Source organism: Martinezella multihospitum (assembly GCF_900094585.1).
Taxonomy (GTDB): domain Bacteria; phylum Pseudomonadota; class Alphaproteobacteria; order Rhizobiales; family Rhizobiaceae; genus Rhizobium; species Rhizobium multihospitium.
In genome coordinates, this window is the sequence record NZ_FMAG01000002.1 from 309166 (window position 1) to 366385 (window position 57220).

At 60.2% G+C, this 57220-nt stretch carries 53 protein-coding genes (2 of these 53 running past the window's edge); 36 read left to right on the forward strand and 17 right to left on the reverse strand.

The window, feature by feature from the left end; all coding sequences use genetic code 11:
• Window positions 1-1728: the 5' portion of a DNA mismatch repair endonuclease MutL gene (gene mutL / locus GA0061103_RS08310; RefSeq protein WP_092709495.1), read on the reverse strand. 105 nt of this gene lie to the left of the window's left edge; only the first 1728 of its 1833 coding nucleotides appear in the window; it begins with the start codon at window positions 1726-1728; its stop codon lies beyond the left edge, outside the window.
• 345 nt (window positions 1729-2073) lie between these two features.
• Here mutL and GA0061103_RS08315 point away from each other — a divergent pair, with 345 nt between their 5' ends.
• The gene (locus tag GA0061103_RS08315) at window positions 2074-3807 is read left to right on the forward strand and encodes a response regulator (RefSeq protein WP_092709498.1); all 1734 of its coding nucleotides are present in this window, start codon (window positions 2074-2076) and stop codon (window positions 3805-3807) included.
• A 127-nt stretch (window positions 3808-3934) separates the two neighbouring features.
• Window positions 3935-5290, forward strand: coding sequence for a putative bifunctional diguanylate cyclase/phosphodiesterase (locus tag GA0061103_RS08320; RefSeq protein ID WP_092709501.1), 1356 nt, complete (start codon window positions 3935-3937; stop codon window positions 5288-5290).
• Between the two features lie 189 nt (window positions 5291-5479).
• Here GA0061103_RS08320 and GA0061103_RS08325 read toward each other — a convergent pair whose 3' ends face one another.
• The 5 genes from GA0061103_RS08325 to GA0061103_RS08345 all read right to left on the reverse strand — a co-directional run bounded on the left by GA0061103_RS08325 (window position 5480) and on the right by GA0061103_RS08345 (window position 9761).
• The gene (locus GA0061103_RS08325) at window positions 5480-6106 is read right to left on the reverse strand and encodes a PRC-barrel domain-containing protein (RefSeq protein ID WP_092709504.1); all 627 of its coding nucleotides are present in this window, start codon (window positions 6104-6106) and stop codon (window positions 5480-5482) included.
• Between the two features lie 355 nt (window positions 6107-6461).
• Entirely contained in the window at window positions 6462-7349 is an 888-nt protein-coding gene (locus GA0061103_RS08330) for an SMP-30/gluconolactonase/LRE family protein (RefSeq protein WP_092709507.1), read from the reverse strand.
• Window positions 7350-7352: 3 nt separating this feature from the next.
• On the reverse strand, window positions 7353-7988 hold the full coding sequence (locus tag GA0061103_RS08335; protein WP_092709510.1) for a 2-dehydro-3-deoxy-6-phosphogalactonate aldolase: 636 nt from the start codon (window positions 7986-7988) through the stop codon (window positions 7353-7355).
• Complete coding sequence (locus GA0061103_RS08340; protein ID WP_092709513.1) at window positions 7988-8920, reverse strand: 2-dehydro-3-deoxygalactonokinase; 933 nt, start codon at window positions 8918-8920, stop codon at window positions 7988-7990. Before GA0061103_RS08340 ends, GA0061103_RS08335 begins: the two co-directional genes overlap by 1 nt.
• Before the next feature lie 37 nt (window positions 8921-8957).
• A complete protein-coding gene (locus GA0061103_RS08345; protein WP_208603501.1) occupies window positions 8958-9761 on the reverse strand; it encodes an SDR family NAD(P)-dependent oxidoreductase in 804 nt (267 codons plus the stop codon).
• Window positions 9762-9848: 87 nt separating this feature from the next.
• On the opposite strand from GA0061103_RS08345, the gene GA0061103_RS08350 reads away from it, so the two are divergent.
• The 12 genes from GA0061103_RS08350 to GA0061103_RS08405 all read left to right on the forward strand — a co-directional run bounded on the left by GA0061103_RS08350 (window position 9849) and on the right by GA0061103_RS08405 (window position 22002).
• The gene (locus GA0061103_RS08350) at window positions 9849-10664 is read left to right on the forward strand and encodes an IclR family transcriptional regulator (RefSeq protein ID WP_092709516.1); all 816 of its coding nucleotides are present in this window, start codon (window positions 9849-9851) and stop codon (window positions 10662-10664) included.
• A gap of 321 nt (window positions 10665-10985) precedes the next feature.
• Window positions 10986-11726, forward strand: coding sequence for a helix-turn-helix transcriptional regulator (locus GA0061103_RS08355; protein ID WP_425349475.1), 741 nt, complete (start codon window positions 10986-10988; stop codon window positions 11724-11726).
• A gap of 621 nt (window positions 11727-12347) precedes the next feature.
• On the forward strand, window positions 12348-13508 hold the full coding sequence (apbC, locus tag GA0061103_RS08360; protein ID WP_092709519.1) for an iron-sulfur cluster carrier protein ApbC: 1161 nt from the start codon (window positions 12348-12350) through the stop codon (window positions 13506-13508).
• A gap of 414 nt (window positions 13509-13922) precedes the next feature.
• Window positions 13923-14900: a magnesium transporter CorA family protein gene (locus GA0061103_RS08365; RefSeq protein ID WP_092709522.1), complete on the forward strand. Its 978-nt coding sequence runs from the start codon at window positions 13923-13925 to the stop codon at window positions 14898-14900.
• Window positions 14901-14953: 53 nt separating this feature from the next.
• Complete coding sequence (locus tag GA0061103_RS08370) at window positions 14954-16819, forward strand: potassium transporter Kup (protein ID WP_425349476.1); 1866 nt, start codon at window positions 14954-14956, stop codon at window positions 16817-16819.
• A 172-nt stretch (window positions 16820-16991) separates the two neighbouring features.
• A complete protein-coding gene (locus GA0061103_RS08375; RefSeq protein WP_092709528.1) occupies window positions 16992-18170 on the forward strand; it encodes a cell wall hydrolase in 1179 nt (392 codons plus the stop codon).
• Between the two features lie 312 nt (window positions 18171-18482).
• Window positions 18483-18827: an AtpZ/AtpI family protein gene (locus GA0061103_RS08380; RefSeq protein WP_092709530.1), complete on the forward strand. Its 345-nt coding sequence runs from the start codon at window positions 18483-18485 to the stop codon at window positions 18825-18827.
• Window positions 18828-18905: 78 nt separating this feature from the next.
• On the forward strand, window positions 18906-19658 hold the full coding sequence (locus GA0061103_RS08385; protein ID WP_092709533.1) for a F0F1 ATP synthase subunit A: 753 nt from the start codon (window positions 18906-18908) through the stop codon (window positions 19656-19658).
• A 66-nt stretch (window positions 19659-19724) separates the two neighbouring features.
• Entirely contained in the window at window positions 19725-19952 is a 228-nt protein-coding gene (locus GA0061103_RS08390; protein WP_015338972.1) for a F0F1 ATP synthase subunit C, read from the forward strand.
• A 78-nt stretch (window positions 19953-20030) separates the two neighbouring features.
• A complete protein-coding gene (locus tag GA0061103_RS08395; protein WP_092709536.1) occupies window positions 20031-20624 on the forward strand; it encodes a F0F1 ATP synthase subunit B in 594 nt (197 codons plus the stop codon).
• 3 nt (window positions 20625-20627) lie between these two features.
• A complete protein-coding gene (locus GA0061103_RS08400; RefSeq protein WP_092709539.1) occupies window positions 20628-21119 on the forward strand; it encodes a F0F1 ATP synthase subunit B in 492 nt (163 codons plus the stop codon).
• Window positions 21120-21237: 118 nt separating this feature from the next.
• Window positions 21238-22002 (forward strand): phosphotransferase enzyme family protein, encoded by a 765-nt coding sequence (locus tag GA0061103_RS08405; RefSeq protein ID WP_092709542.1) that lies wholly within the window; start codon window positions 21238-21240, stop codon window positions 22000-22002.
• 4 nt (window positions 22003-22006) lie between these two features.
• Here the strand turns inward: GA0061103_RS08405 and GA0061103_RS08410 are convergent, their stop codons facing one another.
• The gene (locus tag GA0061103_RS08410; RefSeq protein ID WP_092709545.1) at window positions 22007-22666 is read right to left on the reverse strand and encodes a ribonuclease HII; all 660 of its coding nucleotides are present in this window, start codon (window positions 22664-22666) and stop codon (window positions 22007-22009) included.
• A gap of 105 nt (window positions 22667-22771) precedes the next feature.
• Window positions 22772-23929 carry a PA0069 family radical SAM protein gene (locus GA0061103_RS08415; RefSeq protein WP_092709547.1) on the reverse strand — a complete coding sequence of 386 codons (1158 nt, stop codon included), beginning with the start codon at window positions 23927-23929 and terminating at the stop codon, window positions 22772-22774.
• 240 nt (window positions 23930-24169) lie between these two features.
• On the opposite strand from GA0061103_RS08415, the gene GA0061103_RS08420 reads away from it, so the two are divergent.
• Window positions 24170-24688, forward strand: a complete 519-nt coding sequence (locus GA0061103_RS08420; RefSeq protein WP_069612432.1) for a glycosyl transferase — start codon at window positions 24170-24172, stop codon at window positions 24686-24688.
• 176 nt (window positions 24689-24864) lie between these two features.
• Entirely contained in the window at window positions 24865-25173 is a 309-nt protein-coding gene (locus GA0061103_RS08425; protein WP_092709550.1) for a hypothetical protein, read from the forward strand.
• A gap of 31 nt (window positions 25174-25204) precedes the next feature.
• Here the strand turns inward: GA0061103_RS08425 and moaB are convergent, their stop codons facing one another.
• The 4 genes from moaB to GA0061103_RS08445 all read right to left on the reverse strand — a co-directional run bounded on the left by moaB (window position 25205) and on the right by GA0061103_RS08445 (window position 29679).
• On the reverse strand, window positions 25205-25759 hold the full coding sequence (gene moaB / locus GA0061103_RS08430) for a molybdenum cofactor biosynthesis protein B (protein WP_092709553.1): 555 nt from the start codon (window positions 25757-25759) through the stop codon (window positions 25205-25207).
• A complete protein-coding gene (locus tag GA0061103_RS08435) occupies window positions 25759-26673 on the reverse strand; it encodes a 4-(cytidine 5'-diphospho)-2-C-methyl-D-erythritol kinase (RefSeq protein WP_092709556.1) in 915 nt (304 codons plus the stop codon). Before GA0061103_RS08435 ends, moaB begins: the two co-directional genes overlap by 1 nt.
• A gap of 8 nt (window positions 26674-26681) precedes the next feature.
• A complete protein-coding gene (locus GA0061103_RS08440; protein WP_092709559.1) occupies window positions 26682-28538 on the reverse strand; it encodes a tetratricopeptide repeat protein in 1857 nt (618 codons plus the stop codon).
• Window positions 28539-28662: 124 nt separating this feature from the next.
• Window positions 28663-29679 carry a polyprenyl synthetase family protein gene (locus GA0061103_RS08445; protein ID WP_092709561.1) on the reverse strand — a complete coding sequence of 339 codons (1017 nt, stop codon included), beginning with the start codon at window positions 29677-29679 and terminating at the stop codon, window positions 28663-28665.
• A gap of 108 nt (window positions 29680-29787) precedes the next feature.
• Between GA0061103_RS08445 and GA0061103_RS08450 the strand changes: the two genes are divergently transcribed.
• The 13 genes from GA0061103_RS08450 (at window position 29788) to GA0061103_RS08510 (ending at window position 41158) form a co-directional block, all read left to right on the forward strand.
• Window positions 29788-30018, forward strand: a complete 231-nt coding sequence (locus tag GA0061103_RS08450) for a putative signal transducing protein (protein WP_092709564.1) — start codon at window positions 29788-29790, stop codon at window positions 30016-30018.
• 8 nt (window positions 30019-30026) lie between these two features.
• Window positions 30027-30803 carry a tRNA1(Val) (adenine(37)-N6)-methyltransferase gene (locus tag GA0061103_RS08455; protein WP_092709566.1) on the forward strand — a complete coding sequence of 259 codons (777 nt, stop codon included), beginning with the start codon at window positions 30027-30029 and terminating at the stop codon, window positions 30801-30803.
• Between the two features lie 106 nt (window positions 30804-30909).
• Window positions 30910-31770: a S49 family peptidase gene (locus GA0061103_RS08460; protein WP_092709569.1), complete on the forward strand. Its 861-nt coding sequence runs from the start codon at window positions 30910-30912 to the stop codon at window positions 31768-31770.
• Window positions 31771-31786: 16 nt separating this feature from the next.
• Window positions 31787-31978, forward strand: coding sequence for a hypothetical protein (locus GA0061103_RS08465; RefSeq protein ID WP_092709572.1), 192 nt, complete (start codon window positions 31787-31789; stop codon window positions 31976-31978).
• A 93-nt stretch (window positions 31979-32071) separates the two neighbouring features.
• Window positions 32072-32275 (forward strand): AbrB/MazE/SpoVT family DNA-binding domain-containing protein, encoded by a 204-nt coding sequence (locus tag GA0061103_RS08470; protein ID WP_245304709.1) that lies wholly within the window; start codon window positions 32072-32074, stop codon window positions 32273-32275.
• An 11-nt stretch (window positions 32276-32286) separates the two neighbouring features.
• Window positions 32287-32679 carry a PIN domain-containing protein gene (locus tag GA0061103_RS08475; protein WP_167376547.1) on the forward strand — a complete coding sequence of 131 codons (393 nt, stop codon included), beginning with the start codon at window positions 32287-32289 and terminating at the stop codon, window positions 32677-32679.
• A 126-nt stretch (window positions 32680-32805) separates the two neighbouring features.
• Window positions 32806-33765, forward strand: coding sequence for a glycine--tRNA ligase subunit alpha (locus GA0061103_RS08480; RefSeq protein ID WP_092709582.1), 960 nt, complete (start codon window positions 32806-32808; stop codon window positions 33763-33765).
• 207 nt (window positions 33766-33972) lie between these two features.
• Window positions 33973-34524: a LemA family protein gene (locus tag GA0061103_RS08485; RefSeq protein ID WP_092709585.1), complete on the forward strand. Its 552-nt coding sequence runs from the start codon at window positions 33973-33975 to the stop codon at window positions 34522-34524.
• 87 nt (window positions 34525-34611) lie between these two features.
• Complete coding sequence (locus GA0061103_RS08490) at window positions 34612-35868, forward strand: 3-phosphoshikimate 1-carboxyvinyltransferase (RefSeq protein ID WP_208603510.1); 1257 nt, start codon at window positions 34612-34614, stop codon at window positions 35866-35868.
• Between the two features lie 89 nt (window positions 35869-35957).
• A complete protein-coding gene (locus GA0061103_RS08495) occupies window positions 35958-37898 on the forward strand; it encodes a DUF2207 domain-containing protein (protein ID WP_425349478.1) in 1941 nt (646 codons plus the stop codon).
• 167 nt (window positions 37899-38065) lie between these two features.
• Window positions 38066-38533: an endonuclease domain-containing protein gene (locus tag GA0061103_RS08500; RefSeq protein WP_245304710.1), complete on the forward strand. Its 468-nt coding sequence runs from the start codon at window positions 38066-38068 to the stop codon at window positions 38531-38533.
• A 1-nt stretch (window position 38534) separates the two neighbouring features.
• Window positions 38535-40649 (forward strand): glycine--tRNA ligase subunit beta, encoded by a 2115-nt coding sequence (gene glyS / locus GA0061103_RS08505; protein ID WP_092709591.1) that lies wholly within the window; start codon window positions 38535-38537, stop codon window positions 40647-40649.
• A 14-nt stretch (window positions 40650-40663) separates the two neighbouring features.
• Window positions 40664-41158: a 2-thiouracil desulfurase family protein gene (locus GA0061103_RS08510; RefSeq protein ID WP_092709594.1), complete on the forward strand. Its 495-nt coding sequence runs from the start codon at window positions 40664-40666 to the stop codon at window positions 41156-41158.
• 76 nt (window positions 41159-41234) lie between these two features.
• On the opposite strand, the gene GA0061103_RS08515 is transcribed toward GA0061103_RS08510, so the two are convergent.
• The 3 genes from GA0061103_RS08515 to purD all read right to left on the reverse strand — a co-directional run bounded on the left by GA0061103_RS08515 (window position 41235) and on the right by purD (window position 45227).
• A complete protein-coding gene (locus tag GA0061103_RS08515; protein WP_092709597.1) occupies window positions 41235-43052 on the reverse strand; it encodes a methyl-accepting chemotaxis protein in 1818 nt (605 codons plus the stop codon).
• Between the two features lie 365 nt (window positions 43053-43417).
• A complete protein-coding gene (locus GA0061103_RS08520) occupies window positions 43418-43846 on the reverse strand; it encodes a plant virulence effector HPE1-like domain-containing protein (RefSeq protein WP_092709600.1) in 429 nt (142 codons plus the stop codon).
• 112 nt (window positions 43847-43958) lie between these two features.
• A complete protein-coding gene (gene purD, locus GA0061103_RS08525) occupies window positions 43959-45227 on the reverse strand; it encodes a phosphoribosylamine--glycine ligase (RefSeq protein WP_092709603.1) in 1269 nt (422 codons plus the stop codon).
• Window positions 45228-45472: 245 nt separating this feature from the next.
• Between purD and GA0061103_RS08530 the strand changes: the two genes are divergently transcribed.
• Window positions 45473-47782 carry a Tex family protein gene (locus GA0061103_RS08530; RefSeq protein ID WP_092709606.1) on the forward strand — a complete coding sequence of 770 codons (2310 nt, stop codon included), beginning with the start codon at window positions 45473-45475 and terminating at the stop codon, window positions 47780-47782.
• Between the two features lie 145 nt (window positions 47783-47927).
• Complete coding sequence (locus GA0061103_RS08535) at window positions 47928-49187, forward strand: cyclopropane fatty acid synthase (protein WP_092709609.1); 1260 nt, start codon at window positions 47928-47930, stop codon at window positions 49185-49187.
• Between the two features lie 89 nt (window positions 49188-49276).
• On the opposite strand, the gene GA0061103_RS08540 is transcribed toward GA0061103_RS08535, so the two are convergent.
• A complete protein-coding gene (locus GA0061103_RS08540; RefSeq protein WP_092709612.1) occupies window positions 49277-49711 on the reverse strand; it encodes a hypothetical protein in 435 nt (144 codons plus the stop codon).
• Window positions 49712-50006: 295 nt separating this feature from the next.
• Between GA0061103_RS08540 and GA0061103_RS08545 the strand changes: the two genes are divergently transcribed.
• The 3 genes from GA0061103_RS08545 (at window position 50007) to GA0061103_RS08555 (ending at window position 52326) form a co-directional block, all read left to right on the forward strand.
• The gene (locus GA0061103_RS08545; RefSeq protein WP_092711182.1) at window positions 50007-50792 is read left to right on the forward strand and encodes a MipA/OmpV family protein; all 786 of its coding nucleotides are present in this window, start codon (window positions 50007-50009) and stop codon (window positions 50790-50792) included.
• Window positions 50793-50866: 74 nt separating this feature from the next.
• Window positions 50867-51829 carry a 4-hydroxybenzoate octaprenyltransferase gene (ubiA, locus tag GA0061103_RS08550; protein ID WP_092709615.1) on the forward strand — a complete coding sequence of 321 codons (963 nt, stop codon included), beginning with the start codon at window positions 50867-50869 and terminating at the stop codon, window positions 51827-51829.
• Between the two features lie 41 nt (window positions 51830-51870).
• Complete coding sequence (locus GA0061103_RS08555) at window positions 51871-52326, forward strand: GNAT family N-acetyltransferase (protein ID WP_092709618.1); 456 nt, start codon at window positions 51871-51873, stop codon at window positions 52324-52326.
• A gap of 69 nt (window positions 52327-52395) precedes the next feature.
• Here the strand turns inward: GA0061103_RS08555 and GA0061103_RS08560 are convergent, their stop codons facing one another.
• Complete coding sequence (locus GA0061103_RS08560; RefSeq protein WP_092709621.1) at window positions 52396-52962, reverse strand: DUF6101 family protein; 567 nt, start codon at window positions 52960-52962, stop codon at window positions 52396-52398.
• A 318-nt stretch (window positions 52963-53280) separates the two neighbouring features.
• Between GA0061103_RS08560 and GA0061103_RS08565 the strand changes: the two genes are divergently transcribed.
• Window positions 53281-55797, forward strand: a complete 2517-nt coding sequence (locus GA0061103_RS08565) for a DUF1217 domain-containing protein (RefSeq protein WP_092709624.1) — start codon at window positions 53281-53283, stop codon at window positions 55795-55797.
• A gap of 219 nt (window positions 55798-56016) precedes the next feature.
• On the forward strand, window positions 56017-57220 hold the start of the coding sequence (locus GA0061103_RS08570; protein WP_092709627.1) for a DNA translocase FtsK. It continues 1781 nt past the right edge of the window; the window shows 1204 of its 2985 coding nt (coding positions 1-1204); its start codon is at window positions 56017-56019; its stop codon lies beyond the right edge, outside the window.

The window sequence follows — 57220 nt, forward strand, 5'->3', positions numbered from 1 at the left end:
CAAAAGCGCATTCATCTCTTCCGGGCGCAGCCGTCGGCCTGAGCGCACGGAGCCGTGACAGGCCATGGTCGCCGCGACATATTCCAGCTTGGCGGCAAGCCCCGAAGCCGTATCCCATTCGGCGATCTCGTCGGCCAGCTGCCGGACGAGACCCTGCGCGTCGACCTCGCCGAGCATCGCCGGCGTTTCCCTAACGGCGACTGCGCCTGGTCCGAAGCGTTCGATCGCAAGCCCGAGCTCGCCCAGCTCTTCGGCAAACACCATCAGCCGGTCGCAATCCTCCTCAGGCAGGTCGACGATTTCCGGAATCAGCAGCACCTGCGAGGACAGCCGCTTCGAATGCAGGGCCTTGCGCATGGCTTCGAACACCAGCCGCTCATGCGCCGCATGCTGATCGACGATGACAAGCCCGTTCTCTGTCTGGGCGACGATGTAATTCTCGTGCAATTGCGCCCGCGCGGCGCCCAGCGGAAAGCGCGCCGGCTCCTCAACTCGCACAGGCTCCAGCGGAGGCGCCACGTCTGCGCGGGCGGTCGGCATCGAAAGTCCCTCGAAGGCCGCCTGTGGCCTTTCGGAGAAGCCATGGCCTGTCGGCGACGCCGGTCTTTCATAGGGGCGGAAGGGAGAGGCTTCAGCGGTCCACGGCGCCGCTGCGGGCGAGGGACGCCAGCCCGGCTGGAAGCCGGAGCGTCCGGCTGTGAAGGCGCGCAGCATGCCATCCGCGCCGGTCGTGGCCGCCCGGTCGCCTTCACGCGCAAGCGCTTCGCGCACGGCGCCGACGATCAGGCCGCGCACCAGCCCCGGATCGCGGAAGCGCACATCGGATTTCGCCGGATGTACGTTGACATCAACAAGGGCGGGATCGAGCGTCAGCGACAGCACGGCAATGGGATAGCGTCCGGCCGGAATAGTTTCGGCATAGGCGCCGCGGATCGCAGACAGGATCAGCTTGTCCTGTACCGGCCGGCCATTGACGAAGGCATATTGATGCGCGGAGTTGCCGCGATTGAAGGTCGGCACGCCGGCAAAACCGGTAAGGCTCACATCCTCGCGTACGGCATCGAGCGCGATGGCATTGTCCTTGAAATCGCCACCCAGAATCTGTGCCATGCGGGCGAGATGATCATCGCCCGTCGCGGGAAATTCCAGCGTCGAGCGGTCGCTGCCCGACAGAACGAAGCGTACGCGCGGAAAGGCGATCGCCATGCGCTTGACGACTTCGGTGATCGCGGCCGCCTCCGCCTTTTCCGTCTTCAGGAATTTCAGGCGTGCCGGCGTCGCAAAGAACAGGTCGCGCACCTCGACGATCGTGCCCGGATTGGCGGCCGCCGGACGCAGATGCAGAACCTTGCCGCCGGCAACGGCGATCTCGGCACCGCCCGCGGCACCCACTCTACGGCTCGCGATCGAAAGCTTCGCCACCGAGCCGATCGAAGGCAGCGCTTCGCCGCGAAAGCCGAGGGTACGGATATCCTCAAGCGTTTCGGAAATCTTCGAAGTGCAGTGACGCCGCACCGCGAGTTCGAGATCCGTCTCCTCCATGCCGGAGCCGTTGTCGGTTACCCTCAGCAGCGCCTTGCCACCGCCCGCCGTCGCGATCTCGATCCGGGTCGCACCGGCATCGAGCGCATTTTCGATCAGTTCCTTGGCGGCGCTCGCCGGGCGCTCGATGACTTCGCCGGCGGCGATCTGATTGATCAGGGTCTCGGAAAGTTGCTTGATGGCCATGGCTGTATTCTCGTGGATTCGCGGCGGCGTGGAAAGAGGAAAGGCGATTTTCCGGCCTTGATCCACCCGTTTACGTCGGGGGCTTTGTTAAGAAATTTAATCAATGTTTAAGGGAATGATGACAGGTTGCCGAGACAGAACTTGAAATGACCGCAGGTGGCGCGTTTCGTGCATGCTGACGGCTCTCGATGGCAGGTTGGTGGCCATCAGTCAAAATGGAGCCAGGTGCCATCTGCTTCAAGTGCCGAGGCCAGCATGCAACTTCCATGAATTTGCCTCGCAGAGCGAATGCCGCTTTGTCGATTTGCCGTGTTGTGAAACTGGTTGAGTGTAGGAATCCGACGAATGACTGCCGAGATTGAAAAGGCAGCTTTGGCAATGATGACGGCTGATGCGCCTTTCGGCGGCAGTCTGCAGACGATGTTCTTCGATGCCTTTTGCGATGGTCTTTCCAGCGCCTTTTTCGCCTACGACAAGAACGACCTTCTGCTGTTTGCCAGCCGTCAGGTTCTGAACTTCTTCCCGATTGAGCCGGAATTCTTGCAGCCCTCCACGCGGCTGCGCGATTTTCTGAGCGCCGTCTTCGATACGGGCGTACGCTATCAGCGCCACCAGACCAAAACGGCCGCCAATCGCGACGATTGGATATCGCAGCGCATAGCCACCCATTGGCGCGAACGCTACGAGACGACCGAGCATTTCACCGACGACCGCTGGGTGCGCATCCTCAAGCGGCGGCTGTCGTCGGGTATTGGCTTTTGCATCATCTCCGACGTTTCCGAAGTCAAGAAGCGCGAAGAGCAGTGGCGCGTCGACATGGAGCGCGTGCAGCTGACCGAGGACATTCTCGACAATCTGCCCTTTCCGGTTTTCGTCAAGGATCAGAACCTCGTCTACGTCGCGGTCAACCGGGCGTTCTGCGACAAGTACCAGACGGCGGCAGACGAAGTGCGCGGGCGCAAGAGCATCGATATCTTCTCCACAGACCTTGCCAACCGCTTCCATGAGAGTGACCGGCATGTGATCGAGACCGGCGAGATGTCGATCTCGCGGCAGCGCCAGATCGCCCGTGATGGCGTCGAACGTGACATCGTCACCCGCAAGCAGCGCATCGGCAAACCGGGCCGCTATTTCCTGGTCTGCACCATGCAGGACCTGCCCAAGGATGGCGCCGATTTCGACGAATTCGCGCTGGCATCGAGCATCCGGGAAAACAGCGATCGCTCCTATCGCCGTGCCTATGTTCCGATGGTCGCGCTGCAGACCATTTCGCGCCGTCCGGCCGCCATGGAGACCTTCGTTCCGGAGAATTTCAGCGGCCGCAAGGTGCTCGTGGTCACGCCGGATTTCGCTGCCGAAACCGCGGCCCTGAAGACCCTCGAGAAATATGGCTTCGAAGCCTGTGTCGTTCACAACGAAAACGAAGAGGCGGCATTTCTGGACGTGGCGAGCGAACATGGCGTCAAGATCGACCTGGTCATCGTCGACAACCAGCTCGGCAAGCGCGGGATCGAGCTGGCCGAGCGGCAGAACCTCGCCGCGCTGTCGCTGAACGGATCGCAGCTTGCAACCGAGCTTGCTTTCCTGATCGCGCGCCATTTCAATCGCAACATCCGTGGCGAACTCGGCGAGATCACAGAGCCGGGGCTTGCGCCCGAATGGCGGCGTGTGACCGGCGAGGAGCGTCGGGCGCAGATCCTGGTCGCTGAAGACAATGATATCAACCAGATCGTCTTCTCGCAGATCCTTGAGGGCTTGGGATACAGCTATGTGATCGCCGCAAGCGGTGACGAGGCGGTGCGCCTGTGGCAGGAGCATCGTCCGGAGCTGATCCTGATGGACATTTCGCTGCCGGGGCTGAACGGCTTTGAATCCACCCGGCTGATCCGTGGCGCAGAAAAGGGCAGCGGCTCCCATACGCCGATCATCGGTGTTCTGACACAGGCTTTCGAGCGCGACCGCAAGGAATGCGCTGAGGTGGGCATGGACGACGTTATTCTGAAACCGGTTAGTCCCGATATCATCGAGACGGTCTTCCAGAAGCATATGCGCGGTGTCCTGAAGGCGCAAAATAGATAAATGTTACAATGATATCACCGCCGACGGCAACTTATCGCCGACGCCGAATGACTGTCGTCTTGGCATCCTTTGTTAAGACTTCCTCGGCATGCTTTTCCCCCGGGTGGAGAAAAGGTCGGAACCAAATATGAAATCGACTGAGATGCTGCCGGGGCCGGTCAATCAGGAGCCGCAGACAATCGCTTATACCGATCCGCTCACCGGATTGGGCAATCGCCATCGCATGCGCGAGCGTGCGCGCGCGCTTTCGCTTGAGCGTGCCGGCGATCCCGCACCCTTTACGATCGGCATCGTCAATCTCGATGCCTTCAAGCCGATCAATGACCTGTTCGGCGTCGAGGCAGGCGACGAGATCCTCTGCCAGGTTGCCCATCGTCTCAAGGCCTGCATCCCCGATGGCGCGATGGTGACGCGTCATGACGGCGATGAATTCGCCTTCGTCCTGCCGCTTGTCTTCGAACGCGTCGGTGCCGAGAAATTCGGGCAGATGATCCGCGAGGTGTTGTCAGCGCCTTATGATCTCGGTGACCGCAATGTCCGCCTTTCCGCGTCCTTCGGCTTCGCCATCCACCCTTTCGCGGGAGAAGAGTTCGACGATCTCCTGAAAAATGCGGATACGGCGCTCTATCGCTCCAAGCGTCGCGGCCGCGGCCAGATCACCGTCTATTCCAGAGAGATTGCCCAGGAGATGAAGCGTGCGACGCAGCTCGAGCAAGCGCTGCGCAATGCCATCATTTCCGACTCCATCGACGTGCATTTCCAGCCGATCGTCTCGCTCGCCAACAACATCGTTCTCGGTTTCGAGGCCCTGGCGCGCTGGAACGATCCCGATCTCGGCTTCGTCTCACCCGCTGTCTTCGTGCCGCTTGCCGAGGAGCGAGGCTTTATCGATGCGCTATCCGAAACGCTGCTGCGAAAGGCGGCGGAGGCGGCACTCTCGTGGCCGCGCGAACTGTTTCTGTCCTTCAATCTCTCTTCGGCGCAGCTGATGGACCCCGGCACCAGCAGCAGCATTCTCGCGATCCTGACGCGCGCCGGTCTGGACCCGCACCGCCTCGAACTTGAAATCACGGAAACCGCGGTCATGAGCTCGGCGGATACGGCTCATCAAATCATCGCTGATCTTCGTGCGGTCGGCGTGCGCATCTCTCTCGATGATTTCGGCACCGGCCAGTCCAGCCTTGGGCGCTTGCGCGAATTCATCTTCGACAAGGTCAAGATCGATCGGGCTTTCGTCTCACGCATGAATTCGGACAGGGCCTCCGAACATATCATCAAGGCTGTTCTTGCCATGTGCGAAGGGCTTGAACTGCGTGTGGTCGCGGAGGGCATAGAAGAACATGCGGAAGCGGCAAAGCTGAAGGCGCTCGGTTGCGCCATGGGACAAGGCTATTATTTCGGAAAGCCGGCAGACGGCGCAGCGACGCTTCGTTACCTGCAAACCCATTACTTCGAGCTCAGCCACGAACGCGAAATCGCCTAGGCAATTCCAGCAAAAGTGCGTAGCGGTTTTCCGTCCGGAATTGCGTGAAAACAAAGAGCTGGAGCGATCCTAGCATTCCGTGAAAAGCTGAGCCGCGCTAGGTCCGGAAAGTTGACAAAGAAAAGCGGCGACCGGTAAGGGCCGCCGCTTCTGTATTTCGTCTGACCAATGTTTATTCGTTACAGATATTTACTTGTTGGTGGTCGACGAAGTGGTCGTGCTGTCCGTTCCCGGCATGGTCGACGTGCCGGCCGAGCTTGCGGCCTTCTCGGAGGCCTGCATCGAAAGCGTCTTGAATTCCGGCGCAGCCTTCAGAGCGTCGGCCGTTTCGGTCGTCGTCAGCTTGATGGTGCCATCCTGGGCATTCTGGGCAGCGTTGATCTCATCGAACGGAACGGCGACGTTTTTCTGGCCCATGCCAAGGAAACCGCCGACGCCGACGACTGCGGCGACGACACCGCCCTGCTTCTGCAGGATCAGGTCGTTGATGCTACCGATGCTTTCGTTCTGACCATTATAGACCGACTGGCCCATATAAGTCCTGGCACTGATCTGGTCCGCGGACTGCACGGTCAGATAGCCGCCGGCTTGATCTGTCCCCGTTGCCGGGGCAGGTGCCTGAGCGCTTTTCTGTGTCGTCGAGCTGTCCGGCTTCGTGGCATCCGGCGTTGCCGGCGCGGACTGCGTCACCGGTGCATTACTGCCCGTACCTCCGTTCGATGGCTGTTGCGCCTGGGCGAAAGCCATGGGTGAAAGCACGGACGCCGTGGCAAAGATTGCGCCTGCGGCGACAGAAGTGAAGAGTTTCCCAGTCATCGTGAACCTACCTTTCATTCTGATGGGCATGCTTGATCAACGCGCATGCTTACCAGCGCGAGTGGAACCTTTGTGGTGCCGACCGTTATCGTACCGGTCTTAGAGGCAATGGCTCAGGGAGGTTTTGGTTCCGTCAAAAGTTGCAGAAAATCGTGTCATGCAGCTCGAAAACAAAAGAAATATGCTGCAAAATCAGTTAATTGTAGCGTCAAGAGACAACCAGAAAGATTGTTGGAATAACAGGGTGGTTCAATACAGGTTTCGATTTTTGCGCGGTTGGCGCGTCTGCCGGTCCCGCATTGCCGGTCGAAAACAATGCCGCCTTCAGCGCCGATCAGCTGAAGGCGGATCTCAATCAAAGCTTGTATGGAGGGTCGAAAACGCCCCTGACGGTGGGGCCGAGCTCCAGAAGCGCGCCAGCCTGGGGCTGCATGGAGCGCGCTTCCTCATCCAGCCCTTCCCAGGCGGTCGTCACGGCCAGCCGGTCCGCATTCTTGCCGATGAAGGCGGGGCAGGACGGCTGCATGGCGGGTACGCGAAAGCGCTCGATGCGCAGACCATCCGGGCTGTATTTGTCGACGAAGCCGGAGCCCCAGCGCGCATTCCAGATATAGCCGTCCGCGTCGCAGACCGAACCGTCAAGGCCGCCCGGATCCTCCATGCTGTCGACCATGACGATCGGCTCGCCGGTCGGTAGCCCTGTCTCGGGGTCGACGAGCACGCGCATGAGCTGGCTGACGCGCGTATCGGTGAAATAGCCGATCGTGCCGTCGGGCGAGAAGCAGATGGAATTCGGAATGCTGATCTGGTCGAAGATCTTCGTAACCTTGCCGCCGGCGACATGATAGATGGCGCCCGCCTGCATCTCGGCGCGCTTGCCCATCGTGCCGATCCAGAGCGAACCGGAAACATGCGTGCGTCCGTCATTGGAACGGTTTTCAGGCTTGTCTGCTTCGATGGCCGTATAGAAGCTCAATTCGCCGGTCGCGATGTCGCGCAGGAACAGTCCCTGCTCGGTGGCGATCATCTGCCGTTCCGCATCGACGCGGGCCAGCACGCTTGCCATCATCGGCAGCTCGTGAACCTGTTTCTTCCCGGTCGGCAGGTGCAGTTCGTGCAGTTCCTTGCCGAGGATGTTGAACCACCAGACGGTGTCCGTATCGGGGTCGTAGGTCGGGCCTTCTCCCAGGACGGAGGAGGTGTTGCAGAGAATATTGCCCTGGAAATCATGAATATCGGTCATAGATCAGGCTCCTATGGCGGCATCATAGGCATAAATGGTGACCTTGGCGCGTTCGGCAACCTCTGCAGCCGTCATTCCCGGCTTGTAAAGGCTGGTGCCGAGGCCGAAGGCGAGCACGCCGGCCTTGGTGTAATCGGCGAAATTCTTGTCCGAAACGCCGCCGACCGCAGCAATCACGAGCTCAGGCGGCAAGACGGCGCGAATGGCTGTGATGCCGGAAGCGCCGAGCACGCCGGCGGGGAAGAATTTGAGACCGGTGGCACCGGCGCGCGCGGCCGAAAGCGCTTCCGTGGCGGTGAACACGCCAGGCATCGTCACCATGCCCTTGTCGCGAGCGCGGCTGATGACCGCAGGCTCGACATTCGGCGTCACCAGCAGCTTGCCGCCGGCGCCATCCAGCCTGTCGACGTCTTCCACCGTCAGTACCGTGCCGGCACCGATCAGGCAATCGGCCGGCGCCATCTTCGCGGCGATTTCGATGGAGCGGAACGGCTCCGGCGAATTCAGCGGGATTTCGATCGCCGTGAAGCCGGTTTCGATCAGCGCACCGACGATATCGGCCGTTTCCTCCGGCTTGATGCCGCGAAGAATGGCGATGAGCGGGCGCTTCATGGGCGGGAAGGGGATGCGGGTCGTCATCAGCTTTTGCTTTCTTTCTTGAACCAGATCGCTTCGGCCGCAGCGGACAGTCCGCGACGGACGGCGGCATCGGCATCGATGGTCTTGTAATTGAGGGAGAGGGTTCGGAAGGCATCCTCATAGAGAGCCTGGAGACGGCCGGAGGCGACAAGCGTGATCGCAGCATCCTGCCCGGCCGAAGCGAGCGCGCCGGCGATTTCCGCACCGATCAAGGTGCCCGAAATCAGCGCCTGCGCGCCGGCCGCCGTAAGCCCGTTCAGGAGCTGGCCGGAGCGGGCGGTGAACAGCAGGTTGGTCACGAGGGCCGGCTTGTCCAGGGCGGTCCTCAGAGCAGCCTCGAATGCTTTCGTATCGGCCGGCATCTCTGCAGCGCCGGCAACGGCATGCGACAGGATGCTGTGCTTGGTAATGACGTCGAAAAGCTCGCCGGTCATGAAGGTGGAAAAGCCCGTCACCTGGCCGTCCAGTGCGCGCACCCATTTCGAATGCGTTCCCGGCATGCAGACGAGCTGTTCGCCCTTGGCATCGGCGGCAATCGCGCCGAGCAGCTGCGTTTCCTCGCCGCGCATGACATCGGGCACCTGCTGGCTTCGCTGTGCGAGACCCGGCAGGATGCGCACATCGCGGGATTGTCCGGGCACTGAAACGGCGCCGGTCAGGATGGCGGCAAGCGAGGTCGGCGTGTCGATATATCCGGCTTCCACCCAGCCCTGGCGCGCTCCGGCCATGCCGCAAACGATAACGGGAATGGCGTCCGGCGCGGATATGGCGTCGAGATGCGTTTGCAAGACCTTGGCAAAGCCCGTCTGGGCGGCGGTGGTCATGCCTTCGCCGCTGCGGCGCTCTGCGAGAATGCTGCCGTCTTCGCCGATCAGCCACAGCCGGAAACTGCTGGTGCCCCAGTCCACCGCGACATATGCGGGTTTCGTCATGAGAAATGCTCCAAGTCTTACGTCAGAAATCCTGAGATTAGAAAATACCGCCGTCGACGGTGATGGCTTGTCCGGTCATGGCGCCGGAGCAGTCCGAGGCCAGGAAGAGCACCGGCCCGACCAGGTCGTCGGCGCTCAGCACGCGCTTCAGGCATTGCCGGTCTATCGTCTTGGCCATGCCCTCCTCGGTCAGCCAGAGGTCGAGCTGCCGCTGGGTGACGATCATGCCGGGCAGAACGGCGTTGACGCGGATATTCTCCGGGCCGAAGCGACCGGCAAAGCTCTTGGTCAGCCCGATGATGCCGGACTTCGCCGTTGCGTAGGAAGATAGCAGTGGCGGGTTCATCTTGAAGACGATCGAGGAGAAGTTGATGATCGCGCCGCCGCCGGCGGCACGCATCCCGGGTGCAGCCGCCTGCGAGACGAAGAAGACCTGTTTCAGGTTGATCGCCTGGCTGTTGTCCCAATAGTCCTCGGTCATGGTGTCGATGTCGTGCCGGTCGTCCCAGGCGGCATTGTTGACGAGGACGCGGACCGCGCCGAGATCGGACTCGACCGCTGCAACCGTGCTTTTGATCGCGCCGACATCGCGCAGGTCGGCGTGATAGAAGGAAACGGGATGCACCGATTGGCTCGAAAGCTTGGCCGCCAATGCCTTGCTGGGTTCCTCGGCGATATCGATGAAGGCGACCTTTGCGCCCTGTTTTACGAAGGCTTCCACGAGGCTTGCGCCGATGCCGGAGCCGCCGCCGGTGATGAGGACGGTGCGATCTTTCAGATCGGGAAATTGCGTCTGAGTATCCACCAAAATGTCTCCTCCCGGATCAATCGAAAGTTCCATTATTCGGAACATAATTTGACTATATGGAATTATCGATCTACCCTTGCACGGTGTCAAGGATAGTGCGGCTCTGCCAGAGATAAATGAATGAGCGTGGATCTGGGTTCAGAGAGTGGAAAAAATAAAGGGCATCGCGACCGGGAAACCGGAACGCTGGGAAAGCTCGTCTCCCTGCTCGATCTTGTCGCGCTCGCCGATAGCCCGATGCGCTTTACCGACATCCTTTCGCTCTCCGATCAGCCACGTGGCACATTGCACCGCCAATTGTCGCACCTTGTCGAGGAAGGGCTTCTGGAGGTCGACCGCGATGGTCGTTATCTGATCGGGTTGCGGCTCTTGACGCTTGCCTCGCGCAGCTGGGCGCGCAACGAGTTTCGCGCCGTTGCCGAGCCACATCTGTATCGCTTGCAGGAGGTAACTGGTGAAACCGTCCATCTTGGCGTCCTGCGCGGCACGGAGGTCATCTATCTCGACAAGGTCGAGGGTCGCCAATCCGTACGCATGTATTCGCAGGTCGGCAATGCATCTCCGGCCTACTGTACCGGTGTCGGCAAGGCAGCGCTCTCCGCGCTCGATGATGCCGAGCTTGAAGCGAGAATCTCAAGCCTCGAATATCGCCCTTATACCGAGCATACGCTTCGCAACGCCTCCGAACTGCTTTCGGATATCTACGAAATCAGGAAGCGAGGCTATGCCTTCGATCTTGAGGAGCATGAAAGCGGCATATGCTGTGTTGCCGCGCCGATCTGCTCCGACGATGGTCATATGCTGGCCGGCGTCTCCGTGACCGGCCCGGCCTATCGAGTCACATCGGAAAACTTGCGGTCATGGGCGCCGTTGGTGGTTGCCGCTGCTGATTCGATCATGACGGACATGCGCAACCGCATGGGGCCTAAGCGTTGACTCCATAAATTTCGCGCAACGGCTGTCCGAAACTTGCGGATTTAATGCTGTCAGCGCCTGATCTTAGCGAAATTGCTCGTTTATCTTGAATTTTACTGTTGAGATATGCCGAAGAACTGCCATTATCCCCAAGTGATTATTGGAACCATACAGGATTTGGCGAGGTGTTGAGCGGACATAATAGTAACGGGCGTTGATGCAGTCGCGATTTTGGAAAACTTATATTTTGCCGAGCGGCTGAGACCGGCTGCCGTACGATAATCGTGAGGGACAAGAGACGGAAGTTTCGTATTTTTTTCCTCTTTTACATAAAGAAGACTGATGATGACGGCATTGATACAGGCGGGCATGTCCCCTCGTGGCGAGGACTTTATCGAGGAAATCAGCAGGCTTAAGACGCAGTTCGATGTGTTCCGTTTCATGAAGGGCCTGACGGAGGCCTATCGTTGCCGGGCCTTCATGGTGCTCAATCTGCCGCCGATTACGTCCTCAGACCTGCAGAGCAATTCAGTCATCAACAATTGGCCGGCAGAGCTGCTGTCGATCTACGATCAGGAAAACCTGTTGTCGACCAGCCCTGCGCTGCAACGCCTGCGCGGCTCCACGCTGCCCTTTCTCTATGAGGTGACGACAAGCCCCAATCGCGAGGAGAGCAAGTCGCAGCTCGTGGTGGCTCTGTTCGAACGTTTCCGCATGACGCGCTTCGTCTATTTCCCGACCCACGATGCCTCCGGTCTTCGCGGCGCGGTCTGTTTGGCTGGCGATCGCGAGCTTTTTTCGACGGAAGAGATCAAGGATCTTTTCTATATTGCAGTTCACGTCTTCGACCGACTTGCGGAAATCCGCAATCTCGATGTTCGCGTCGTCGATGCCCTGACCGACCGGGAGATCGATTGTCTGAACTGGACGGCGGCCGGAAAGACCAGCGCCGAAATCGCCGAAATCCTGTCTCTGTCCGAACATACGGTCAATCACTACCTCAATCGCGCTACCAAGAAGCTCGACACCGTCAACCGCACTCAGGCCGTCGCCAAGGCCTTGCGTGTCGGATTGATCAAATAATGACATCGCCGTCTCGACGCGATGCTCGAGATTCGAGCAGCGTGTGAACGAATTTTGTGCGCTCAGAATAAAATATGATGAAGCCTGCGGCGGTGATCGATCATCCCGATCCAGGTAGGGCAGCCAATAAACAATTGAAATATCGTTGTTTCCCCGATTTTCTGAGAACTGGCACGCTTCCTGCTTCTGAAAAGACAGAGGTCCAGAGGGGACTTTGATAACAGCGCCGATGAAACGAGCGCGGATCAAACGACCGTCGCTGATCCCTTCGCCATAGCTTCTCCTGGCGAAGGGATCGGTGGCGGTTGTTGCTCATTTAACACGTTTGGCAAGTTCTGGCGCGCCTGTGAGACGATTTTCGCGCCTTTGCCCTATTCCTTTCAGACGAGTGTTCTATGTCGGCCCGCGATCATGTCTTCCCGAATTGGGAGAGCGTTGCGGCTGGTAAGGGTCTTTTATGGACCCGGCGGACCTGCCGGCCGCAACGAAGACGCATTTTATCGACGGCGTCCCGAATTTCGTTTGGCGAAGTCCCGCCTCTCTACTATCTAAGCCAGAATGATTTCGGTAAGCGCCCGCCCGATGCGGCGTTGCCGAAAAGGATTCTGCAGTGAGGATGAAATGGCAGACATCACCAAGGAACAGGTGCTGGAAACGTTGAAGACGGTTCGCGGCCCCGACCTGGAGCACAACATCGTCGAACTCGGCATGGTGTCGGATGTCTTCATCTCCGATGGCAAGGTCTATTTCTCCATCACAGTTCCCGCCGAGCGCGCCAAGGATCTGGAGCCGATGCGTCTTGCCGCCGAGCGGGTCGTCAAGGATATGCCGGGGGTCAAGGGCGCTCTGGTCGCGCTGACGGCCGACAAGAAGGCTGGCGTTCCGGCGTCCCGGCCCACGCCTGCGCAAGCTGCCCCGCATGGCCATTCGCATCCTCATCCTCATCAGCCCGCGCCGCAACAGCCGCCCCGCGCCGCCAAGATCGGCGTTCCGGGCGTCAAGGCGATCATCGCGGTCGCTTCGGGTAAGGGCGGCGTCGGCAAATCGACGACGGCGGTCAATCTTGCGCTGGGGCTGCTTGCCAACGGCCTGAAGGTCGGCATTCTAGACGCCGACATCTATGGCCCTTCGATGCCGCGTCTCCTGAAGATTTCCGGGCGTCCGACCCAGATCGATGGGCGCATCATCAATCCCATGGAGAATTACGGCCTCAAGGTCATGTCGATGGGTTTCCTCGTCGAAGAGGAAACCGCGATGATCTGGCGCGGGCCGATGGTGCAATCGGCGCTGTTGCAGATGCTGCGCGAGGTCGCCTGGGGCGAGCTCGACGTGCTGGTCGTGGACATGCCGCCCGGCACCGGCGATGTGCAGCTGACCATGGCGCAGCAGGTGCCGCTTGCTGGCGCCGTTATTGTTTCGACACCGCAGGATCTGGCGCTGATCGATGCGCGCAAGGGCTTGAACATGTTCCGCAAGGTCGAGGTTCCCGTCCTCGGCATCGTCGAGAACATGAGCTATTTCATCGCCCCGGATACCGGTGCACGCTACGATATTTTCGGCCATGGCGGCGCCCGCAAGGAGGCAGAGCGCATCGGCGTGCCTTTCCTCGGTGAAGTGCCGCTGACCATGGGCATTCGCGAAACCTCGGATGCCGGGACGCCGCTGGTCGCGGCCGAGCCGGAAGGCGTGGTTGCCGGCATATATCGCGAGATCGCAGCCAATGTCTGGAAGCAAGTGACGGGCGCACCGCAGCGCGCGGCGCCATCGATCGTATTTGAATAATTCACAAAGACATGCCTGCTTTCCGTATAGTGACGGATTGTCTTGTCGGCGTCCTGTGCTATGACTTCGCAAGTTTAGCCAAACTGCGGTGAAATCGCGCAATGAAGAGGTTGTGACTTGATTCTTTGCGAGCTTTGCTGCATATGCGCCGCCGGCGTGGAACTGGTCGAGCATTTCCGATGACCGCCCTCCGCCGCATGGTGGTTTTATTTCGTCCGAGCAGGCGGCTTCGCCAGGACGGGCGAAGGATTGGTACAGCAGCGCAATGGAACATGGACACGGATTCCCGGCCGGACCGGCGGGATACGACCGGGGTTTTATGAGCTTTTTTCATTGGCCATTGGTGGGATCGCGGCAAGCGCGCGCAAGGCGCCTTGATGGCGGCTTCGTCTCCGCCGCTGCGGGAGCGAGCAGTTGATAACTGCCTATTGCTCAGACCAGAAGCCGCTCGAGCTTCCCGATCTTTCGGCGGCCTCCCGGCTGCCGGACAATGCCGTCTGGATCGACATGGTCGACCCGTCCCGCGAAGAGGAAGCCAGCATCGAGCGCCTGCTTGGCCTCGAGGTGCCGACCCGCGAGGACATGAAGGACATCGAGCCGTCGAGCCGCCTCTATGTCGAAAACGGCTCCGTCTTTCTCACGGCCTCGCTGTTGTGGAAGGCCGATACCAATCTGCCGATGCTCACCGATGTCGCCTTCATCCTGACGGGACATCGGCTGGTCACCATCCGCTATGCACAGCCGAAGTCCTTCGCACTCTTCATCGCGGCGCTGCAGCGCATTCCACAGGAGCGGCGCACGGGTGTCGCGCTTCTTGCCAAGCTTCTCGAAACCATCGTCGACCGTACCGCCGAGGTCCTTGAACAGACCGTTGCGGGTATCGATATATTGTCGGTGCACGTGTTCGGCGATCGGGTAAAGAAGATCCGCCGCCCGGGCAACTATCTGGAAGAAAAGCTCAAGGACATCGCAGGCTATCACCGTACGCTCAGCAAGGTACGCGACAGTCTGAGTTCGCTGTCCCGGCTGCTGACCTTTCTTCATACCATCCCCGCCATGCAGCAGGACCACGAGGCCAGGGAACTGTGTCGCAACGTCTCGCGGGATGTCCAGTCACTGTCGGAGCACGCGTCCTTCGTCGCGGGAAACATCACCTTCCTGCTGGATGCATCGCTTGGGCTGATCAATATCGAGCAGAACGCCATCATCAAGATCTTTTCGATCGCTTCCGTGGTGTTCCTGCCGCCGACGCTCGTGGCGTCCGTCTATGGCATGAATTTCGAGCATATGCCCGAACTGCATTTTGCCTACGGCTACCCGACATCGCTGTTGTTGATGGTGGTTTCCGCCATCGTTCCGTTTTTCTTTTTTCGCTGGAAAGGCTGGCTCTGAGAGTCTAGTGATCCTGAATGTCTAACGAAACCCATCATTCTCCCGACGGGAAAATGAACGCTCGTAAGCTCGCATACCTCGCCCTCGGCTCGATCGGCGTTGTTTATGGCGATATCGGTACGAGCCCGCTCTATGCCTTTCGCGAAGCATTGAAGCCGGTGGCCGCTGACGGTCTGACGCGCGGCGAAGTCATCAGCGTCGTATCGCTGATGTTCTGGACGCTGACGATCATCGTCACGATCAAATATGTCCTTTTTCTGCTCCGCGCGGACAACGACGGCGAAGGCGGCACCTTGTCGCTGCTGGCGCTGTTGATGAAGACGGCGAATGGCCACACGGCCATCCTAATGCTGCTTGGCCTTTTAGGCGCCGCGCTCTTCCTCGGTGATGCGATGATCACCCCGGCGCTTTCGGTCCTTTCAGCTGTCGAAGGTCTGAAGCTGGTCACGCCACAACTGTCGGATTATATCGTGCCCATATCCGTCGCGATCCTGGCGCTGCTTTTTGCGATCCAGTCGCATGGCACCGGCGCGGTCGCTCGCTTCTTCGGTCCGATCACGGCGCTTTGGTTCATCGTCATGGGCGTTGCCGGCATCATGCACATTTCCGATGATTACAGCATTCTGGCAGCGCTCAATCCCTGGTATGCGGTGAGCTTCCTCCTGCGCGAAGGCTTTCTCGGCGTCGTGGTTCTCGGCGCGGTCTTCCTGACCGTGACGGGCGCAGAAGCGCTCTATGCCGACCTTGGCCATTTCGGCCGCCGTCCGATCCAGTGGGCCTGGTTCGTGCTGGTGTTTCCGTCCCTCACGCTGAACTATTTTGGCCAGGGAGCGCTGGTTCTGCGCGATCCTATGGCCATGTCGGACCCGTTCTTCCTGATGTATCCGCATTGGGCGATCCTGCCGGTGGTCATTCTTGCGACGATGGCGACGATCATCGCCAGCCAGGCCGTCATCACGGGTGCTTTCTCGCTCACGCGTCAGGCGATTCACCTCGGCTTCCTGCCGCGCATGGAAATCCTCTTCACCTCCGAGACCAATACCGGGCAGATCTTCCTGCCGTCGGTCAATACGGTCCTGTTCTTCGGCGTCATCTTCCTCGTATTGGCCTTCAAGACCTCGGACGCGCTGGCAACGGCCTATGGTATTTCGGTGACCGGCGCGATGGTCGTCACCTCGATCATGGCGTTTGAATTCGTCCGCGTCCGCTGGAACTGGACGCTGCCGATGGCGGTTGCCGTGCTCACGCCGCTCTTGCTGCTGGAATTCGTCTTCCTCGGCGCCAACCTCTTGAAGATCCACGACGGCGGCTATGTTCCGGTCATGATCGCGACGGCCTTCACCGTCATCATGTGGACCTGGCGCCGCGGCACCTCGATCCTGATGGAAAAGACGCGGCACACCGATATCCCGCTGTCTTCCTTCGTCAGCTCCATCGAGCGCAAGAGCGATCATTCGCCCGCGCATGTGCCCGGTACGGCGATCTTCCTGACCAGCGATCCGGAATCTGCGCCCGCCGCGCTGTTGCACAATCTGAAGCACAATCACGTCCTTCACGACAAGAACGTCATCCTGACGATCCGCACCATCAACAAGCCGCGCGTCGCCCAGGAGGATCGCTATTCGGTCGAGAAGGTCTCGGAGCGCTTCTCGCGCGTCGAGCTGCGCTTCGGCTTCATGGAATCGCAGAATGTCTCGCAGGCGCTCGCAACCCTGCGCAAGACGGGCCTGAAGTTCGATATCATGTCGACCTCCTTCTATCTCGGCCGCCGCAAGCTGGTGCCGGATGCGAAATCGGGCATGCCGCACTGGCAGGACCGGCTTTACATCGCGCTCGCCAACGCCGCGACCGACCCCTCCGACTACTTCCGCCTGCCTGCCAACCGCGTTGTGGAACTGGGCTCGCACGTCATCATCTGAGGCAGATATTCTTGCTGCTCGTTCAAAAAGGCCTGGTGGATATCCGCCGGGCCTTTTTCATATTTGCGAGCCATCGCATCCCTAATCATAGATTCGCCTGAATTAACCATCCATCAAGGTTAATGGGAGATTATTCCGGCTCCTAGTTTCGAGTGCCGTTTGGAGTCCGGTGTTGTCTCGCTCGCGTTATGCCAGCCGCAAATTGCGGTTCCTGCCACAAAACTGGACCTCTCCAGCCGTCTTCGGGCTTTGCGCCTGGCTTATTTTTCCATCGACAGCAGCCTATGGCGATCTTGCCGGCCTGCTTGCCGGGATCGACAGGGAAGGTGCCAATTGGCGCATGGTGATGACCGACTCGCCAGCCGGCTCCACCCATCAGGCGGAACTGGCCTTTGGTGACGTCAAGGCCTCTGCCGCCATTGGAGATGGTGGTCTGGTGCTGCCGGACGGGCGCCGCGTCGCGTTCCAGTCCGAACAGAAGGGCAGCGATCCCCGGCCCGATGAGGATCGTATCAACCGGCAGGACAAGAAGGGCAGGGTGGTGGCCATCACGCCGATGCAGCCGCCGAAGGATTTTTCCGCAGGCTCGGTGCTGCAGCGCCAGAGCCTGCTGCTTCGGCCGGAATCCGCGACCGGCGAGCGCACCGCTTTCCTGAAGCCGAAACTCGGCGGCAAGGAAATCCAGATCGCCACCGCCTTCTACAAGAAAGAGCCGCCGAAGCCGGACGATAGCGTGCCGGCCTATATCGCCAATCTGGTCACCAATCAGAATGCCGATGTTCTGGCGGCGGCCTACGCCTCGCCGGCACCGGACTATGCCCGTGTCTCGCCCTTCGATTCCATTCTCGCCAAGGATCAGGACGGCGAGGGCCGCTTCGTACCGCAGATCGGCCCAAAGGATCATGCCTGGGCCGCCAATGTCCTGCCGCCATCGGTTTTCTCATCCGACGAGCAGCAGTGCCTTGCCACCGGTATCTATTTCGAGGCGAGGGGCGAATCCGTGAAAGGACAGGCGGCGGTTGCCCAGGTCATCCTCAACCGTGTCCGCAACCCCGCCTATCCGAAGACGATTTGCGGCGTCGTCTATCAAAACGAGGATTGGACCAACGCTTGCCAGTTTTCCTTCGCTTGCGACAACGTCAAGGAGCGCGTCAATTCTCCCGAACACTGGCGTATCGCCCGTCAGGTAGCCATGGCTGTGACCGCCGGCAAGATCTGGCTGCCGGAAGTCGGCTCCGCCACCCATTATCATGCTGTCTATGTCCGGCCGAAATGGGCCGCTGAAATGGTGAAGGTCGGCCGCATAGGCATGCACATCTTCTACAGGACCTATGGCGGCGGCTGGAGCTGAGGCGACCGGTTCCGACAGATTGACAGCGCGGGCAGGGTCGCTTCCCTGGCAAAAAAGCCACAGGAAAGCATGGGCTGAAGAGGATTCTTCCGCTCAGTTTTCGGTCAATATGGCTCTTTCGCTCTAAGATCATGATTTAATTGGGCTAATTTATGGCTGGACAGATGACGTCTACGCCTTGACTATGCTTTTTCCTAAAACTATGTTGCGCGCGACTTCAAAACGGGCCGAAAGGTGGCGAAACCTGCTGTTCGTTTACGCGTTGACCGGGGTACAGGGATTGCGCGCAACGAAAATTGGGAGGATGCCACCATGACGGATGACCGCGACGAGGGTCTGGAGCAGCGGCGGGCGCAGCTGGGAGCCGAATTGGCGAACAAGCGTTCCGCGATGAGAGAGGGTGAGCACGAGGAGGTTCGCGCCGAGGAAAGCCGTAAAGGCTACGCTCAGGCGATGAAGCTTTCCAGTGAGTTCATAGCCGCAATCATCGTTGGCGCCGTTCTGGGCTATGTCTTCGACCGTTTTGTCGGTACGACGCCGTGGGGCATGATTATCTTGCTGCTTCTCGGATTTTGTGCCGGCGTTTTGAATGTGCTGCGCTCTGCGGGCAAGGTGGCGACACCGGTGCCAGGCGAGGGCGGGCCTGATAAGAAATGAGCGGAGGCAGCGCTGCGGCGCTGTTTCCAGATGAGAAGCATCCGCTCGGTGGAGCGGAAAAATGAAAGAGAACAAGCGGTGGCAAACGATCCTACCCATCAGTTCCTGATCTTCAAGATTATCCCGATCGATATCGGCGGAATTGATTTTTCGTTCACCAACGCCTCGCTGTTCATGGTTGCCTCCGCAGTGCTTTCCGCGGGCTTCCTTTATTTCGCCAGTGCGCCGCGCGGCGTCATCCCGACGCGCTCGCAGTCGGTGGCGGAAATGGCCTATGAGTTCATTGCCTCTATGTTGAAAGAAGGGGCGGGGACGAAGGGAATGAAGTTCTTCCCGCTGGTCTTCTCTCTCTTCATGTTCGTCCTGACGGCGAACCTGCTCGGCCTCGTTCCTTACTTCTACACCGTCACCAGCCAGATCATCGTGACGCTGGCGCTCGCATTGCTCGTCATCTTTACCGTTATTTTCTACGGCTTGATCAAGCATGGTTTCGGCTTCTTCAAGATCTTCGTCCCGCAGGGTGTTCCTGGTGTTCTTCTGCCGCTGGTGGTGGCGATCGAGATCATCTCCTTCCTGTCCCGTCCGGTTTCGCTCTCCGTTCGTCTTTTCGCCAACATGCTGGCCGGTCATATCACGCTTAAGGTGTTCGCAGGCTTCGTCGCCTCGCTTGGAGCACTCGGCGCGCTCGGTATCGGCGGGGCTGTCCTTCCTCTTATCATGACCGTCGCCCTTACCGGTCTCGAGTTCCTTGTCGCCTTCCTTCAGGCTTACGTCTTTGCGGTGCTGACTTGCATGTACCTCAATGACGCAATCCATCCGGGCGGCCACTAAGGATAAAGACATTGGCGTCTAACGGCGTCAGTCATTCACCGCACAACCATTTCAAAGGAGTTCAACATGGACGCGGAAGCAGCAAAGTTCATCGGCGCAGGTTTGGCTTGCTTTGGTATGGCCGGCACGGCTCTCGGCCTCGGCAATATCTTCGGCAGCTACCTGTCCGGCGCACTGCGCAACCCGTCGGCTGCTGACAGCCAGTTCGGCCGTCTGGTATTCGGCTTCGCCGTTACGGAAGCTCTGGGCATCTTCTCGCTGCTCGTCGCTCTCCTCCTGCTCTTCGCCGTCTGATATCAGCGGCGTCATAGATCACGGTTCGCGGTCAGCGAGCCGTGATTCTTTGTATTTGCAGACCACCTGGAGGTGAGCATGTTTGTGACCCCGGCATATGCTGAAGAAGCACCGCCGGCCGCCGGAGCGGTGCACACGGAAACGGGTGTGCCGAAAGAGGGCCATAAGGGCGGCGTGTTCCCGCCGTTTGACCATACGACGTATCCGTCACAGCTGCTTTGGCTGGTGATCACCTTCGTCATCTTCTACGTGGCCATGCAGAAGATCGTTATTCCGCGCGTCGGAACCATTCTGGAAAGCCGGCACGACCGGATCGCCCAGGATATCGAAGAAGCCTCGCGTCTGAAGGCTGAAGCCGACGCCGCCGTCGCGACCTATGAAAGCGAATTGGCCGCTGCGCGCGCCAAGGCGAATTCCATCGGCGCCACCGCCCGCGATGCCGCCAAGGCCAAGGCCGAAGAGGATCGCAAGGCGATCGAGGCAAGCCTTGCTGAGAAGCTCAAGGCCGCAGAAGGCCGCATTGCTGAAATCAAGGCGAAAGCCTTCGGTGATGTCGGTGCGATTGCCGAGGAGACGGCTGGTGCCGTCGTCGAGCAACTGGTTGGCAATGTCGCCGGCAAGGCCGATGTCGCCTCTGCGGTTGCAGCAGCTGCCGCCAAGCAGGAGGGGTGATCCATGGAATTCGCTTTCGACAACACCTTCTTCGCGTTTGTCAGCCTTCTCATCTTCCTCGGCCTGATCGTTTACCTGAAGGTTCCGGGCATGATGGCAAAGTCGCTGGACGACCGTGCCGATCAGATCCGCAACGAGCTGGCGGAAGCCAAGCGCCTGCGCGAAGAGGCCCAGCACCTGCTGGCCGAGTATCAGCGCAAGCGCAAGGAAGCCGAGGCTGAAGCAGCGCACATCGTTGCCGCAGCCGAGCGTGAAGCCGAAATGCTGACGAACGAAGCTCGCAAGAAGACCGAGGAATTCGTTGCCAACCGCACGGCTTTGTCCGAGCAGAAGATCAAGCAGGCCGAAGCCGATGCGATGAAGGCGGTCCGCTCCGCCGCTGTCGACCTCGCGATCGCCGCTGCTGAATCGGTGCTTGCGAAGAAGGCCGATGGCAGCGTCCAGTCCGGCCTCTTCAGCGATGCCGTCAAGGAAGTGAAGACGCGGCTGAACTAAGCCCTGGGAATATCGAAATTCAAAAGAGCCCCGCTTCGGCGGGGCTTTTTTATTTCCGCCCTGCCGGGTTGATCATTGCCGCAACCATCAGCAAAATCATGAGATTGAGGAGGGGCGGATGCAGACAGCGACAGGCGATGAACCGTTTCGTCAAGGCGATCTTATCGTGAGACCGGCTGCGGCATGGACACCGGGCGTGCACGCCTTGCTGGCTGCGCTGCATCGGCATGGTTTCGATGCCGCGTCGATTTCGGCTGGATATGATGGGGCCTGGGAGCGGGTGACCTATCTGCCTGGGGACACCGGCGATCTCGATGATCGCACTGATATGCGCGGCGAAATGGCACTGTGGTCGGCTGCATCGCTGCTGCGCCGCTATCATGATTGTTCTAGCTTGTTCGCAAAGGGCCTTGAGGCCGATTATACGTGGCAACTGCCGGCCCGCTCGCCCTGCGAGGTCATCTGCCATGGGGATTTTGCCCCCTACAATGTCGTCCTGAACGATGGCGAAGTGACCGGTATCATCGATTTTGAGGCTGCGCATCCCGGTCCGCGAATGTGGGATCTTGCCTATGCCATCTATCGCTGGGCGCCGCTGTCCTCCAGCGTCGCTATCGAGGGAATGGACACACTTGCCGCCCAAGTCGGTCGTGCCCGCATCTTTGTCGATGCCTATGGCTTGTCCATTGCCGAGCGTCCCTCATTGCCTGACCTCATCGTCGAGCGGCTTGAGGCTCTGTTGGCTTTCATGGAAGGGGAGGCGGCCCGCGGCATCGAGAGATATCGTCGGAATCTCCAGGACGGACATGATCGCGTCTACAGGGAAGATATCGCCTATATCAGAAAACGGTCGGCTGAAATCGTCGCGGGGCTGACGGGCTGAATGGTCAGACGGCCTCTTTGCGCAAGGGGCGAAAGCTCATGCGGTGCAGCGGGCAGGGACCATGCTCTTCGATGCCGGCGCGATGCTGCGCTGTGCCATAGCCGGCATGGGCTGCAAAACCATAGGCGGGAAAGACGACACCGGCGCGCGCCATCATCCGGTCGCGCGTTACCTTGGCGACGATCGATGCGGCGGCGATGGAGAATGAGCGCGCATCACCTTTGACCACGGCTTTTCCTGGGCAGGCAAGGCCCGTGGGCACATCCAGGCCATCGGTCAGCACATAGCTTGCCGGTACGGCCAGCGCACAAATGGCCCGCCGCATGGCATCCAGACTGGCCTTGCGTATATCCGTCGTGTCGATACGGCCGGCACTTGATGAGGCGATCGAGACGGTTGCCGTTGCCAGGATTTCGACGAACAATTCCTCGCGTCTGGCGGCGGTCAACTGTTTGGAATCGTTCAGCCCATCCGGGATACGCTCGGGATCGAGAATGACGGCGGCGGCCACGACCGGTCCTGCGAGCGGGCCTCGACCTGCCTCATCGGCTCCGGCAACCGGCCAATGGCCGGCACGGCGCGCAATCAATTCCAGCTCGAAAGTGGGGACGAGCGGAACGTCCTCGAACAGCATGGGAGAATCGGGTGGTGCACGGCGTGACATGCGGCGAAGCTCGCACACCACCCGATCTCCTGCAAGCCCCCGGTGGATCAGGGCGGCGAAGCCAGGGGCTTTTCCAGCGGGCACAGGGAAAGCCCGCGAGGATGGTCAGAGCAGCGAAAGCTGGACGCCACTGCCATCAGGCGGCACGAACAGGTCGTCGCGTAGCGCAATATTGCGGCGCGTCAGCGCGAGCCGGCGTGTTGCCATCTCGAAGCGGCGGCTGATCTGCCAGGCATAGGGTCCGGCACCCTTCATGCGCTTGCCGAATTCGGCATCGTAGTCCTTGCCGCCGCGCATCGAGCGGATCAGCGACATGACATGGCGATAACGGTCCGGATAGTTTTGCAGCAGCCAGTCGCGAAAGAGTGGGCTTACTTCCAGCGGCAGCCGCAGGATGACATAGCTTGCCTCCAGCGCACCGGCCGCTTTGCCGGCATCGAGGATACGCTCGATCTCATGGTCATTGAGCGCGGGAATGATCGGCGCCACCATGATCGAGGTGCGAATGCCCGCTTCGCTCAAGGCCTGGATCGCCTCCAGCCGCCGCGGCGGCGTAGCCGCCCGCGGTTCCATCGTGCGTGCCAGTTTGCGGTCGAGCGTCGTCACCGACAGGCCCACCCGCACCAGGTTCCTGGCGGCCATCTCCTTCAGAATGTCGATATCGCGCATGATCAGCGCCGACTTGGTGACGATGGCGACGGGATGGTTGGCTCGGTTCAGCACTTCGAGAATCTGGCGCATGATCCGCCATTCCTTCTCGATCGGCTGATAGGGGTCGGTATTGGTGCCGATGGCAATCACGCGCGGCTTGTAGCCGGGCTTTGCCAACTCGCGCTCCAGAAGCTTGGCGGCATCCGGCTTGGCAAACAGCTTCGATTCGAAATCCAGCCCCGCTGACAGGCCCATATAGGCATGGGTCGGTCGCGCGAAGCAGTAGATGCAGCCGTGCTCGCAACCGCGATAAGGGTTGATGGACCGGTCGAAGGGAATATCAGGGGATTCGTTGCGGGTAATCGCTGTGCGCGGCTTCTCCACCTGCACCTCGGTCTTGAAGGGCGGCAGCTCTTCGAAGCTCTGCCAGCCATCGTCGAAGGTTTCGCGCTGCTGCGGCTCGAACCGGCCGCTCGGGTTCAATCCGGCGCCACGCCCACGCCGGCGCTCGGCGTCGACCCTGAGACCGGCATCGGCGATCAAAGCATTGGCAACGTCTGCCGTATTGGCAGGCGCGAAAGCGGCCTGCCCTGCAAGGGACTGCTCGTTCATCGGTAGCTCCAGGGCGGCTCATGCCATCGCAGCCGCGTCTAAGATGATTAAATTCCTATCCGACAAATGAGAACATTGCAAGAACAAAAATCCAGGATCACCATTTTCCATCTCATTCACGGGAGGCATTTGGCGCTGCCGGCTTTGAGAATTTCCGGCAGCTTATGATGCTTTTCTTAAACGCTCGGGCCTGAGGGTTAGGTGCTGGCAATAAATTATGCGCCGCTCTATAAATGGGCAATGTTGACGGTCATCATCGAATGCCAGGATCACGAACCCGAGCTGGCGCAGACATTGGCGGCATTGGTGGCAGGCGCGGTCGAAGGACTGGTCAGCGACGTGGTCGTGCTCGATCACGGTTCCAGGGACGGCACATCGAAGGTGGCGGATGCGGCCGGCTGCCGGTTTTATTCGCAATGGGATATCAAGGACATATTGCGGTCTGCGAGGGGCGAATGGCTGCTGCTGGTCGAGCCAGGTGCGCGGCCGCAAGCGGGCTGGATCGATGAGATCGCCGAATATGTCTCGCTGAACAAGGTGCCGGCGCGCTTTACAGCATCGCGCGGTTATCGCCGTCCGTTTCTGAAGCGAATCGGCCGGCGTACGGCGCCGCTGGAACTGGGCTTGCTGCTTTCCAAGCACCAGGCCATCGCCGTCGCCAGATCGGGCATGGGGCTGGCGGAGTTCGCCAAGGGACAGAAGGGCCGACGGCTTTCAAGCGAGCTCATTCCGTCCTGGGTGGCACGCGCGGCGCGATAAGGCCCAGCGTTCCACAGATTTCGTTTGTAAACGCGAGAATAGCTGCGATAATTTGCATGTGGCGGCACCTTACGCGTGTCGCGTCAGGCGGCCGACCATGAAGATGCCGATATCAGGCGGAACTGGTCAGCGGAACTCTCCTTTTCCGCCGGGATTTCGGCGAAAGGAGGTGCGTTATGAAACGCACGATGCTCTACCGCCTCTTGGCAACGATCTTCGTTGCAAGTGCAATTCTTTTCCCCGGCATTGCCGCCGCTCAGGTGACCTTGGCCTGCGCCAAGCGCGTCGACATCGTCGCGTTCCTTGGCGACCATCTTTCGGAAAAGCTGTCGGCCGTCGGCAAGCTCGATCAGAGTACGATCGTTGAGATCTACGCTGCTGAGAGCGGCAACTGGACACTGCTGATGAGCGACGCTTCCGGCCGCAGCTGCATCATTCTCAGTGGCGACACTTGGGAATCAATTCCCACTCTGCCGAAGGCATGATGGGCGCGCAACGCCGCAGCGCGTAGAAGATCTACTTAGGCCGGGCGCCGCGCTTCAGATGCTCGTCGAGGCGCGGCATGATCTCCACGAAATTGCAGGGCATGTGCCGGTAGTCGAGCTGCGCCTTGAGGATGCCATCCCAGGCATCCTTGCAGGCGCCGGGAGAGCCCGGCAGCACGAAGATGAAAGTGGCGTTGGCGACACCGCCGGTTGCCCGCGACTGGATCGTCGCCGTGCCGATCTTGTCGTAGGAGATGCGATGGAAGACTTCCGAAAACCCATCCATCCGCTTCTCGAACAAAGGCTCCAGCGCCTCCGGCGTGACGTCCCGGCCGGTAAAGCCAGTCCCGCCGGTGGTAATCACCACATCGATCGCATCGTCCTTCGTCCAGGCTTCCACCTGCGCGCGGATGCGCTCCTTGTCGTCGGGCACGATGGCGCGAGCAACAAGCCTATGTCCGGCTTCCGCAATGCGGGCAATCAGCGTATCGCCGGATTTGTCGTCGGCGAGCGTGCGCGTATCGGAAACGGTCAATACGGCGATGCCGACGGGAATGAAGGATCTTTCGTTGCCTGACGCTGCCATCATGCCTCTCCCGCGATCGTTTCGGTTACCTGGAAATACCAGTCCGGCCGCTGCCTGTGAAGCGAAGCGGCGGCCGCCGTCGCCTGTTCGATATTCGTGAAGATCCCGAAGCACGTCGCACCGGAACCGGACATACGCGTCATGATCGGCGCCTGGCTGTCGATCAGGCTGGAGAGCGCCGAAATCTCACCGCAGATCGAGCGTGCTGGTGGCTCGAGATCATTGCGCAGGGTCTTGATCGTGTCGATCCATTCGCCATGTCCCTGCGGCATCTGCGATGGAAACAAGAGCGGCGGATTGTCCTTGCGGGTGAGCTGCCGGAACACATCCGATGTCGAGACGCCGACAAGCGGATTGCCGAGGACCATGGCAAAGGCGGGAAATCCCGGCAGCAGGTCGATCGCCTCGCCGATGCCGCGCGCGACCAGCGGTTGGCTGGCAAGGCACATCGGCACATCGGCGCCGAGTTTCAAGGCGATGGTCTTGACTGTCGCATCCGGCAGGGTAATGCGCCATAGCTGCATCAACCCGCGCAAGGTCGCCGCCGCATCCGCCGAGCCGCCGCCGATGCCGGATGCGATCGGCAGGTTCTTTTCCAGGTGGATATGGGCAGGAGGGGCATCGAAGCCGGCCGAGTTGGCTGCCTGTCGCAAGAGATCACGCGCTTTGAGCACGAGATTGTCGCCGGCCTCGGCATCGGCGGAAAGCAACGGGCCAAAACGTCCGGAAAGACTGAAGTCGTCATCTTCGCTTGCGCGAAAGAAAAGACGATCGCCATGGCGGGCAAAGCTGACGAGCATGTCGAGCAGATGATAGCCATCGGCGCGGCGGCCCGTGACATGCAGCGCAAGATTGATCTTTGCGGGCGCTTCTTCCGTGAGGTCGAAATCACCCGCTGCCAAGATCGTGTCCATCGGAGATCTTAGGACTTCTTGTCGACCGGCGCCGGAGCGTTCGTGTCGGGCGAGGGCGCGGGTGCCGGATCGGGCTGCTTGCTCTTGTCGACGGTCTTCGGATCGTTATCGAGCGGCGGCAAGCCCTTCTCGACCTTCTCCTTGATCTTCGGAATATCGGCCTCTTCCGGCTTCGAGGCGAGCGCTCGATTCCATTGATAGACGGCTTCGAGCTTACGGTTGACGCGCCAATAGGCGTCGCCGAGATGGTCGTTGATCGTCGGATCGCCGGCCTTCAGCTGTGCCGCCCGCTCCAGTTCGCTCACGGCGTCGTCGAAACGGTTTAGGCGGAAATAGGCCCAGCCAAGCGAATCGACGATGTAGCCGTCGTCCGGCCTCAGATCGACGGCCTTCTTGATCATGTCCAGACCCTGGTCGAGGTTCATGTTCATGTCGACCCAGGAATAACCGAGATAATTCAGGACCTGTGGCTGATCCGGATTGAGTTCCAGGGCCTTCTTGAAGTTCAGCTCGGCATCCGGCCACTTCTTGAGCCGCTCATAGGCGATGCCGCGCTGGAAGAATACGGCCCAGTCGCTGCGCTTCGGCACGGGGCCGATGATCTGCACGGCCTTGTCGTAATTGTCGGCCATGGCCTGGAAGTCCTTGGCATCCGAAAGGACGCTGCCATAGGCGAGATAGCTGCGGACATCGTTGGGATCGGAATCGATCAGTGCCTTCAGGTGCTTGCGCGCGTCGTCGACCTTGCCGGACTGGGCAAGCGCAAGGCCGAGCTGCAGCTCGGAGATGCGGGCCATCGGCGAATTATCGGGCACTTTCTTGTAGAAGGCGATCGCGCGATCGGTCTGGTCCTGCTTTTCAGCCAGCCCGCCAAGCAGAACCAGCGTATCGGCTGCCTTCGGATCGAGGGAGTTGGCGATCTGCAGGTAGAGCGAAACGACGTCTTCGGCGCCGTCGCGGTTCAGCGCTGCGCCGATGGTGAAGAGCACGGCGGCCGCACCTTCGCTGGCGTTCGTCACCTGCTGGTCCGGCGTATCGCCCTTGCTGATGCTGTCGCGCAGCGCATTCAGCGGCGCATAATTGCTGACGAGATTGTCGCCAACGGAGATCGCATCCAGGGCCTTCTGCTTGTCGCCAGCCTTGGCTTCAAGACGAGCGAGCGCCATGACGGCGCGCATGAAGGTGTCAGGTGCCGTCGCGCCGCCTGTCTTGTCGAGAATCGCGTCGTTCAAGTGCGAACGCGCCGATTTCAGGTCGCCGATCGTCAGGGCGATGGCGCCGGCATGATAGTTCTTGAAGATGTTGAACCAATCCGGTCCCTTCATCTTGTCGATCATCGAGATCGCTTCCTTGCCGCGGCCGGATCCGGCGCGCGCCCAGGCGGCGAGCAGGTTGGTCATCATCCGGTCCAGATCGTTCGGGCCGTTATATTTGAGGATTTCCTGTGCGGTGCGGTATTCGTGGCGGCGGATGGCATCCATGCCGCGCACGATCGTCGTGACGCGTTCGACGGAAGGATCGCTCTTCAGCTCGTTGGCGTATTTGACGCCTTCCTCCAGATTGCCGTTCAGCAGCAGCGAGATCATCAGCCGCTGGCGGATCTCCGGATTGCTTGGATCGATCATCAGCGCCTTTTTGTAGAGCGCGACGGCAGTATCGTAGTCGTGATCGACATCTGCAGTACGGGCGGCCAGGAAAGCGCCTGCGAACGTATCGACGCTATCCGGATCGAAAGAAGTGACCGGAGCACTGGCCTCCGGCGCTGCCGGCTTATCCTCTGCGCGTGCGCCAGTCAGGGCGGACACCGAAAGGATTGCCGCCAAGGCTACGCCCGAAAGGAAGCGGATGGCAAGTCTCTGCCGCATTAGAAAGCCTTTCATCAAGGGAATGGCCGGCGAAGTTGCCGGCGGCACAACGCATTCGTGTCAACTGATTCACAACAGGATGGCTTTTTTGAAGCGGCCCTGCAACAAATTCGGGTTGCCGCTATCAATTAACCCGTTCGATGCAGAAGTCGATCACTTCCAGAAGTGCCGATTTCCAGGGCGTTTCCGGCAATGGTGCCAAGGCATCCCGGGCGATGGTGCCGTAGTGTACGGCACGGGCAATTGTGTCGGCCAGTGCGCCGTATTTCGTGATCAGGCCAAGCGCCTTTTCCAGATTCTCATCGCTGTTGTTGCCGGTTTCGATGGCGTCACGCCAGAAGGCGCGTTCCTTCTCAGTACCGCGGCGATAGGCGAGGATCACCGGAAGCGTGATCTTGCCCTCGCGGAAATCGTCGCCGACATTCTTGCCGAGATCGGCAGCCTTGCCGCCATAATCCAGCGCATCGTCGACGAGCTGGAAGGCGAGGCCGAGATTGGTGCCGTAGGATTTCAGTGCATTACGCTCCGCCTTGCCGGCATTGGCGACGATCGGGCCGACTTCGGCCGCTGCGGCAAAGAGCGCTGCGGTCTTGGCGCGGATGACCGAGAGATAATCGTCTTCGGTCGTTTCCATGTTCTTGGAAACGGAGAGCTGCAGCACTTCGCCTTCTGCGATCACGCAGGCAGCCGACGAGAGCACGTCGAGCGCTTCGATCGAACCGACTTCGACCATCATGCGGAAGGCCTGGCCGAGCAGGAAGTCGCCGACCAGCACGCTCGCCTGGTTGCCCCAGATCATGCGGGCCGTGGATTTGCCCCGGCGCAGATCGCTTTCATCGACCACGTCATCATGCAGCAGCGTGGCCGTATGCAGGAACTCAACTGATGTCGCGAGCTTGATGTGGTTGTCGCCCTGGTAGTTGTAGAGGGCGGCGGAAGCGATCGTCAGCATCGGCCGCAGGCGCTTGCCGCCCGACGAGATCAAATGCTCCGCAACCTCGGGGATCATCTGCACATCCGAGCCGGCCTTGGACAGGATGAGCTGGTTGACGCGTTCCATGTCCGCCTTGGTCAGGTCCACCAAGGGCTTGATGGATGCCAGTTTATTCTTGCTTTCTTCCAGCGGTATCACGACGCCCAACGATCCGGACTCCTGTTCATTTTCTGCAAAGCACAATAAGAAGGGGCGAAACAGGCGGCAAGAGGCGAATTGTCTCGTCGCGTAAATTTGACAGGAATTCTAGGGCTTATGCACGAGCTGATCCGCACCAACGACCCCGTCCTACTCTCATTTGCCGAGAGCCTGATGAAGGATGCGGGGATTCATTGCCTGGTGGCGGATCAGGCAATGAGCATTCTGGAGGGTTCGCTCGGCATGCTGCCGCGCCGCTTTCTGGTGGAGGAAGAGCGGGCCGATCTGGCCCGCCGCATCCTGATCGATGCCGGTCTCGGCGACGAGCTGCGCCCGGTGCGGACCTGAGGTCGGCCATGACCGGCAAGCCCTCCGAAACCATCGATGCCTTCCATCGCGGCGCCTTTCATGTCGTCCAGCCGAAGGGCAGGGGGCACCGTTCCGGCATGGATGCCATGCTGTTGGCGGCGCTCGTCGCAGATGAGCGCTCCATACGGGTGGCGGATCTCGGTGCAGGTGCCGGAGCCGCCGGAATGGCCGTGGCGTCGAGACTGGACCGGGCGGAGGTCGTGCTGTTCGAGCGCTCGCCCGATATGGCCGAATTCGCCCGCAAAAGCCTGCTTCTGACGGAAAACAGCCGTTTTGCCGACCGTGTCTCGGTGATGGAGGCCGATGTGACACTGACAGGCAAGGACCGCAACGAGGCGGGCCTTGTCGACGACAGCTTCCACCATGTTATCATGAACCCACCCTTCAATGATGCCAGCGACAGGCTGACGCCCGATGCACTGAAAGCTGAAGCGCATGCCATGACCGAGGAGCTGTTCGAACGGTGGATCCGCACGGCAGGTGCGATCATGATCCCTGGCGGTCAGCTATCGCTGATTGCGCGGCCGGAATCGATCGGCGATATCATCACCGCCTGTGGTCGCCGCTTCGGCGGCATTGAAATCACCCCAATCCATCCCCGCGAAGGGGAGAGTGCGGTGCGCATCCTGGTGACGGCGATCAAGGGTTCGAGGGCGAGGCTCTCACTGCGCGCGCCTCTGATCATGCATGGCGAGGGGACGCATAAATTCTCCGATTTTGTCGACGACCTCAACAATGGCCGCGCCGCCTATCCGCGCCGATAGCGCCTGCATTGATGAATCTCTTCGTGAAATGCGGTCCGCAATGTTGCGTTTGCCGTTTCCATGCATACATCACGGGGCAGCAAACATCATGATTCAGGGATGACGAATGGTTGGGTTCTTGAGACGCATGCTTCCGAAGCGCTTCCGCAAGGAGGAGGTGATCGTACCCGTCGTCCGCCTGAGCGGCGTCATCTCTTCCGGTGGAGGGCCGCTGCGGCAATCGCTCAACCTTGCAGGCGTGTCGCAGGCGCTCGAAAAGGCCTTCAACATGAAGACGGCGCCAGCCGTTGCCATCGTCGTCAATTCGCCGGGCGGTTCTCCGGTGCAGTCGCGGATGATCTACAATCGCATCCGCGATCTCGCCGCCGAGAAAAACAAGAAAGTCCTGGTCTTCGTCGAGGATGTCGCGGCCTCCGGTGGCTACATGATTGCGCTGGCGGGTGATGAGATCATCGCCGATGCGACCTCCATCGTCGGTTCGATCGGCGTCGTCTCCGGCGGCTTCGGCTTTCCGGAGCTGCTGAAGAAGATCGGCGTCGAGCGCCGCGTCTATACAGCCGGCGCTAACAAGGCGATCCTCGATCCCTTCCAGCCGGAGAAGGAAAAGGACATCGAATATCTGAAGAGCCTGCAGCTGGAGATCCATAAGGTCTTCATCGATATGGTGCTCGAACGGCGCACAGGAAAGCTCTCGGCCGACGAGACGGTGTTCTCCGGCCTGTTCTGGACGGGAAGCCGCGGACTGGAGCTCGGCCTGATCGACGGTCTCGGCGACATGCGCCAGGAGTTGAGGAAGCGCTTCGGCGACAAGGTCAAGCTGACGCTGGTCACCACGCCGCGCAGCCTTTTCGGCCGCAAGGCTCCAGGCATCTCGCTTGGCGGCATGGATGGTATCGGTGCCGGCCTTGCATCCGGGCTTGCCGAAGCAGCAGAGGAAAAGGCATTGTGGGGCCGATACGGATTGTAATCGGGAGCGCTGGGTAATGCCCCAGATCATCTTTTTCATCGTCGCCATTGGCGGCATCTGGTTCTTGTATCGGCGTTTCGTCCGCGACGCTCAGCGGCTTGCCGAAAAATCCCGCCGCGCCGAAACGGAACGCCGCACCGGCGCGATGGGGACGTTGGTCAAGGACCCGAAGACCGGCGAGTATCACGTGAAGCGCGAGGATGAGTAGGGTCGAATTGCGCTGCATTCAAATTCATGATATACATTTTCTTATGTATATCATGAGAGGTGCTTCATGCAGGTAGCGAAATGGGGGAATAGTTTGGCCATTCGCATTCCTTCGTCCGTTGCCGACGCGTTGGATCTGAAGGAAGGCGACGACATCGTCGTTCGCATCGGCAAAGGTAACGCTTTCGAAATAGAGCGGGATGACAGCCGGCAGAGAGCTTTGGAAAAGATCAAATCGTTCAAGCTCAAGCTTCCCTCGGATTGGAAGTTTGATCGCGACGAGGCCAATTCGCGCTAATGCGTCCGGTCTTGGACTTCCTCGATACGAATGTTCTTCTATACGCTTTAATGGAAGATCATAGGGCGGAAAGGGCGCAGGCTCTCTTGGCGCAGCCGTTCGTGGTAGGCGCACAAGCGCTCAACGAATTTGCCAATGTCGGACGCAAGAAGCTCCACATGCCATGGGGGGATATTCGCGAGGCGGTTGAGGCTATAGTGAAATTGTCCGCGAACGTCATTCCGGTGAGTGAGAAAATCACGCTAGCTGCTCTGCAACTCGTCGAGCGGTATAATTTCTCCTTCTATGATGCGACCATGGTTGCTGCCGCGATAGAGGCTGGTTGTACGCGATATCATTCGGAGGACTTGCACGATGGCCTGCTGGTCGAAAAGCAACTAACGATCGTCAACCCTTTTCACTGACAGACCATTCTCTGCACCGCCGCAAATGCAATGTCCTTGTGCCCGGCAGCGCAAAAACCTTGACCCTTGTCTTCCATCGTGGCACCTGTCGCGGCAATCCACATCAAGCAGATAGTAGCGGATCCCATGACTGCCAACGTGCCCGACCACATGAACCCGAAGCGCTCCTTTCAGGCGCTGATCCTGACGCTGCACAATTACTGGGCTGACAAGGGTTGCGCGGTTCTGCAGCCCTACGACATGGAAGTCGGTGCAGGCACGTTCCATCCAGCGACCACGCTGCGTTCGCTGGGTCCGAAGCCATGGCGGGCCGCCTATGTCCAGCCGTCCCGCCGTCCGTCCGACGGTCGCTACGGTGAAAACCCGAACCGCCTGCAGCATTATTACCAGTATCAGGTCATCCTGAAGCCCAATCCGCCGAACCTGCAGGAGCTCTATCTCGGCTCGCTGAAAGCGATCGGCCTTGATCCGCTGCTGCATGATATCCGTTTCGTCGAGGACGATTGGGAAAGCCCGACGCTCGGCGCTTGGGGCCTCGGCTGGGAATGCTGGTGCGACGGCATGGAAGTCTCGCAGTTCACCTATTTCCAGCAGGTCTGCGGCATCGAATGTGCGCCGGTCGCCGGCGAACTGACCTACGGTCTGGAGCGTCTTGCGACCTATGTGCAGGGTGTCGACAGCGTCTATGACCTGAATTTCAATGGTCTCGAAGGCGAAGACAAGATCACCTATGGCGATGTCTTCCTGCAGGCCGAGCAGGAATATTCCCGGCATAATTTCGAATATGCCAATACCGAGATGCTGCATCGCCATTTCATCGATGCCGAGAAGGAGTGTCAGGCATTGCTGGCGGCCGGCGCGCCCGGCGACAGCGATAACCATCGCCTGCACAAGTGCGTTTTTCCGGCCTATGACCAGTGCATCAAGGCGAGCCATGTCTTCAACCTGCTCGATGCCCGCGGCGTCATCTCGGTGACGGAACGCCAAAGCTACATCCTGCGCGTGCGCACGCTTGCCAAGGCCTGCGGCGAAGCCTTCCTGCTGACCGATGCCGGCGGCGTCAACTGGAACCAGCAGGCCGCGTAAGCCTGAATTGCGGCCGGAGAGCGCAGGATGCTTGCGCTCCCAAAAGCTGCGATAACGGGATATGCTTTCCGAACAATCTCAAGGCGGATGTCCCCAGGATCGGGTTACGATGACCCGGTCTCGCTGCCGCATGATCGTTAAGCCGGGTGACATTGCCGGCAAATCTGCCTACTGTCCTTGTGGTTGCAGTCGCCCAGGGGATTCCAGATGTATATTCTTCTCGCGATCATAGTTCTGGCCGCGCTCTATGCCGTCTTCGTCTATAACGGGCTCGTTCGTGCGCGCCAGGTTGCCGAAGAGGCGTGGTCCGGCATCGACGTGCAGTTGAAGCGCCGTGCCGATCTCATCCCCAATCTGGTCGAGACGGTCAAAGGCTATGCCGGCCATGAGCGCCAGACCCTGGAAGAGGTTGTGGAGCTGCGCAACAAGGCACAGGCCGTGCCCGCAGGGGATGTTGCGGCTCGCGGCCAGGTGGAAGGCTTGCTGTCGCAGGCACTCGGCCGCGTGATTGCGCTCGCGGAAGCCTATCCCGATCTCAAAGCCAATACGAACTTCCTCGAATTACAGCGCTCGCTGGAAGGCGTGGAAGGCGAGATCCAGATGTCCCGCCGCTATTATAACGGTGCCGCACGCGATCTGAACGTCAAGGTCGAGTCCTTCCCGAACAATCTCATCGCCGGCCCCTTCGGCTTCGTCAAGAAGGCCTATTTCGAGGTGACCAACGAGGCCGATCGCGCCGTTCCCACGGTAAAGTTCTGAGATTTCCGCTATCGGTTTTTCATGCAAGGCGGTAAAGGATGCCGACCGCCGGCCATCGGCCGCCTTCTTGACTGACCAAAGAGAATGATGATGGGTAGAGCCAAACTCACGATTATCCCGCCGGGCAAGCCTTTGACCGGACGCGCCATGCCGCCGGGATCGAAGTCGATCACCAACCGCGCACTGCTGCTCGCAGGCCTTGCCAAGGGCACGAGCCGGCTGACCGGCGCGCTGAAGAGCGACGATACCCGCTATATGGCCGAAGCGCTGCGCGCCATGGGCGTTGTCATCGACGAGCCCGACGATACCACGTTCATCGTCACCGGCAGCGGAAAGCTGCAGGCGCCGGCTGCCCCGCTTTTCCTCGGCAATGCCGGCACGGCGACGCGCTTCCTGACGGCTGCCGCCGCTCTGGTCGAAGGCAAGGTCATCGTCGATGGTGACGCCCATATGCGCAAGCGGCCGATCGGCCCGCTCGTCGACGCATTGCGCTCGCTCGGCGTCGATGCCTCCACGGAAACTGGCTGCCCGCCCGTCACCATCAACGGCACCGGCCGCTTCGAGGCTAGCCGCGTGCAGATCGATGGTGGCCTGTCCAGCCAGTATGTCTCGGCGCTGTTGATGATGGCCGCCGGTGGCGACCGCGCCGTCGATGTCGAGCTACTGGGCGAGCATATCGGCGCCCTCGGCTATATCGACCTGACGGTCGCGGCCATGCGCGCTTTCGGCGCCAAGGTCGAGCGCGTGAGCCCGGTCGCCTGGCGTGTCGAGCCCACCGGCTATCATGCGGCCGATTTCCTGATCGAGCCGGATGCCTCTGCGGCAACCTATCTCTGGGCGGCCGAAGTGCTGAGCGGCGGCAGGATCGATCTTGGCACGCCGGCCGAGCAGTTCTCGCAGCCGGACGCAAAGGCCTATGATCTGATCTCGAAATTCCCGCATCTTCCGGCCGTCATCGACGGTTCGCAGATGCAGGATGCCATCCCGACGCTCGCCGTTCTCGCCGCCTTCAACGAAACGCCGGTGCGCTTCGTCGGCATCGAAAACCTGCGCGTCAAGGAATGCGATCGTATTCGTGCGCTGTCGAGCGGCCTGTCGCGCATCGTTCCGAACCTCGGCACGGAAGAGGGTGACGATCTGATCGTCGCATCCGATCCGGGTCTCGCCGGCAAGGTCCTGCCGGCGGAGATCGACAGTTTCGCCGATCACCGCATCGCCATGAGCTTTGCGCTCGCCGGCCTGAAAATCGGCGGCATCACCATTCTCGACCCCGATTGCGTCGCCAAAACCTTCCCGTCCTATTGGAACGTGCTGGCTTCGCTTGGAGTCGCTTACGAAGACTGACGCTCCGCCATCTTAGGGAGGGCTGAGCGCAGGCATATTCCTGACGTGAAGCGGCGCCGACAACGGCGTCGCAGCCGTCCTTTGGGGGAGTGATGACACGGCTTTGCGGGTTCTTCCTGGCTCTGTGCCTGCTGCTTTGCGCAACGGCGGTGGCGGCAGCCGAGCTCATCACCAGTTTCGATCAGGCAATCGTCCTCCATCGTGACGGTTCCATGCGGGTCGTCGAGACGATCTCCGTCAATGCCGAGGGCCGAAGCATCCGCCGCGGCATCTTCCGGGATTTTCCGCTTGTTATGACCGATGCCAACGGCCGCGAGATTGAGGTGGATTTCAAGGTCGTCTCTGTCGAGCGTGACGGCCAGCCGGAGGATTGGCGCAGCGAGCGCATCAGCGGCGGCGAGCGCATCTATATCGGCAACGCCGACAGAAGCCTCAACCCGGGCCTGCACACATTCCGCATCACCTACGACACCGACAGGCAGATGCGTTATTTCGACGATCACGATGAGCTGTACTGGAACGTGACCGGCAATGGCTGGGTGTTCCCGATCATCAATGCCAAGGCGGTGGTGACGCTGCCGGATGGCGTGCAGCCGCAGCAGCTTGCCTTCTTCACCGGGCCACTCGGCGCCACTGACAAGAACGCAAGTGCGAGCGCGCAGGGCAATACGGTGGCTTTCGTCACGACCAGGCCGCTCGCCACGGCTGAAGGCCTGACGATCGCCATCAAGCTGGCGAAGGGAGTAATTGCGCCGCCGAGCGACAGCCGGCAATGGGGGTGGTTCCTTCGGGATCATCTCGATACGATCATTGCCATCGGCGGGTTGATCCTGCTGTTTGCCTATTACATGCGAAGCTGGATCGCCGTCGGCCGAGATCCTCCGGCGGGCGTCATGGTCCCGCGCTGGGACCCGCCCGAAGGCATCTCTCCGGCGCTAGTGAACTATATCGACAACAAGGGTTTCGGCAGTTCCGGCTGGACGGCGTTCTCGGCAACGGCGATCGATCTTGCCGTGCGCGGCTATGTGATCCTCGACGACCTGCAGAAAAAACTGGTCATCCGTCCGTCAGGCAAGGCAGGCAGCGATCTCGGCGGCGGCGACAAGGTGCTGATGCAGGCCGTTGGGCCATTCTCTCCGCTTGTCATCGACAGGGAAAACGGCGAGGCGGTGCAGCGGCTCGGCGCGAAGTTCCGCAGCGCCATCGAGCGCGATCATCGCGGCGAATATTACAAGGCCAATTCGCTCTACATTATCGGCGGTGTTGCCCTGTCGATCTTCATCCTGGCCTCCATCATCATTTTCGGGCGGCTGCATGAAAATGTGGTGCCGCTGATCCTCATGCCCGGCTTCCTGTCGGTCTTCGTGACGATCTTTGCCAGCATCATCGGCCGGCGATTCCGGCGCCACAATGCCGGCCTCGGCCAGCGAATTATTTCCGTTTTGATCTGCGCCTTCTTCGGCTTCATCCTGGTATCGGCTATCGTCAACGGTTTTGCCGTAGCCGTCGTGCCGCTATGGGAAGCCGGCCTGCTGCCGCTAGTGGCCGGCATTGTCGGCATTTTCGCGCTCAACGTCGTCTTCTATTTCCTGATGGGCGCGCCGACGCCGCTCGGACGCAAGATGATGGATGGCATCGCCGGCCTCAGGCAATATCTGACGCTTGCCGAGCGTGACCGCATGAACATGCAGGGCGCACCGCAGATGTCGCCGCAGCATTTCGAAAAGCTGCTGCCCTATGCAGTCGCGCTCGGTGTCGAAAAGCCCTGGTCGAGTGCCTTCGAGAATTGGCTTGCCACAGCCGCAGGAGCAACCGTAGCAGCCGCCTATGCGCCGGTCTGGTATTCCGGCAATTTCAACCCCGGCAATATCGGCGGAACGATCGGCGATTTCTCCTCCTCGATGGCCTCCACCATCGCCTCGACCATTCCTGCGCCGGCATCGAGCTCATCGTCCGCTTTCGGCGGCGGTGGAGGTGGCGGCGGGTCCTCCGGCGGCGGTGGCGGCGGTGGCGGCGGCGGAGGGTGGTAATTGACCACCTCCCCCTTGAGGGGGGAGGTCGCCGCAAAGCGGCGGGTGGGGGTGACTATTGTTTGGCTGTGGAGGTTATCGCAATCACCCCACCCCGGCCTTCGGCCGACCCTCCCCCTCAAGGGGAGGGTGTAGATCGCGGCGCATCAATTTTGTGTCTTCAACAGATGGATACCCTGATGCCCCAAAAACCCTCCAAGCTCGATCGCTTCAAAATCGCCAACAGCCGCCGTCTGCGAGCCGGTTCGACCGATGCGGAAGCCAAGCTTTGGAAGCATCTGTGGCGCATCCCGATCGAGGGCACCCACTTTCGCCGGCAGGTTCCGATCGGGCGCTATTTTGCTGATTTCGCCTGTCATCAGATCGGCCTGATCATCGAGCTTGACGGCAGTCAACATGCTGAGGATGCGGCAAGACGTTACGATGCCGAGCGGACGGCCTTTCTTGAAGGCCAAGGCTATCACGTGGTCCGATTCTGGAATGCCGAGGTCATGGATGAGGTCGAGGCCGTCCTGGATACGATATTTGCCATTGTGCAGCAGCGGCAAATTTTGCTAGCAGAGGCCGACTATTTTCACCCCACTCCGGCACGCCGTGCCGACCCTCTCTCTCAAGGGGAGGGTGAGGAACCTTGACATGCCCGATCTCCTTCTCGAACTCCGCTCCGAGGAAATTCCCGCCCGTATGCAGCGCAAGGCTGCCGGCGACCTGAAGAAGCTGGTGACCGATGCCCTGGTCGAAGCGGGTCTTTCCTATGAAGGTGCCAGGGAATATTGGACGCCGCGGCGCCTCACGCTCGATATCCGCGGCCTGACGGCGCGCTCGGCCGATGTGCGCGAGGAGCGCAAGGGACCGCGCACCGATGCCAACGAGAAGGCGATCGAAGGCTTTTTGCGCGGTGCAGGCCTTTCTTCGGTTTCGGAAGCACAGGTCCAGAGCGATCCAAAAAAGGGCGATTTCTACGTCGCGATCATTTCCAAGCCTGGCCGTTCCGCCGAGGAAATCGTTGCTGCGGTCATGCCCGACATCATAAGAAATTTCCCCTGGCCGAAGTCGATGCGCTGGGGCAAGGCCTCGGTAAAACCCGGCTCGCTGCGCTGGGTGCGCCCGCTGCAGTCGATCGTCTGCACCTTCGGCACCGAGCATGAAGAAACCGTCGTCATCCCCTTCGAGATCGACGGCATCGTCGCCTCGAACGTGACCTATGGCCATCGCTTCCATGCGCCAGGCCCGATCACCGTCAAGCGTTTCGAAGACTATGCCTCGAGCCTGGAAAAGGCCTACGTTGTGCTCGATGCGGAGCGCCGCAAGGATATCATCCTGCATGATGCCCGTGATGTCGCCTTTGCCAATGGCCTCGAGCTGGTCGAGGACGAAGGCCTGCTGGAGGAAGTCTCCGGTCTTGTCGAGTGGCCGCAGGTACTGATGGGCTCCTTCGAGGAGGATTATTTGTCGATCCCGTCGGAAATCATCCGTCTGACCATCAAGACTAACCAGAAGTGTTTCGTCACCCGGCCACAGGCCGGGGAGACGCTATCCAACCGCTTCATCCTCGTCGCCAATATTCAGGCGACGGATGGCGGCAAGGAAATCATCCACGGCAACGGCAAGGTCGTGCGCGCCCGTCTGTCCGACGCGCTGCACTTCTGGAAGCGCGACCAGGGCGATCTGCCCGATCTCGAAACGCTGGAAGCCTCGGCTAAAAAATTCGGTCTCGATCTGAAGAAGCCGCTCGACCAGCGCATGGCCAAGCTCGATGCGTTGAACGTCACCTTCCACGCCAAGCTCGGCAGCCAGGGCGAACGTGTCGCCCGCATCCGTGCGCTGGCCGCTGACCTCGCCAAGATCACCGGCGCCGATGCCGCTCTGGCCGACCGCGCCGTCGTGCTCGCCAAGGCCGATCTGCGCACCGAAGCCGTCGGCGAGTTCCCCGAGCTGCAGGGCGTCATGGGCCGCAAATATGCGTCGCTGCAGGGCGAGAACGCGTCCGTGGCGACGGCGATCGAAGATCACTACAAGCCGCAAGGTCCCTCCGACCGCGTCCCCGAGGACAAAGTCGCCATCACGGTCGCGCTCGCTGACAAGCTGGATACGCTCGTCGGCTTCTGGGCGATCGACGAAAAGCCAACGGGCTCGAAGGACCCCTACGCGTTGCGCCGTGCCGCGCTTGGCGTCGTCCGCATCCTTCTGGAGCGCGGCGTGCGCCTGCCGCTGCTCGCAACCACCAAGGATGCCGACCTACTCGCTTTCTTCCATGATCGTCTCAAGGTTTATCTCCGCGATCTTGGCGCTCGCCACGACCTGATAGACGCCGTGCTGACGCCGGAGACTGACGATCTGCTGATGGTCGCCCGTCGCGTCGAGGCGCTGACCGCCTTCATCACCTCCGAGGACGGCAAGAACCTGCTCGCCGGCACCAAGCGCGCCACCCAGCTTCTCGCTGCCGAAGAGAAGAAGGGCACCGTCGTTGCCGATAGCGTTTCGGAAGCCCTGCTGAAGCTCGATGCGGAAAAGGATCTCTTCGCCGCCGTGAAGGCTGCCTCCGCCGAGGCTTCCGACGCAATTGCCAAGGAAGATTTCCGCTCGGCCATGGCAGCCCTTTCCAAGCTGCGCGCGCCGGTCGACCGCTTCTTCGAGGACGTGCTCGTCAACGATGAAGACGCCGCCATCCGGGCCAATCGCCTGGCATTGCTGCGCCTGATCCGCGAGGCGACCGGCACCGTCGCCGACTTCTCGAAGATCGCGGGATAAGACATGGGGGCGCGATGACCGGAAAGATCCTCGTCAGCGCCTGCCTCATGGGCCATGCCGTCCGCTACGACGGCCGTTCCAAGCCGCTTGTCCATCCGGCGATCGATCGCTGGCGCGAGGAGGGGCTGTTGGTGACGATCTGCCCGGAGATGTCGGCGGGCATGGTGGTTCCAAGGCCGCCAGCCGAGATTGCTGGCGGCGCTACCGGCAAGGATGTGCTGGCCGGCACAGCAAAGGTAATGGAGATCACCGGCGGTGATGTTACGGCCGAATTTCGCCAGGCGGCGGAAAATGCGCTGGCGCTCGCAACGGAAACCGGTTGTTGCTACGCTCTCTTGATCGACGGCAGCCCGTCCTGCGGCTCCGGCTTCATCTATGACGGCTCATTTTCCGGCGGCCGGCAGAATGGCATGGGCGTCACGGCGGCATTGCTCAAGCAGGCCGGCATCGAAGTCTATTCCGATCGCGAGATCGACAGGTTGGTCGAACGGCTGGCACTGATCGACTGATACATCCATAGCAGCCAATTAAAAAACCGCCGGACGCAAGCCCGGCGGTTTCGCTTTTTGTCGTTGTGTCTCGCGCTCAGGCGGCCCTGCGACGATGATCCGCAGCCGGATGGCCATCGTTGACGCGGAAGCCGCGGATAAGTGCAAGAAGATCTTCCGTGTCGGCGGCGAGCGTCTCGGCCGATGCGGTGGTCTCTTCGGCCATGGCGGCGTTCTGCTGCGTGGCGGCATCGAGCTGGTTCATCGAAGAGGAGATCGAGCGTAGCGTGGTGTCCTGCTCGGAGGCGCTGTGGGCGATCTTTGAGACGATCTCGTTGGCGGCCTTGATCTGATCGGAGATGCGCTTCAGCGCTTCGCCTGCCTCGCCGACGAGGCGAACGCCCTGGTCGACCTGGCCGGAGGAGCGGGCGATCTGGTCCTTGATCTCCTTGGCGGCTGCCGCGGAGCGCTGGGCGAGTTCGCGCACTTCCTGGGCAACGACCGCAAAGCCCTTGCCGGATTCGCCGGCACGAGCCGCTTCCACGCCGGCGTTGAGCGCCAGCAAATTGGTCTGGAAGGCGATCTCGTCGATGACGCCGATGATCTTGCCGATTTCGGCCGAAGACTTCTCGATGCCGCTCATCGCTTCGATCGCCTGGGCAACCACGGCATCGCTGCGCGATGCTTCGGCGCTGACGGCATGGACGCGCTTGCTGGCTTCATCGGCACCTTCAGCGGTCTGACGGACGGCGACGGTGAGCTCATCGAGTGCAGCCGAGGTCTCTTCCAGGCTGGCGGCCTGGCGCTCGGTGCGCTGCGATAGTTCGTTGGAAGCGCGACGGATCTCCTCCTTGCTGAGGCCGATGTCGTTGCCCTTGGAGTTGACACGACCCATCGCAGCTTCGAGATGCGATAGCGCCTCGTTGAAGTTGTTGCGAAGGCCGGCGTAGCTGGCGCCGAGATCGCCGCAACGCACCGTCAGGTCGCCGCGAGCGAGATCCTCGAGCGACTTGCCGATAACGGAGACGACACGCGCCTGTTCCTGGGCCTCGTCCTGCTGCTGGCGCAGGTTCTGTTCGCGCTCGTTGCTGATTTCAAGTTCCTGCGCCGCCTGACGGTCGGCGAGCGCGTGACGTTCGCGAATCTTTTCTTGCAGCGCCTGGGTCGCCTTCGCCATCAAGCCGATTTCGTTGCGCATCTCGGTATGCGGGATGGCGGTCTTCACGTCTTCGTCGGCCACGGCCTTGAGGGCTGCATGGACATCGCCGAGCGGCTTGGTGATGCCGCGGATGAAGTAGAAGGCGGCGCCGATGCCGACCAGGAAGACGATGCCGCAGATCATGAGCGCACGCCACATGGTGGCATTGATCTGGTCCTGCAGGTCATCCATGTAGACGCCGCATCCCAGAACGATCTGCCAGGGCGCGAATGCTGCCGAATAGCTGCCCTTCAGGAAGAAGTCGCTGTCGGGGTGGCCGGGCTTGTTCCAGTAATAGATGGTGCGGCCGCCGCCCTTGATGGCCTTTTCCACCATTTCCTTGCTGAAATGGGTGCCGTTCTTGTCGACTTGCGAGGACATGTCCTTGCCGATATTGACCGGGCTCGGATGAATACGCTGGATAACGTTGTAATCGAAGCCGAAGAAATAGCCTGATGGCGTGAAGCTCACATGCGACAGCACCTTGAACGCCTCGGCCTGGGCGGCCTCATGCGTCATCTCGCCGGATTTCTCGCGCTGATAATACTGGTTCAAAACCGAGATGCCGGATTCGACCTGCGTGCGCAGCATGTCAAAGCGGTCGTCGTAAATGGAATCGGCCTGGGATCTGATCTGGAAATAAGTGGCCACCGCGAAGGCCGCCATCAGAACACCGAGCAGGGCAAATAATTGATGTGAAATCTTGAGATTCTTCATGGGGCCTCCCACAGGGGTGAATACCGGTGCGGTTTCCTACCGCCTGTGCGATCGCCTGAGAAAATCCCAATACGCTTGCCGCCGCTTGAATGACATGCTGCTGTCCGGTGGACAGTAAAATCGCTGTTTATGTCTAAAAAAGCTTTAATTGTAGGGGCTTGGTTGTATTTGTTCGCAAATGAAACCGGGGATATGTTCTTGGATCATAAGTAATACTTATTTTGACTTGAGAACAACTGTAATGACGCTGGAGTTTCGAACAATTTATTTAGATACGCCGAATATTAGAGATCTATATTTCAAACACGCGAACGCTTTCCTGCATTCGGCAAGCAAACAAACGCTGCCGGGAATGAGTTGCCAGACTATTGGCGAAGCTGGAAGCCGGAGATATCGAGCGGCGCAGGTTCGCGCGCTGTGGAGGAGTTCGGCAAGGCTGCCGTCTGAGCCGTCATGTCGATGCCGTCGACGGGCTCACCTGCGGCTGCGAGCGCTTCGGGTGTGGGTTTGCTGACGAAGGTAACAGGCGAGCCGCCCATCCATGCTTCGGTGCGCACGACTCTTTTCTGACCATCGATATCGCGCACGACGACCGATTGGGTGCCGGGCTCCAGCGTCGGCACGCTATATTCCTTTTCCGTGACCGGCGGCTTGAGCGGAGGGCAGTCGGCGCAGCTCTTGTCGATAATGCTGCCTCTGCCGCCGATCATCGTGCCGTCGATCGGCTGGATCGACGAGGCCATGGCGGAGCCTCCGGCCAGTACGCATGCCAAGGTCAGAAAGAAGGAACGCATAACCGAGAACTCCGCCTATAGTGACGAAGACATTAGTGTAGCTTTATTTCCATCCCGTCAGGAGATTAGGTAAAAATTTAATGGACTTGCGATTGCAGAGCCGCAGTGATGTTTACTTTTCGCGCTCCACTGCACGCCATCCGATATCATTGCGATAGAAGCCGTTATCCCATTTCACCTTGCCGGCGAGGGCATAGACACGTTCTTTTGCTTCGCCCACCGTCTTGCCGGTTGCCGTAATGTTGAGGACGCGCCCGCCCGTCGCGACGAGAGCGCCGTCCTTCAGGCCTGTGCCGGCATGGAACACTTTCTCGCCCTCGCCGCCTATCGGCAGCGCCGCGATCGGCGTGTTCTTGGCATAGGAGCCGGGATAGCCCTGCGAGGCCATGACGACGGTCAGCGCCGGGTCGTCACGCCATTCGGCCGTTATCTGATCCAGCGTGCCGTTGGCGCAGGCAACGAGCAGTGGCAGCAGATCGCTCTTCAGCCGCATCATCAGCACCTGGCATTCGGGATCGCCGAAGCGGACATTGTATTCGATCAGCTCCGGTCCCTTGGCGGTGATCATCAGTCCGGCGAAGAAGACGCCGCTGAATGGATGGCCGCTTTCTGCCATGCCGCGCATCGTCGGCTCGATGATCTCCTTCATGGTGCGCTCGACCATATCGGGAGTCATCACGGGGGCGGGGGAATAAGCGCCCATGCCGCCGGTGTTCGGGCCGGTATCGCCATCGCCGACGCGCTTGTGGTCCTGGGCGGTTGCAAGCGCCAGCGCATGCTTGCCGTCGCAGAGGCAGAAGAAGCTCGCCTCCTCGCCATCGAGATAGGCCTCGATCACCACTTCCGCGCCGGCCTCGCCGAATGCGCCCTCGAAGCAATCGTCGATCGCGGCAAGCGCTTCGTCGACGGTCATGGCAACGGTGACGCCCTTGCCCGCCGCAAGCCCATCTGCCTTCACGACGATCGGCGCGCCTTGAGCGCGGACATAGGCCTTCGCCTTCGGGCCGTTGTTGAAACGCTGGTACGCGCCCGTGGGAATATCGTAGCGGGCGCAGATATCCTTGGTGAAGCCCTTGGACCCTTCGAGCTGGGCTGCTGCTGCGGAAGGACCGAAGACGGTAATGTCGGCGGCACGCAGGACATCGGCAATGCCGGCGACCAAAGGCGCCTCCGGGCCGACCACGACAAAGTCGATGGATTTTTCCTTGCAGAAGGCAACGACGGCATCGTGATCGTCGACATCGAGTGCCGCAAGCGTCGCATGCTCGGCGATGCCGGGATTGCCCGGCGCCGCATAGAATTCCGTCATGAGAGGCGATTGCGCCAGTTTCCAGGCCAGTGCGTGCTCGCGTCCGCCCGATCCGATCAACAGAACTCTCATGGCTTGCCCTTTCGTTGCGTCCTTTGCGCGGTTAAGGGGGGTTGAGCCAAAGGTCAAGCGGCAATTCCTGTGGAGGCAGGGCCGGCAACATTGCCATGCCTTTTTATCTCGCTAAAGCGGATGCAGCTTCGCCTTCCACGCCATCTCCGCGCCCGGATTGGTGTGTTCCGTGGCGAAAACCGCTTCTTATGTCCGCGGGATCGTGCTTATGGTCCCCTTTACGCTCGTTCAGTTCAGAGAGACACATGGCCGCTGATATTCGTTCCCTTGCTGCTACCATCGCCGCCGAGATCAACTCCCGCCCGGATCAGGCCAAGGCCGCTATCGAGCTTTTGGACGAAGGCGCAACGGTGCCCTTCATTGCCCGCTACCGCAAGGAGGTGACCGGCGGCCTCGACGATACGCAGCTTCGGACCCTATCGGAACGCCTGGTCTATCTGCGAGAATTGGAAGCCCGCCGCGCCGCTATCATCGAATCCATCACCAGCCAGGGCAAGATGACCGATGAGCTGATGGGCAAGGTCACCACGGTTGCCACCAAGTCCGAGCTGGAAGACCTTTATCTGCCCTATAAGCCGAAGCGCCGCACGCGTGCCGAGATTGCCAGGGAGCGCGGCCTTGGCCCCTTGGCCGACACGATCCTCGCCGATCGTTCGAAGGAGCCCGCTGTTCTCGCCGAAGGCTTCACGACCGCCGATGTGCCCGACGTGAAGACGGCACTGGAAGGCGCGCGCGATATCATCGCCGAAGGCATTGCCGAAAATGCCGACCTGCTCGGTAAGCTCCGTAACTACATGAAGACCAGCGCCACGCTGAAGGCCGCCGTCGTTGATGGCAAGCAGGAAGCAGGCGCCAAGTTCTCCGATTATTTCGCCCATCAGGAGCGCTGGGCGACGGCGCCGGGTCATCGCGCACTTGCCATGCTGCGCGGCTGGAACGAAGAGGTGCTGACGCTGACCATCGACGTCGACACAGACGCCGTCTCGCCGAACAAGCCGGTCGAGCGCATGGTCACCACGGCCTATGATATCGGCACGAGCCGGCCCGGTGACCGCTGGCTGACGGAAGTTGCGAGCTGGACCTGGCGCGTGAAGCTCTCGATGTCGCTGTCGCTCGACCTGATGCGCGAGCTACGGGAGAGGGCAGAGGAGGAGGCGATCCATGTCTTCGCCCGCAATCTGAAGGATCTGCTGCTGGCAGCGCCCGCGGGTTCGCGCGCCACCATGGGCCTCGATCCGGGCATCCGCACCGGCGTCAAGGTTGCTGTCGTCGACGGCACGGGCAAGCTCCTGGAGACGACGACGGTCTATCCTTTCCCACCGAAGAACGATGTGCGCGGCACACAGGCCGCACTGGCCTCGCTCATCTGCAAGCACAAGGTCGAGCTGATCGCCATCGGCAACGGCACCGGCAGCCGCGAGACCGAGAAGCTGGTGGCCGACATGCTGGCGGACCTGCCAGCGCCGAAGCCGACCAAGGTTATCGTCTCCGAAGCCGGCGCTTCGGTCTATTCTGCCTCGGAAACCGCAGCGCTCGAATTCCCCGGCCTCGATGTTTCGTTGCGCGGCGCTGTCTCCATCGCCCGCCGCCTGCAGGACCCGCTGGCGGAACTGGTGAAGATCGAGCCGAAATCGATCGGCGTCGGCCAGTACCAGCACGATGTCGATCAGCAGAAGCTGTCGCGCTCGCTGGATGCCGTGGTCGAGGACGCGGTGAATGCCGTCGGTGTCGATCTGAACACGGCCTCGGCACCGCTGCTTGCCCGCGTTTCGGGCCTTGGGCCTTCGATCGCCGAGGCGATCGTCAGGCATCGTGATGGCGAAGGCGCATTCGAGACGCGGCGCGATCTTCTGAAGGTCGCCCGTCTCGGCCAGCGTACCTTCGAGCAATGCGCTGGCTTCCTGCGTATCCCGAACGGCAAGGAGCCGCTCGACGCTTCTTCGGTGCACCCGGAAGCCTATGGTGTGGCAAAGAAGATCGTCGCTGCCTGTGGTCGTGATCTCCGCACGCTGATGGGCGATACGGCAATGCTGAAGGCCATCGATCCCAGGCAGTTCATCGACGACAAGTTCGGCCTGCCGACCGTGCGAGATATCATCGCCGAACTGGAAAAGCCTGGCCGAGATCCGCGCCCGAGCTTCAAGACCGCAACCTTTGCGGAGGGCGTCAACGAGATCAGCGACCTCAAGCCCGGAATGCTGTTGGAAGGAACCGTCACCAACGTCGCCGCCTTTGGTGCCTTCGTCGATATAGGCGTCCATCAGGACGGTTTGGTGCACGTCTCGCAGCTGGCGGATCGCTTCATCAAGGACCCGCACGAGGTCGTGAAGGCCGGCGACGTCGTCAAGGTCAGGGTCGTGGAAGTCGACGCCAAGCGCAAGCGAATCGGCCTTTCCATGCGCAAAGATGGCAGCACTGTGGCGGCCCCATCTGGGCGGGACTCGCGCGAGCAGGCCGGTGCGCGCAACGCTGGGGTTAAGGCAAATGCCCGTCCGAAGGTCGAACAGCAGGGTAGTTTTGGAGCCGCCTTGGCCGACGCACTCAAGCGAAAATAAGGACTTAGCAGAACTTCGTGCAAGAATGTCACACTCTGGCAGCGTTGTTGTCAGAGTGCCAATGACTGTCCAAAGGTAAGCTTGCCACAATGCTGTGAGGCGTTAGAGTCTGCCTTAATGTCATGTCATAACATTCGGGGCGTCCATGGCGTCGGCACTCTTTTCTCTCGTCAAGAAAATCATCCGTAAAGGTTCACTCAAACTTACACTCGCATCCGGCGAGACCCATCTGGTCGGCGACGGAACGGGAGAGACGGTTGCCGTCCGCTTTGCCGATCAGCAGGCGGAAGATGCCGTTGCGCGCGATCCGACGCTCAAGCTCGGCGAGATGTACATGGAGGGCCGCTTCATCATCGAGCAGGGGGACATCTACGAGTTCCTGTCGCTGGTGAAGCAGAATACCACCAATGAGATCTTCGATTTCCGCATGGTGGCGCTGCTGATCGGCCGCATTGCCTGGCAGCAGATCAAGAGCCGCTCGCCGATTAACCGCAACAAGTACAATGTTGCGCATCACTATGACCTGTCGGCGAAACTGTTCGATCTCTTCCTCGATGAGGACTGGCAATATTCCTGCGCCTATTTCAATCCGCCAGGTATCAGCCTCTATGAAGCGCAGGTTGCCAAGAAGCGTCACATCGCTGCAAAGCTGCTGGTCGAGCCCGGCCAGAAGGTGCTGGAGATCGGCTCCGGCTGGGGTGGCATGGCCATGTATCTCGCCGAGGCCTATCCCGGTCTTGACGTAACGGGCATCACCCTCAGCGAAGAGCAGCTGAAAGTATCGCGCGAGCGGGCGGCCAAACGCGGCCTTTCCGATCGCGTCCGCTTCGAGCTGCAGGACTATCGCTACATGACCGGCAAGAAGTTCGACCGCATCGTCTCGGTCGGCATGTTCGAGCATGTCGGCATCGGCGACTATGGCAAGTTCTTCCGCAAGGTCTCGGAGCTGCTTGACGATAACGGCGTCATGCTGCTGCATTCCATCGCACGACCGAAGCCGAGCTTTGCCACCAACGCCTTCATCGAGAAGTATATCTTCCCGGGCGGCTACATTCCGTCGATCGGCGAGACCACGCCGCCGCTCGAAAAGGCTGGATTGCTCACCAGAGACGTCGAGACCCTGCCGATGCACTATGCCTATACGCTGAGGCACTGGCGCAATCGCTTCGTGGCGCGCAAGGCCGATGCCGTCGCGCTCTACGACGAAAAATTCTTCCGCATGTGGGAATTCTATCTGGCCGGTTCGGAAATGGGCTTCCGCTGGGATGAGCTTTTCATCATGCAGCTGCAGATCACCAAGAATCAGTTCGCCGTCCCCGACAACCGCAACTACATCGCGGAGCGCGAGGCGAAGCTGAAGGAGTTCGAGGCAGGGCGTGCACCTTTGGAGAAGGTGACATTCTGAGCCTCTGTCATAGCGCCGTTTGATAAGGCCGGACCGCGGGAACCCACGGTCCGGCCTTTCCATTCATACTCCACCCGCCGGCAAAATCATCATTTGCCGACATGGACGGTGAAAGTGCCGTCCTGCACCGTACCGTCGGTGTTCAATCCCGTCAGTCGCAGCGTGAATTGATCGGTGCCTGAAAAGCCGGGGTTCGGCGTGTAGTAGATAATGTTCCCCTGGACTGACTTGCCGGAGCAAAGATAGGCATTGCTGTCTTTCGGAAACTTTGCCGTGACCGGACCGTGCTCGATGTCGATCTTGCCATGCGCAGGTGCCTTGACGACACCGGTGTAGGGGAACCCTGCAAAGGTGCAGTCCTGTTTCACAAGAGAAGCGCTCGTGATCTTCGTCTTTTTCCCCGGCGCGATTTGGCGGGAAAACTGGCTTTGCTTCGCCCCGCCGATCGGAGTGCCGACGCAGCCGGAAAGGGCCATGCCGGCGCTGAGGATCAGACCCAGGGAGATCAGGGATACGGTCTTCATTCGTTTCTCATCTTTTGAAATTGGGGGCTGTGAGATCGCGGGTGTCCGGCAAGCCTCGGCCATTACCCACGATTGAGTATTTTATACAGAAATTAAATCAGCACGATAGGTCGGCGCATGTCGAATGGCATTCGGTCGAGCAACCTGAATTTGATGTTCTGACTGGATTCTCCGTCTTGTGGTTAAGGGAGCGGTAACGCGATCCGCATAATTTGAGGCAACTCTCGGGCCATATGGTCCTTTGTATTGCGTATCATGGAGTTTCGTTGTGTTAGCAAAGTTAAGGTTCCTTTTCATTGGTGGCCTCTCCGTCGTCGCCTATGCCGGCGCTGCCGAGGCGGGTGACGGTCAGCATTTCTGGTCGGGTGACTGGTACCTAAGCGTCGGTGCGGCCGGTTTCTCTGCGCCGAAGTTCGAAGGCGGCAAGCACAACAAGCTGCAATGGTCGCCGCTGGTCTCGATCGGCCGGCAGGGTCCTGGCCCACGCTTTTCCTCGCGCAACGACAATCCCTCCTTTGCTCTCATCGAAAGCGACGCGTTCCGCATCGGCATCGTCGGCAAGTTCGTACCGAGCCGCGATAGCGGCGACGGCCACGAGCTGAGAGGATTGAAGAAGGTCAAGTGGGGTGTGGAAGCCGGTGGCTTTGCCGAAGCCTATCCGACGGACTGGCTGCGCGCCCGCGTCGAAGTCCGCCAGGGTATTCGCGCCCATAGCGGCGTCGTCGCCGATGCCGCGGTCGATGCCTTTACCGACATCACGCCGGAGCTTCGCGCCTCGGCCGGTCCGCGCATGACGCTCGCCAGCAGCGACTATTTCGACGCCTATTACGGCGTCAATGCGCGCGAATCGGCCGCGTCCGGCCTCAGCGGCTACAAGCCCGGCGGCGGCGTCAAATCCGTCGGTTTCGGGGGCGCCCTGACCTGGAAGGCCTCGCAGAACTGGACCACCAGCACCTTCCTCGAATATACCCGGCTCACCGGCCCCGCCGCCGACAGCAGCCTCGTGCGCGAGCGCGGCGACCGCAACCAGCTGCTGATCGGCATTTCCGCCAGCTACAAGTTCAATTTCACGATGAACTGAGCAACGGACGAGGTCATGTCCCGTTATGACCTCGCCGCTTGACCTGAGGCGCCGGATTTCACTACTACTCGCCTATGCAAAACACAGGCGACATCAATGGGCGCGTCGCCGACGCGCCTTCCGGCAACTGGGTCTATCGCGTTCTGCCCGCGACGCTATGGCCTTATGCTCAGCTTGCGCGCTGGGACAGGCCGATCGGCTGGCAGCTCCTGATGTGGCCATGCTTCTGGTCCGTGGCGCTTGCGGCCAATGCCTCCGTCGCCTTGGGACATGGTTCCCCCGGCTTCGTGGTGATCTATCACCTCTTCCTCTATTTCATCGGCGCGGTCGCCATGCGCGGTGCCGGCTGCACCTACAACGATCTGGTCGACCACGAGATCGACATGTCCGTGGCGCGCACGCGCTCGCGCCCGCTGCCATCGGGCCGCGTGACGCGCCTCCAGGCCAAGGTGTTCATCGCATTGCAGGCTCTGGTCGGCTTGCTGGTGCTGCTGCAGTTCAATTGGTTTGCCGTCGTGCTCGGTGTCCTGTCGCTCGGCATTGTCGCGCTATATCCCTTCGCCAAGCGTTTTACCGACTGGCCGCAATTCTTCCTTGGCCTTGCCTTTTCCTGGGGCGCGCTGATGGGATGGGCGGGTTTGTTCGGCAGCCTGTCGCTTGCCCCAATCGTGCTCTATCTCGCCGCCATCCTCTGGACCATCGGCTATGATACGATCTACGCGCATCAGGACAAGGAGGATGACGAGCTGATCGGCGTGCGGTCGACGGCCCGGCTTTTCGGCGATCAGACGCGCCTCTGGCTGGTCGGGCTCTATGGGGCAACGCTGCTTCTGATGCTGCTGTCCTTTGCGCTCGCGGGTACAAGCTGGCTGGCCTATCTCGGCCTGATCGTCGCCGGCGGCATGTTCGCCTATCAGATCGCCGTGCTCGATATCGACGACGGCGCACAATGCCTGGCCCTCTTCAAATCGAACAACCGGGTCGGGCTGATCATCTTCGTTGGTCTCTTCCTGTCGTTCCTGTTTCTTGCTCCCTGAGGGGAGGGAAGCGTCGCATCAGGTTCGGGAGGAGGGGCGTCATGGCATGTGAAATCCGTCTGGCCTCAGGGGCGGACGCCGAGGCGATCAGCGGCGTAATCCTGACCGCACTTCACGAGAACAACGCGCAGGACTATTCACCGGATATCATCGCGCGCGTTGCCGAAAGCTTTAGTCCCGCAGGCGTGCGCCGGCTCATGAGCAGCAGGACGGTCTTCGTGGCGATCGACGACGGAAGCCTTGTCGGCACCGCGAGCCTTGACCGCGCCGTCGTGCGCACGGTGTTCGTCTCTCCCTCTGCGCAGGGACGCGGCATTGGCGCTTGCCTGATGGCCGCAATCGAACGGGCAGCGAGGGCAGCGGGCATCGCCACCTTGTCCGTCCCCTCGTCGATTACCGCGCAGGGTTTCTACGAAAAGCTCGGCTTCAATGCCGTCGGCGAGAGTTTCCATGGCGATGAACGAACGATCGTTATGGAGCGCTCGCTGATACCATAAGATTTCGGCCGCGGGATCGGTTTTCCCACGGCCGGTTTCTGGCGATATTCGGTTTTCGAGCCTTATCGCTTAATGTCTGGCGATGATCTCGCGCCCCTGGATCTTCATCTTGACGCCGAGTTTGCCCGTCGTGCGGCGCACGAGGAAGCGGGGACGGCGGTTTGCGAAGTAGGAATGGCGACGACGCGGCTGGCTGTCCTGCGAGCGGACGCCGCCGAGATGTTCCTCCAGCGGGCGGGCAACGCCGTCGGCTTCGATCATCAGCATAGGAATACGGAAGGCTTCCGACCAGGAGCGCCAGTCGGCGGCGATGTCGCTCAAATCGTGAGCGACGAGAAGGGGGATGCAGAGATCCGGATCGGAGTGATGCAGTTCCAGCGTGACGGTGACTTCGCCGTCGCCGTGATCTATAGCGCGGGCGGCTACACCCTGGAACGCACGCTTGGGCAGGGCGACGGACAGCGGCAGGCCGCTGGACGGCAGGATCTTGCGCAGCACTGCGCCGCGCTCGTCGATCGTAATGGTGACATCACCTTCGGCACCTCGCATGGCGTAGCTGACCTGTTGCGGGAAACGCGCCGGATCAAGCCGCAGTGTGGTTCCAGCCCAGTCGGGCTTCAGGACGGTATTAGTCATCGATTTTTCTACCCTTGCTTTACCTGAGAGCCGGTTGTTCCGGTCTTCTCTCGGAGAACTTCTGTCCTCTCGTTGTTGGGCAGATTAGGCGCCGTCCCTTCCAGACAGCTTAAAAATCGAGGTTAAGAAAACTTTGCGTCCTCAAATGGTTAGCAAAGTCGAATGCATCAGGGTTTCCATAAGGTGAACACAGGGCAGGGTGGTGCCTCAATATAGTGCACGCATAAGATGAATGCGTGTAAGTCTCAGGTAAGGTTTGTATGAAATAATGTCAGTCAGATTCGACCCCTTTATTAGAGATCTATTGGGATTCTGCTGATGATTTCCACTTATCTTGGTTATACGATCGCAACCAGAGATATGGCGACCTCGCTCAATCAGGTGGCGCAGCAGTCGCAAAACAAGCGTTTGATCGACTATTACAATGCCAATATCGGCAAAGTAACCAATGTCGATGACTTCCTGAATAACTATCAGCTATACAGTTACGCAATGGAAGCCTACGGGCTTTCGGACATGACCTACGCCAAGGCCTTTATGAAACAGGTCCTGACCAGCGACCTCAGCGACTCCAGCAGTTTTGCCAATAAGCTCACCGATCCGCGCTACAAGGAATTCGCCGCGGCGTTCAATTTCGGTACGAGTTCGTCGGGCTCGACGAATACGGCACAAACCAGCACGCAGGAAGACGACCTCATCGGGCTTTACCAGCAATCGTTTACGAATGAGGAGACGTCGGCGGCGACCGAAACGACCTATTACAGCCAGAACATCAGTTCGGTTAAGACGGTCGATGATCTCCTCGGCAATACCCGCCTGCGCAATTACGTGCTGCAGGCCTACGGTATCGATCCGACCTATGTGTCGAATTCGTCTCTGAAGCAGATGCTGACGAGCGATCTCAGCGATCCGAACAGCTACGTCAACCAGAATGGCGGCACTGCCGACAAGGCTCTGGTGGCGGAATTCAATTTCAATGCCGACGGCACCATCAAGACATCGACGCCGGACGGCGACACGGCCTATTACGAGGCCAATATCGGCAGCGTCACCTCGGTCGATCAGCTGACGTCCAATCCGCAGCTGTTCCAGTACGTCAAGACGGCTTTCAATATCCCGTCCTATATCACCGCGGATCAGTTCAATGCTTCGGCCAAGGATGCCAGCACCGCAAGTTCGAACGGACTGACCGCCGTCATGGCGGAATTCAACTTCCAGAGCGACGGCACGGTCGCATCCGGTTCACAAGCACAGACATCTGACCAGATAAGCGCCACCACGGCAGGCTATACCGCGAATTATCCCGGGGGGCCGCAGACGCTCAGCCAGCAGGCCGATGTGATGAGCGCCTACAATTCCACCGTGCCCTCGTTCACGACGAGCGTCGGCGCAACCGACAACGATCTCTATTACAAGAATCATATCGGCTCCATCACGTCAGTCGACCAGTTGACCTCGGACACGCGTCTTTTCGATTACATCAAGACGGCTTATGGCATCGATTCAACGACGCCTGCGGTCGTCTTCAAGAACGCCTTCGCCGATTCGACGACCGCCGCCATCTTCGGTCTGACCGACGTCGTCTCCCAATTCAATTTCCAGTCGGACGGCACGCTTGCTTCCGGCCAGACGGCGCAGTCCCAGGATGAGATCGACGCGGCCTCCACGGCCTATATGAGCAACTATCAGTCATCGCAATCGACCCTGACCACGGATGCGGTCAACAACTACAAGAACCGCATCGCTGACGTGAAGACCATCAAGGATTTCTTTGCGAGCAATACGTCCGACAGCAGCACCTCCAACGACAGCGCGCCGGAGCTCTATCAGATGGCGCTGCGCGCCTATGGCATCGGTGAGAACGAAGTCACGAAGTCCCAGCTGACCAAGATTCTCGAAAGCGATCCCTACGATCCGAAGAGCTATGTCAACTCGCTCAAGGATTCTCGCTTCACGGCGCTTGCCAAGGCGTTCAATTTCGACAGCAAAGGCAATCTGAAGGCGCCGGTACAGTCTTTGTCGCAAACGCAGATCAACAGCTACATCTCGGAATATTCCAGCCGCTCCACGGCGGGGCTGTCGGGCGCCGAACTGACCAAGGCCACAAGCGATGCCAAAACCGCCGGCACCTATTTCGCCACCAACATTGTCAAGGTGACCAGCGTCACGGATCTGCTGGCCGACAGCAAGCTTACGAATTTCATCTTGACCGCCAACGGCATCAATCCGAAGACGGTCGATACGGCGACGCTGAAGAAGGCTTTCGCCTCTGATCCGTCCGATTCGAAGAGCTTCATCAACACGACCGATGGCGCCAAGTTCAAGAGCATCGTCGAGGCGTTCAATTTTGGCACCGACGGCAACCTGACCGACAGCAAGCTCGGCACCGCGCAAAACCAGGGCGCTCTTGCGGCGACCAATGATCTCTTTCTGCATCAAACGCTGGAAGATCAGCAAGGCGAGACCAATCCCGGCGTGCGTCTGGCGCTCTACTTCCAGCGCAAGGCGCCCGATATCAACTCCATCTATGACATCATGGGCGATTCCGCGCTCTATGAGGTCATCACCACGACCTACAACCTGCCAAGCTCGATCTCCAACATGGATGTCGATACCCAGGCCAGCATGCTGAAAAAGTTCGTCAATGTGAGCGACCTGCAGGACCCGGACAAGGTCAAGCAGCTGCTGCAGCGATTCTCCGCGATGTACGACATGGAAAACAATACGACCTCCTCGACATCGCCGGCGCTATCGATTCTCACGGGCTCGTCGTCGAGCTCCGGCATCAGCGCCGATACGCTGCTTTCCATCGCGCAGCTGTCCTCGTCGCGGTAACGGGGCCTGCAAAAAATTTAACCTGTCTCCCTGTCGCGTTCCCGCGCGGTAGAGACTTGTCATGCACTTGTTTTCGCAGGATTTCCGGGCATATTCGGATGTGTTTTTCGGGTGTGGAATGGCAGCTTTCCACAACGGCAGGAAGGAACTTATTAACCATCCCTGGCCTATTCGATTTGAGAAGCCAACGGCAATATCAATGACTGGGTTGCAGGTCTCATGCGTCTTTCCCGAACGACACTTTCCAATGCCTCGCAAGGCGTCCAGCCGGAGGGCGATCTCGACCCGGAGCAGGCGGCCGAAGAGGCTCGCCGCGCCGAGCAGATCGCCGCTCGCCGCGCGTTTCTGGAAGAGAAGATTCGCAATGCCCGCGAAGCCAAGCGCAAAGCCGAAGAGCAGCGCCGCGCCGAGGAAAAGCGCCTTGCCGACGAGGTGAGGAAGCGCACCGCCGCAGCCCCGCCGCCGGTCGTGGAAGCGCTGCAGTCCGCCGCCGTCACGAGCGAGCAGGAAATGCCGGTTCTGCCACAGGGAATCTCCGCGGAAGATCTTGCGTCTCCCGGCTGGCAGAATGCCTTCCTGATGGGGCCGAACGTGCGCTTTACCCGCACGCGCGAAAACGAAATCATCAGCCGCCGTCCGCCTGCCGAGCCGAAACCCGAAATCCGGCCGCAGGCTTCCGCGCACGCCGCGATACGGGTGATGGAGCCGCCTGTTGTGATCGTAGCACCTGTGGCACCGGCTGCAACCATTGTCGTCCCGCCGATGCGGCAGGACGAGTTCCATCTGCCGCCGCTCGAAGACATGCCGCTGGTGGTGGACGGCTATATTCCGACAGTAATTCAGAATTCCCCGGCAACCGAGCCGGACGCATTGGAGATGACCGTTATCGCTACCGCATTCTCGAAGGCTCCCGCGATCGCGCTGGATGCTTCCCCTGTTCAGTCAAGTGTTCCCGAGTCCCTAGCCGCGCCTGTGGTCGAGTCGCGTCTTGTCCATCTTTCCGATTTCGCCTTCTGGGATGCGATGCCGTTCGACGGCGAGTTCGTCTCTGCCCTCAAGGGGGAGCCGAAGCAGCCGACGACATCACCCAAGCCGGAAGTCGATGCCGAATCGATCATTGCCAAATTCCGCGTCGTCGAGTGCCGTCGCCTGGTTGCCGCTGTTGAGGCGCAGCCTGTTGTCGTACTGTCTCCGGCGGTCGAAGTTGCAGCGCCCGCCAAATCCGCTTCCAGCCTGCTGGCGGCAGATCTGAGCAACCCAGCCATGGACGAACTCGCCGCATTGGAAGCCGTCGTTTTGGCTCCCGCCATCGAAGAAACACTGGCCGTCGCTGAAGCTCCTCCAGCTGAGCAGCAGACCGCGGCGGAGCCGGCCGAAACATTCGTACCGCCTGCCTTTGTCACCGCCGTTTATGGCGCTGAAA

What these genes read in the sequence shown, in the direction of transcription:
- GA0061103_RS08315 (WP_092709498.1), top strand. Translation starts at nt 2,074, where the DNA reads ATGACTGCCGAGATTGAAAAGGCAGCTTTGGCAATGATGACGGCTGAT.
- GA0061103_RS08370 (WP_425349476.1), top strand. Translation starts at nt 14,954, where the DNA reads ATGAACGCTCGTAAGCTCGCATACCTCGCCCTCGGCTCGATCGGCGTT.
- GA0061103_RS08410 (WP_092709545.1), bottom strand. Translation starts at nt 22,666, where the DNA reads ATGTCACGCCGTGCACCACCCGATTCTCCCATGCTGTTCGAGGACGTT.
- GA0061103_RS08480 (WP_092709582.1), top strand. Translation starts at nt 32,806, where the DNA reads ATGACTGCCAACGTGCCCGACCACATGAACCCGAAGCGCTCCTTTCAG.
- GA0061103_RS08520 (WP_092709600.1), bottom strand. Translation starts at nt 43,846, where the DNA reads ATGCGTTCCTTCTTTCTGACCTTGGCATGCGTACTGGCCGGAGGCTCC.
- GA0061103_RS08345 (WP_208603501.1), bottom strand. Translation starts at nt 9,761, where the DNA reads ATGGAACTTTCGATTGATCCGGGAGGAGACATTTTGGTGGATACTCAG.
- GA0061103_RS08380 (WP_092709530.1), top strand. Translation starts at nt 18,483, where the DNA reads ATGACGGATGACCGCGACGAGGGTCTGGAGCAGCGGCGGGCGCAGCTG.
- GA0061103_RS08510 (WP_092709594.1), top strand. Translation starts at nt 40,664, where the DNA reads ATGACCGGAAAGATCCTCGTCAGCGCCTGCCTCATGGGCCATGCCGTC.
- GA0061103_RS08485 (WP_092709585.1), top strand. Translation starts at nt 33,973, where the DNA reads ATGTATATTCTTCTCGCGATCATAGTTCTGGCCGCGCTCTATGCCGTC.
- GA0061103_RS08500 (WP_245304710.1), top strand. Translation starts at nt 38,066, where the DNA reads ATGGATACCCTGATGCCCCAAAAACCCTCCAAGCTCGATCGCTTCAAA.
- GA0061103_RS08425 (WP_092709550.1), top strand. Translation starts at nt 24,865, where the DNA reads ATGAAACGCACGATGCTCTACCGCCTCTTGGCAACGATCTTCGTTGCA.
- GA0061103_RS08540 (WP_092709612.1), bottom strand. Translation starts at nt 49,711, where the DNA reads ATGAAGACCGTATCCCTGATCTCCCTGGGTCTGATCCTCAGCGCCGGC.
- GA0061103_RS08440 (WP_092709559.1), bottom strand. Translation starts at nt 28,538, where the DNA reads ATGCGGCAGAGACTTGCCATCCGCTTCCTTTCGGGCGTAGCCTTGGCG.
- apbC (WP_092709519.1), top strand. Translation starts at nt 12,348, where the DNA reads ATGGCAGACATCACCAAGGAACAGGTGCTGGAAACGTTGAAGACGGTT.
- GA0061103_RS08340 (WP_092709513.1), bottom strand. Translation starts at nt 8,920, where the DNA reads ATGACGAAACCCGCATATGTCGCGGTGGACTGGGGCACCAGCAGTTTC.
- purD (WP_092709603.1), bottom strand. Translation starts at nt 45,227, where the DNA reads ATGAGAGTTCTGTTGATCGGATCGGGCGGACGCGAGCACGCACTGGCC.
- GA0061103_RS08555 (WP_092709618.1), top strand. Translation starts at nt 51,871, where the DNA reads ATGGCATGTGAAATCCGTCTGGCCTCAGGGGCGGACGCCGAGGCGATC.
- GA0061103_RS08320 (WP_092709501.1), top strand. Translation starts at nt 3,935, where the DNA reads ATGAAATCGACTGAGATGCTGCCGGGGCCGGTCAATCAGGAGCCGCAG.
- glyS (WP_092709591.1), top strand. Translation starts at nt 38,535, where the DNA reads ATGCCCGATCTCCTTCTCGAACTCCGCTCCGAGGAAATTCCCGCCCGT.
- GA0061103_RS08420 (WP_069612432.1), top strand. Translation starts at nt 24,170, where the DNA reads ATGTTGACGGTCATCATCGAATGCCAGGATCACGAACCCGAGCTGGCG.
- GA0061103_RS08335 (WP_092709510.1), bottom strand. Translation starts at nt 7,988, where the DNA reads ATGACGACCCGCATCCCCTTCCCGCCCATGAAGCGCCCGCTCATCGCC.
- GA0061103_RS08395 (WP_092709536.1), top strand. Translation starts at nt 20,031, where the DNA reads ATGTTTGTGACCCCGGCATATGCTGAAGAAGCACCGCCGGCCGCCGGA.
- ubiA (WP_092709615.1), top strand. Translation starts at nt 50,867, where the DNA reads ATGCAAAACACAGGCGACATCAATGGGCGCGTCGCCGACGCGCCTTCC.
- GA0061103_RS08325 (WP_092709504.1), bottom strand. Translation starts at nt 6,106, where the DNA reads ATGACTGGGAAACTCTTCACTTCTGTCGCCGCAGGCGCAATCTTTGCC.
- GA0061103_RS08390 (WP_015338972.1), top strand. Translation starts at nt 19,725, where the DNA reads ATGGACGCGGAAGCAGCAAAGTTCATCGGCGCAGGTTTGGCTTGCTTT.
- GA0061103_RS08330 (WP_092709507.1), bottom strand. Translation starts at nt 7,349, where the DNA reads ATGACCGATATTCATGATTTCCAGGGCAATATTCTCTGCAACACCTCC.
- GA0061103_RS08565 (WP_092709624.1), top strand. Translation starts at nt 53,281, where the DNA reads ATGATTTCCACTTATCTTGGTTATACGATCGCAACCAGAGATATGGCG.
- GA0061103_RS08405 (WP_092709542.1), top strand. Translation starts at nt 21,238, where the DNA reads ATGCAGACAGCGACAGGCGATGAACCGTTTCGTCAAGGCGATCTTATC.
- GA0061103_RS08415 (WP_092709547.1), bottom strand. Translation starts at nt 23,929, where the DNA reads ATGAACGAGCAGTCCCTTGCAGGGCAGGCCGCTTTCGCGCCTGCCAAT.
- GA0061103_RS08465 (WP_092709572.1), top strand. Translation starts at nt 31,787, where the DNA reads ATGCCCCAGATCATCTTTTTCATCGTCGCCATTGGCGGCATCTGGTTC.
- GA0061103_RS08355 (WP_425349475.1), top strand. Translation starts at nt 10,986, where the DNA reads ATGATGACGGCATTGATACAGGCGGGCATGTCCCCTCGTGGCGAGGAC.
- GA0061103_RS08400 (WP_092709539.1), top strand. Translation starts at nt 20,628, where the DNA reads ATGGAATTCGCTTTCGACAACACCTTCTTCGCGTTTGTCAGCCTTCTC.
- moaB (WP_092709553.1), bottom strand. Translation starts at nt 25,759, where the DNA reads ATGGCAGCGTCAGGCAACGAAAGATCCTTCATTCCCGTCGGCATCGCC.
- GA0061103_RS08530 (WP_092709606.1), top strand. Translation starts at nt 45,473, where the DNA reads ATGGCCGCTGATATTCGTTCCCTTGCTGCTACCATCGCCGCCGAGATC.
- GA0061103_RS08490 (WP_208603510.1), top strand. Translation starts at nt 34,612, where the DNA reads ATGATGGGTAGAGCCAAACTCACGATTATCCCGCCGGGCAAGCCTTTG.
- GA0061103_RS08535 (WP_092709609.1), top strand. Translation starts at nt 47,928, where the DNA reads ATGGCGTCGGCACTCTTTTCTCTCGTCAAGAAAATCATCCGTAAAGGT.
- GA0061103_RS08515 (WP_092709597.1), bottom strand. Translation starts at nt 43,052, where the DNA reads ATGAAGAATCTCAAGATTTCACATCAATTATTTGCCCTGCTCGGTGTT.
- GA0061103_RS08560 (WP_092709621.1), bottom strand. Translation starts at nt 52,962, where the DNA reads ATGACTAATACCGTCCTGAAGCCCGACTGGGCTGGAACCACACTGCGG.
- GA0061103_RS08450 (WP_092709564.1), top strand. Translation starts at nt 29,788, where the DNA reads ATGCACGAGCTGATCCGCACCAACGACCCCGTCCTACTCTCATTTGCC.
- GA0061103_RS08455 (WP_092709566.1), top strand. Translation starts at nt 30,027, where the DNA reads ATGACCGGCAAGCCCTCCGAAACCATCGATGCCTTCCATCGCGGCGCC.
- GA0061103_RS08350 (WP_092709516.1), top strand. Translation starts at nt 9,849, where the DNA reads ATGAGCGTGGATCTGGGTTCAGAGAGTGGAAAAAATAAAGGGCATCGC.
- GA0061103_RS08435 (WP_092709556.1), bottom strand. Translation starts at nt 26,673, where the DNA reads ATGGACACGATCTTGGCAGCGGGTGATTTCGACCTCACGGAAGAAGCG.
- GA0061103_RS08460 (WP_092709569.1), top strand. Translation starts at nt 30,910, where the DNA reads ATGGTTGGGTTCTTGAGACGCATGCTTCCGAAGCGCTTCCGCAAGGAG.